52 protein-coding genes, 6 tRNA genes and 1 riboswitch (2 of these 59 running past the window's edge) are annotated in these 56533 nt (G+C 67.3%); of the genes, 34 read left to right on the top strand and 24 right to left on the bottom strand.

The genetic code is table 11. The features are described from left to right. Together cydD and AB0N24_RS19025 are read left to right on the top strand one after the other, a co-directional pair. Positions 1–1153, top strand: the end of a protein-coding gene (gene cydD / locus AB0N24_RS19030; RefSeq protein ID WP_364127535.1) for a thiol reductant ABC exporter subunit CydD. The gene continues 2534 nt to the left of window position 1, outside the view; the window shows 1153 of its 3687 coding nt (coding positions 2535–3687); the start codon falls outside the window, past its left edge; its stop codon occupies positions 1151–1153. 9 nt (positions 1154–1162) lie between these two features. Then, complete coding sequence (locus AB0N24_RS19025) at positions 1163–2212, top strand: GNAT family N-acetyltransferase (RefSeq protein ID WP_364127532.1); 1050 nt, start codon at positions 1163–1165, stop codon at positions 2210–2212. An 18-nt stretch (positions 2213–2230) separates the two neighbouring features. On the opposite strand, the gene AB0N24_RS19020 is transcribed toward AB0N24_RS19025, so the two are convergent. Beyond that, positions 2231–2749, bottom strand: coding sequence for a DinB family protein (locus AB0N24_RS19020; protein ID WP_104174961.1), 519 nt, complete (start codon positions 2747–2749; stop codon positions 2231–2233). 9 nt (positions 2750–2758) lie between these two features. Then, a complete protein-coding gene (locus AB0N24_RS19015) occupies positions 2759–5260 on the bottom strand; it encodes a DNA topoisomerase IV subunit A (protein ID WP_364127529.1) in 2502 nt (833 codons plus the stop codon). Positions 5261–5314: 54 nt separating this feature from the next. Between AB0N24_RS19015 and AB0N24_RS19010 the strand changes: the two genes are divergently transcribed. The 4 genes from AB0N24_RS19010 to AB0N24_RS18995 all read left to right on the top strand — a co-directional run bounded on the left by AB0N24_RS19010 (position 5315) and on the right by AB0N24_RS18995 (position 10818). Beyond that, positions 5315–8005, top strand: coding sequence for a GNAT family N-acetyltransferase (locus tag AB0N24_RS19010; protein WP_364127526.1), 2691 nt, complete (start codon positions 5315–5317; stop codon positions 8003–8005). A 117-nt stretch (positions 8006–8122) separates the two neighbouring features. After that, complete coding sequence (locus AB0N24_RS19005; RefSeq protein ID WP_104174958.1) at positions 8123–8863, top strand: DUF5998 family protein; 741 nt, start codon at positions 8123–8125, stop codon at positions 8861–8863. A gap of 1 nt (position 8864) precedes the next feature. Then, a complete protein-coding gene (locus tag AB0N24_RS19000) occupies positions 8865–10103 on the top strand; it encodes a nucleotide pyrophosphatase/phosphodiesterase family protein (protein ID WP_364127524.1) in 1239 nt (412 codons plus the stop codon). Beyond that, entirely contained in the window at positions 10096–10818 is a 723-nt protein-coding gene (locus AB0N24_RS18995) for a thymidine kinase (protein ID WP_364127521.1), read from the top strand. Before AB0N24_RS19000 ends, AB0N24_RS18995 begins: the two co-directional genes overlap by 8 nt. Positions 10819–10871: 53 nt before the next feature. Here AB0N24_RS18995 and sepH read toward each other — a convergent pair whose 3' ends face one another. Continuing rightward, on the bottom strand, positions 10872–12317 hold the full coding sequence (sepH, locus tag AB0N24_RS18990; protein WP_364127518.1) for a septation protein SepH: 1446 nt from the start codon (positions 12315–12317) through the stop codon (positions 10872–10874). 368 nt (positions 12318–12685) lie between these two features. Between sepH and AB0N24_RS18985 the strand changes: the two genes are divergently transcribed. Continuing rightward, a complete protein-coding gene (locus AB0N24_RS18985) occupies positions 12686–12985 on the top strand; it encodes a DUF4193 domain-containing protein (protein ID WP_214954932.1) in 300 nt (99 codons plus the stop codon). A 45-nt stretch (positions 12986–13030) separates the two neighbouring features. On the opposite strand, the gene AB0N24_RS18980 is transcribed toward AB0N24_RS18985, so the two are convergent. Next, positions 13031–13519 carry a DUF3093 domain-containing protein gene (locus tag AB0N24_RS18980; protein ID WP_364127515.1) on the bottom strand — a complete coding sequence of 163 codons (489 nt, stop codon included), beginning with the start codon at positions 13517–13519 and terminating at the stop codon, positions 13031–13033. Positions 13520–13626: 107 nt separating this feature from the next. Between AB0N24_RS18980 and dut the strand changes: the two genes are divergently transcribed. From dut to AB0N24_RS18960, 4 genes are all read left to right on the top strand, one after another. Next, complete coding sequence (gene dut / locus AB0N24_RS18975; protein ID WP_364127512.1) at positions 13627–14157, top strand: dUTP diphosphatase; 531 nt, start codon at positions 13627–13629, stop codon at positions 14155–14157. A 120-nt stretch (positions 14158–14277) separates the two neighbouring features. Further along, the gene (locus tag AB0N24_RS18970) at positions 14278–14985 is read left to right on the top strand and encodes a DUF3710 domain-containing protein (RefSeq protein WP_364127509.1); all 708 of its coding nucleotides are present in this window, start codon (positions 14278–14280) and stop codon (positions 14983–14985) included. Next, a complete protein-coding gene (locus tag AB0N24_RS18965; RefSeq protein WP_364127507.1) occupies positions 14978–15373 on the top strand; it encodes a hypothetical protein in 396 nt (131 codons plus the stop codon). The genes AB0N24_RS18970 and AB0N24_RS18965 overlap by 8 nt, the downstream gene beginning before the upstream one ends. Then, the gene (locus AB0N24_RS18960) at positions 15370–16161 is read left to right on the top strand and encodes a DUF3159 domain-containing protein (protein ID WP_364127504.1); all 792 of its coding nucleotides are present in this window, start codon (positions 15370–15372) and stop codon (positions 16159–16161) included. The genes AB0N24_RS18965 and AB0N24_RS18960 overlap by 4 nt, the downstream gene beginning before the upstream one ends. Here the strand turns inward: AB0N24_RS18960 and AB0N24_RS18955 are convergent. Both AB0N24_RS18955 and AB0N24_RS18950 read right to left on the bottom strand, forming a co-directional pair. Beyond that, positions 16158–16925 carry a TrkA family potassium uptake protein gene (locus AB0N24_RS18955; RefSeq protein WP_364127501.1) on the bottom strand — a complete coding sequence of 256 codons (768 nt, stop codon included), beginning with the start codon at positions 16923–16925 and terminating at the stop codon, positions 16158–16160. The genes AB0N24_RS18960 and AB0N24_RS18955 overlap by 4 nt on opposite strands. Next, the gene (locus tag AB0N24_RS18950; RefSeq protein ID WP_364127606.1) at positions 16926–17597 is read right to left on the bottom strand and encodes an NAD-binding protein; all 672 of its coding nucleotides are present in this window, start codon (positions 17595–17597) and stop codon (positions 16926–16928) included. A gap of 156 nt (positions 17598–17753) precedes the next feature. On the opposite strand from AB0N24_RS18950, the gene AB0N24_RS18945 reads away from it, so the two are divergent. From AB0N24_RS18945 to AB0N24_RS18890, 12 genes are all read left to right on the top strand, one after another. After that, positions 17754–19730: an APC family permease gene (locus AB0N24_RS18945; protein WP_364127499.1), complete on the top strand. Its 1977-nt coding sequence runs from the start codon at positions 17754–17756 to the stop codon at positions 19728–19730. Continuing rightward, positions 19727–21112 (top strand): TRAM domain-containing protein, encoded by a 1386-nt coding sequence (locus AB0N24_RS18940; protein ID WP_364127496.1) that lies wholly within the window; start codon positions 19727–19729, stop codon positions 21110–21112. The genes AB0N24_RS18945 and AB0N24_RS18940 overlap by 4 nt, the downstream gene beginning before the upstream one ends. Before the next feature lie 154 nt (positions 21113–21266). Beyond that, the gene (gene acnA / locus AB0N24_RS18935; RefSeq protein ID WP_364127493.1) at positions 21267–24077 is read left to right on the top strand and encodes an aconitate hydratase AcnA; all 2811 of its coding nucleotides are present in this window, start codon (positions 21267–21269) and stop codon (positions 24075–24077) included. Positions 24078–24225: 148 nt separating this feature from the next. Further along, positions 24226–26199, top strand: a complete 1974-nt coding sequence (gene dxs / locus AB0N24_RS18930) for a 1-deoxy-D-xylulose-5-phosphate synthase (RefSeq protein WP_364127490.1) — start codon at positions 24226–24228, stop codon at positions 26197–26199. Further along, positions 26196–26756: a DUF402 domain-containing protein gene (locus tag AB0N24_RS18925; RefSeq protein WP_364127487.1), complete on the top strand. Its 561-nt coding sequence runs from the start codon at positions 26196–26198 to the stop codon at positions 26754–26756. The genes dxs and AB0N24_RS18925 overlap by 4 nt, the downstream gene beginning before the upstream one ends. After that, positions 26753–27310, top strand: a complete 558-nt coding sequence (locus tag AB0N24_RS18920; protein WP_364127484.1) for a hypothetical protein — start codon at positions 26753–26755, stop codon at positions 27308–27310. Before AB0N24_RS18925 ends, AB0N24_RS18920 begins: the two co-directional genes overlap by 4 nt. 34 nt (positions 27311–27344) lie before the next feature. After that, a complete protein-coding gene (locus AB0N24_RS18915; protein WP_364127482.1) occupies positions 27345–27563 on the top strand; it encodes a hypothetical protein in 219 nt (72 codons plus the stop codon). 74 nt (positions 27564–27637) lie between these two features. After that, the gene (locus AB0N24_RS18910; protein ID WP_364127480.1) at positions 27638–28615 is read left to right on the top strand and encodes an aldo/keto reductase; all 978 of its coding nucleotides are present in this window, start codon (positions 27638–27640) and stop codon (positions 28613–28615) included. Beyond that, complete coding sequence (locus AB0N24_RS18905) at positions 28615–29646, top strand: nucleoside hydrolase (RefSeq protein ID WP_364127478.1); 1032 nt, start codon at positions 28615–28617, stop codon at positions 29644–29646. Before AB0N24_RS18910 ends, AB0N24_RS18905 begins: the two co-directional genes overlap by 1 nt. A gap of 144 nt (positions 29647–29790) precedes the next feature. Then, the gene (locus tag AB0N24_RS18900) at positions 29791–30612 is read left to right on the top strand and encodes an ECF transporter S component (protein WP_364127476.1); all 822 of its coding nucleotides are present in this window, start codon (positions 29791–29793) and stop codon (positions 30610–30612) included. 4 nt (positions 30613–30616) lie between these two features. Further along, the gene (locus AB0N24_RS18895; RefSeq protein ID WP_364127473.1) at positions 30617–31420 is read left to right on the top strand and encodes an energy-coupling factor transporter transmembrane component T; all 804 of its coding nucleotides are present in this window, start codon (positions 30617–30619) and stop codon (positions 31418–31420) included. Next, on the top strand, positions 31417–32982 hold the full coding sequence (locus AB0N24_RS18890; protein ID WP_364127470.1) for an ATP-binding cassette domain-containing protein: 1566 nt from the start codon (positions 31417–31419) through the stop codon (positions 32980–32982). Before AB0N24_RS18895 ends, AB0N24_RS18890 begins: the two co-directional genes overlap by 4 nt. Before the next feature lie 90 nt (positions 32983–33072). Here the strand turns inward: AB0N24_RS18890 and AB0N24_RS18885 are convergent, their stop codons facing one another. The 9 genes from AB0N24_RS18885 to AB0N24_RS18845 form a co-directional block, all read right to left on the bottom strand. Next, on the bottom strand, positions 33073–35244 hold the full coding sequence (locus tag AB0N24_RS18885; RefSeq protein WP_364127468.1) for a 3-hydroxyacyl-CoA dehydrogenase NAD-binding domain-containing protein: 2172 nt from the start codon (positions 35242–35244) through the stop codon (positions 33073–33075). After that, entirely contained in the window at positions 35241–36506 is a 1266-nt protein-coding gene (locus AB0N24_RS18880) for an acetyl-CoA C-acyltransferase (protein WP_364127603.1), read from the bottom strand. The genes AB0N24_RS18885 and AB0N24_RS18880 overlap by 4 nt, the downstream gene beginning before the upstream one ends. Before the next feature lie 269 nt (positions 36507–36775). Next, positions 36776–38107, bottom strand: coding sequence for an HRDC domain-containing protein (locus tag AB0N24_RS18875; RefSeq protein ID WP_364127465.1), 1332 nt, complete (start codon positions 38105–38107; stop codon positions 36776–36778). Between the two features lie 57 nt (positions 38108–38164). Next, on the bottom strand, positions 38165–38815 hold the full coding sequence (locus AB0N24_RS18870; protein ID WP_364127462.1) for a DUF3000 domain-containing protein: 651 nt from the start codon (positions 38813–38815) through the stop codon (positions 38165–38167). A gap of 61 nt (positions 38816–38876) precedes the next feature. Then, positions 38877–39965 carry a low specificity L-threonine aldolase gene (locus tag AB0N24_RS18865; protein WP_364127600.1) on the bottom strand — a complete coding sequence of 363 codons (1089 nt, stop codon included), beginning with the start codon at positions 39963–39965 and terminating at the stop codon, positions 38877–38879. Positions 39966–40002: 37 nt separating this feature from the next. Beyond that, positions 40003–40728, bottom strand: a complete 726-nt coding sequence (locus tag AB0N24_RS18860) for an SDR family oxidoreductase (protein ID WP_364127459.1) — start codon at positions 40726–40728, stop codon at positions 40003–40005. Continuing rightward, positions 40725–42140, bottom strand: a complete 1416-nt coding sequence (locus tag AB0N24_RS18855) for a DUF6421 family protein (protein ID WP_364127456.1) — start codon at positions 42138–42140, stop codon at positions 40725–40727. The genes AB0N24_RS18860 and AB0N24_RS18855 overlap by 4 nt, the downstream gene beginning before the upstream one ends. A gap of 164 nt (positions 42141–42304) precedes the next feature. Then, positions 42305–42793: a peptide-methionine (R)-S-oxide reductase MsrB gene (gene msrB / locus AB0N24_RS18850; RefSeq protein WP_364127453.1), complete on the bottom strand. Its 489-nt coding sequence runs from the start codon at positions 42791–42793 to the stop codon at positions 42305–42307. A gap of 14 nt (positions 42794–42807) precedes the next feature. Beyond that, complete coding sequence (locus AB0N24_RS18845; protein WP_364127452.1) at positions 42808–43299, bottom strand: hypothetical protein; 492 nt, start codon at positions 43297–43299, stop codon at positions 42808–42810. A 163-nt stretch (positions 43300–43462) separates the two neighbouring features. Here AB0N24_RS18845 and AB0N24_RS18840 point away from each other — a divergent pair, with 163 nt between their 5' ends. Then, a complete protein-coding gene (locus AB0N24_RS18840; RefSeq protein ID WP_364127597.1) occupies positions 43463–44746 on the top strand; it encodes an alpha/beta fold hydrolase in 1284 nt (427 codons plus the stop codon). Here the strand turns inward: AB0N24_RS18840 and ybaK are convergent. From ybaK to AB0N24_RS18825, 3 genes are read right to left on the bottom strand one after another with little or no spacing between them, the layout of a single operon-like run. Beyond that, complete coding sequence (ybaK, locus tag AB0N24_RS18835; protein ID WP_364127450.1) at positions 44730–45242, bottom strand: Cys-tRNA(Pro) deacylase; 513 nt, start codon at positions 45240–45242, stop codon at positions 44730–44732. The genes AB0N24_RS18840 and ybaK overlap by 17 nt on opposite strands. 19 nt (positions 45243–45261) lie before the next feature. Beyond that, positions 45262–45723, bottom strand: coding sequence for a SufE family protein (locus tag AB0N24_RS18830; protein ID WP_364127447.1), 462 nt, complete (start codon positions 45721–45723; stop codon positions 45262–45264). 10 nt (positions 45724–45733) lie between these two features. Beyond that, a complete protein-coding gene (locus AB0N24_RS18825; RefSeq protein WP_364127444.1) occupies positions 45734–46645 on the bottom strand; it encodes a sulfurtransferase in 912 nt (303 codons plus the stop codon). A gap of 219 nt (positions 46646–46864) precedes the next feature. On the opposite strand from AB0N24_RS18825, the gene zapE reads away from it, so the two are divergent. Further along, on the top strand, positions 46865–47902 hold the full coding sequence (gene zapE, locus AB0N24_RS18820) for a cell division protein ZapE (protein ID WP_364127441.1): 1038 nt from the start codon (positions 46865–46867) through the stop codon (positions 47900–47902). 130 nt (positions 47903–48032) lie between these two features. Here zapE and AB0N24_RS18815 read toward each other — a convergent pair whose 3' ends face one another. The 6 genes from AB0N24_RS18815 to AB0N24_RS18790 form a co-directional block, all read right to left on the bottom strand. Then, positions 48033–48299: an antitoxin gene (locus AB0N24_RS18815; protein ID WP_364127439.1), complete on the bottom strand. Its 267-nt coding sequence runs from the start codon at positions 48297–48299 to the stop codon at positions 48033–48035. A 195-nt stretch (positions 48300–48494) separates the two neighbouring features. Then, a tRNA-Val gene (locus AB0N24_RS18810) sits at positions 48495–48569 on the bottom strand. 65 nt (positions 48570–48634) lie between these two features. Beyond that, positions 48635–48707: transfer RNA gene (locus AB0N24_RS18805), tRNA-Gly, on the bottom strand. 57 nt (positions 48708–48764) lie between these two features. Continuing rightward, positions 48765–48839: transfer RNA gene (locus tag AB0N24_RS18800), tRNA-Val, on the bottom strand. Positions 48840–48880: 41 nt separating this feature from the next. Next, positions 48881–48951: transfer RNA gene (locus AB0N24_RS18795), tRNA-Cys, on the bottom strand. A gap of 46 nt (positions 48952–48997) precedes the next feature. Further along, positions 48998–49070 (bottom strand) — tRNA-Gly (locus tag AB0N24_RS18790). A 284-nt stretch (positions 49071–49354) separates the two neighbouring features. On the opposite strand from AB0N24_RS18790, the gene AB0N24_RS18785 reads away from it, so the two are divergent. From AB0N24_RS18785 to ribB, 9 genes are all read left to right on the top strand, one after another. After that, positions 49355–49429 (top strand) — tRNA-Val (locus tag AB0N24_RS18785). 116 nt (positions 49430–49545) lie between these two features. After that, positions 49546–50427: a cytochrome gene (locus tag AB0N24_RS18780; RefSeq protein WP_364127436.1), complete on the top strand. Its 882-nt coding sequence runs from the start codon at positions 49546–49548 to the stop codon at positions 50425–50427. A gap of 55 nt (positions 50428–50482) precedes the next feature. Beyond that, on the top strand, positions 50483–51070 hold the full coding sequence (gene def, locus AB0N24_RS18775) for a peptide deformylase (protein ID WP_364127433.1): 588 nt from the start codon (positions 50483–50485) through the stop codon (positions 51068–51070). Then, positions 51067–51987, top strand: a complete 921-nt coding sequence (gene fmt, locus AB0N24_RS18770; protein ID WP_364127431.1) for a methionyl-tRNA formyltransferase — start codon at positions 51067–51069, stop codon at positions 51985–51987. Before def ends, fmt begins: the two co-directional genes overlap by 4 nt. Next, positions 51984–53576, top strand: a complete 1593-nt coding sequence (locus AB0N24_RS18765) for a transcription antitermination factor NusB (protein ID WP_364127428.1) — start codon at positions 51984–51986, stop codon at positions 53574–53576. The genes fmt and AB0N24_RS18765 overlap by 4 nt, the downstream gene beginning before the upstream one ends. Before the next feature lie 29 nt (positions 53577–53605). Beyond that, positions 53606–54298, top strand: a complete 693-nt coding sequence (gene rpe, locus AB0N24_RS18760; RefSeq protein ID WP_364127425.1) for a ribulose-phosphate 3-epimerase — start codon at positions 53606–53608, stop codon at positions 54296–54298. Between the two features lie 58 nt (positions 54299–54356). Next, positions 54357–54511, top strand: a riboswitch (FMN riboswitch). 143 nt (positions 54512–54654) lie between these two features. Further along, positions 54655–55776: a bifunctional diaminohydroxyphosphoribosylaminopyrimidine deaminase/5-amino-6-(5-phosphoribosylamino)uracil reductase RibD gene (ribD, locus tag AB0N24_RS18755; RefSeq protein WP_364127594.1), complete on the top strand. Its 1122-nt coding sequence runs from the start codon at positions 54655–54657 to the stop codon at positions 55774–55776. Beyond that, positions 55776–56432: a riboflavin synthase gene (locus tag AB0N24_RS18750; RefSeq protein WP_364127423.1), complete on the top strand. Its 657-nt coding sequence runs from the start codon at positions 55776–55778 to the stop codon at positions 56430–56432. Before ribD ends, AB0N24_RS18750 begins: the two co-directional genes overlap by 1 nt. Before the next feature lie 38 nt (positions 56433–56470). Next, positions 56471–56533, top strand: the 5' end (the start) of a protein-coding gene (gene ribB / locus AB0N24_RS18745) for a 3,4-dihydroxy-2-butanone-4-phosphate synthase (protein ID WP_364127592.1). Its footprint extends 636 nt past the window's final position; the window shows 63 of its 699 coding nt (coding positions 1–63); it begins with the start codon at positions 56471–56473; the stop codon falls past the right edge of the window.

The following is a 56533-nucleotide window of genomic DNA, read 5'->3' as shown; positions in this document are numbered from 1 at the left end:
AGACGCAGACAAGGCGGCAACGGCAGCCTCCCGACGGTCGGCGTGGGCCGAAGGGCTGGGCCAGGCCGTCACCGTCCTGGCCTGCGGTGCTGCCGCCCTTGCCGGCGCTGTGCTGGCCGGACCCCAGGTGCTGGCCGGCTCCGTGGACGCGGCCACGGCCGCCGTCGTGGTTCTCCTGCAGCTGGCGCTCGTGGAACCTTATGCCGCCATGACCACGGCGGTCCGACAGTACCCGGCGCTCCGCCTGGTCCTGGCCCGGGTGAGCGAAGCCGGCGTGCTGGACACCGCCGGAGCCCGGGGCCCTGACACTGACACTGACACCGGCACAACCGATTCCGACGCCGTGCCCGCCGGTGCCGTGGACTCCGGGGGACTGGAGCCCGTGGCGCAACGTCCGGATGCGCGGCCCGGGATAGAACTTGAGGCGTTGTCCGCGGCCTGGCCCGCCGGGCCGGACGTCTTCACAGGGGTCTCCGCGACGGCGGAACCAGGCCGCTGGCTGGCCGTGACAGGAGCTTCAGGGTCCGGGAAATCCACGCTGCTGGCCGTGATGCTCGGGTTCCTGCCGCCGCGCTCCGGCCGGCTCGCCGTCAGCGGGCGCGCGGCGTGGTGCCCCCAGGAGGCGCACCTCTTTGATTCCACCATCCGCGGTAACCTCATGCTCGGCCGGCCCGAAGGCAAGGCAGGCGACGCGGAACAGGACATGGCGGACGCCCTGGCCGCCGTCGGACTGGAACCGCTGCTGCGCCGGCTGGCTGACGGCGCGGACACGCGGATCGGACCCGCTGGCGCATTCCTGAGCGGCGGGGAACGGCAACGGCTGGCGGTGGCGAGGACGCTCATGACCGGCGCCGACGTGATCCTGCTGGACGAGCCCACCGCGCACCTTGACGCCGGGGCGGGCAGGGCAATGCTGGCCGACCTTCGCAGGGGGCTCACCGGACGGACTGTTGTGCTGGTGACGCACAACCCGGACGACATCGACGCGGCGGACCGCCGGCTGGACCTGGACACGGGGTCCCACGCAGGTCTGAATACAGTGGACGGTGCGGGCGGCCCCGGTACGGGCAGGGCTCCCGCTTCCAGGGAGGACGGCGGCGCGCCCGCCACGGTCACGGGCCCGGTTCTGGCGCGGGGCGGGGCCGGCAGCTAGCCTGTTGGCATGCTCAACGACGACGCCCCGACGCCCGGGTCCTGGCAGAAATCCCTGGCTGGCCTGGGCCTGGACTGGCGTCCCGCGGCGGAGCCTGACCTTGAGGCGTGGGCTGCCCTGATCGCACGGACGGCCGGGGTGGAAAAGCCGGTGTGGTTTGAGCGCATCGCGGACCTTGAACAGATCCTGCAGTCGAAGAAGAACCATCCCGCCGCCAACACCCTCCTGGTGCTGGACGGCCAGTCCGTTCCCCGCGCCTACGCCCGCATCACCAAGAACAAGGAGGGCGACAAGGCCTACGGCTTCGGCTGCGTCGACCCCGCCTGGCAGCGCCGGGGGATCGGCATGGCGCTGCTCGGGTGGCTCAGCGAGCGGACCATCCAGCGTTTCACGGAAGACAACCAGCCTGCCGGGAGCCAGCCTGGCGCGGAGCGCCCCGTGCCGAGGCTGCGCATCCACATGGAGCAGCAGCACAAGCACCAGCAGCAGCTGCTCCGCCAAGCCGGGTTTCGAGTGGTGCGCTATTTCAACGAAATGCACCGTCACCTGGGCGGCGTCCCCCTCCCCGAAGTGCGGCTTGCCGCCGGGCTGGACCTGGTGACCATGCGCCCGGAGCTCAGCGAGGACGTCCGGCTGGCCCACAACGCCGCCTTCCGTGACCATTGGGGGAGCGAACCCCGGGATGAGGAGTCGTGGGGATTCACCGTCAATGATCCGCAGGCGAGGCCGGACCTGAGCGCCGTGGTCCTGGACCGCAGCACCGGAACCGTGGCGGGCTACCAGCTGGCCAGCCACGATCCGGACGGCGCGGTTTCCCGGGGCTACAGCGAGGGTTACACGGACCTGCTGGGGGTGCGCCGCGAGTACCGCGGGCGCGGCATCGCCCAGGCCCTGCTCGCCGACGCCATGCGGCGCTTCGCGGCCGCCGGCATGGACCGGGCGTCCCTGGACGTTGATTCCGAGAACCCCACCGGCGCGCTCGCGCTCTACGAAAAGATGGGCTACGCCGCCGTCAACAGAAGCCTGGCCTGGGACAAGGAACTGCCGGCGCGCACCTGACCGGGCCTTCTGATCAACTCAGGCGTCGACGTCGTGCAGGTGGTGGACGACGTCGTGCAGGAAGTACTGCGCGAGGGTCATGACCGTGAACTCCGACCCGTTGCTCCGGAGGCCCGTCCGGCCCCACTCGTCCTGGTGCACGCCGGCGAAGGACTCCGCGATCTGTTCGCCCTCGGCCGTCAGCTCGGCACTGACCACGGCGGGGTCGGCGTTGGCGTAGTCCTTCTCCACCGCTGTCTTATCCTGGTCCCAGTCCTCGAACCGGGCATTGTCCTGGCTGAGCATGAGGTTGAGCCTGTGGTCGAAGAGGCTGAAGACATCCCGGACGTGCGACGCGTACTCCAGCACGGACCATGTGGCGTCGTCCGGCCGTTCCGCCACATCCGCCCGGCGGAGGGCCGCCCGCCAGCGGGGAAGCATGTTGGACACGCTCCCGGGAACCGTGGCCGGAGTGACTGTTGACGCGTCGAAGCCGCATTCGGGGCAGGGCCGGGTCAGCACCCAGGTCCAGTCCTTTTCGTCGGGGATGATAGGCATGCCCGTAGTCTAAGCCCAGGTCAGGCTGGGCCCAATCGCGTCCACGGCCTGTGACAGCGGGATGCCGGAACCGTCCCTGCGGCCATGCTCCTGCGGAAGCGACCGCGCCACCCCTGCCAGCGAAGACGCCTTGGCAGGGCCGTGGCCCGCCCAGGCGATGAGGAGGGTGTCTTCGCCCTTCAGGAACCGGTGTGCCCGGACGCCCGCCGTCGCCCGGCCCTTGGCCGGATACTCGGCGAACGCTGTTACTTTTCCGGCGCCGGGTGCGGTGCCCGGCAGGGCGCCGTCGGTTCCGGAAACCGTCACGACGACGGCGGCGTCGTCGCCCGGCTCGACCGTTCCGAAGAACAGGACCTGGTCCCCGGCGGCGAGCTTGATGCCGGCCATGCCGCCGGCAGTGCGGCCCTGCGGCCGGACGGTGCCGGCGCTGAAGCGCAGCAGCTGGGCCTGCCGGGTGAGGAACACCAGGTCGACGTCGTCGGCCCCGGCAGGTTCAACACCCACGACGGTGTCCTTGTCCTTGAGGGCGATGACTTCCCAGTCCTCACGGTTGAGGGGGTAATCGGGCTGCACGCGTTTGACGATGCCCTGCGCCGTGCCGACTGCCAGGACCGTGTCCAGCGGCGCGAAGGCCACGAGCGTTTCGCCCTTCAGGAGCGTGATGAAGTCCTTGGCGGGCACGCCGCCGGCCAGGTTCGGCAGCCCGGACATCGGCGGCAGCACGGGCATGTCCATAACCTGGAGACGCAGCATCCGGCCGAGGGACGTGACGGCGGCGATTTCGCCACGGGCGGAGGTTTTCACCACGGACCGGAAGACATCGTGCTTTGACCGCGGTCCGGACTCGGCGAGGGGCTCCTGGTTGGAGGTCCGGGCGATCTGTCCGCTGGCGGTCAGGATGGCCCAGCAGGGGTCATCGGCGATTTCCAGCGCGAGCGGGGCCGCCTTGCCCTTGCCGCCGGGTGCAGCTGCCAGGGCGGCGGCCACGGTGGGGGAGACCGCCTCGGACTCGAGCAGGACCGTCCGGCGGGGTGTGCCGTACTTTTCGGCGATTTCGGCGAGTTCATCGGAGACAAGTTCGCGCAGGCGCTGGTCCGAACCCAGGATGGCCTCCAGCTCCGCGATCTCGCGCTTCAGCTGCTCCTGCTCTTTTTCGAGCTCGATCCGGGAGTACTTGGTCAGCTGCCGCAGCCGGAGTTCCAGGATGTAGTTCGCCTGGATTTCGGTGAGGTCGTAAATGGACATCAGGCGTTCCCGGGCGGCGGCCACCTCGTCCGAGGACCGGATGATCTGGATGACCTCGTCGATGTCCACGATGGCGATCAGCAGGCCCTCCACCAGGTGGAGGCGGTCCTTTTTCTTCGCCAGCCGGAACGCCGTCCGGCGCCGCACCACACTGATGCGGTGGCCGACGTAGACGGACAGCAGCTGCACCAGCCCCAGCGTCTGCGGCTGGCCGTCCACCAGCGTCACGTTGTTGATGCCGAAGGAATCTTCCATCGGCGAGTAACGGTAGAGCTGCTGGAGCACGGCGTTCGGGTTGAAGCCGTTCTTCAGCTCGATGACCAGGCGGAGCCCGTGCTTGCGGTCCGTGAGGTCCACAATGTCGCTGATGCCCGTCAGCTTCTTGCCGTTGACGGCGTCCTTGATCTTCTCGATCACCTTTTCCGGGCCCACCATGTAGGGAAGCTCGGTGACCACCAGGCCCGTGCGGCGGGCGGACAGCTGCTCCACTTCCACCTTGGCGCGGGTCTTGAACGAGCCGCGGCCGGTGGCGTACGCGTCGCGGATGCCGTCCAGGCCCACGATCCGTCCGCCCGTGGGCAGATCCGGGCCGGGGACGAACCGCATGAGGTCCTCGAGGGTGGCCTCCGGGTTCGCGATCAGGTGTCTGGCTGCGGAGATGACCTCCACCAGGTTGTGCGGGGCCATGTTGGTGGCCATGCCGACGGCGATGCCGGTGGCGCCGTTGACCAGCAGGTTGGGAAACGCGGCCGGGAGCACGTCCGGCTGGGTGAGCTGGTTGTCGTAGTTGGGGACGAAGTCCACGACGTCCTCGTCGAGGTGGTCCGTCAGCGTCAGGGCAGCCGCCGCCAGGCGGGCCTCCGTGTACCGCGGTGCTGCCGGGCCGTCGTCGAGCGAGCCGAAGTTGCCGTGGCCGTCGATCAGCGGCAGCCGCAGCGAAAAGTCCTGCGCCATCCGGACCATGGCGTCGTAGATGGCCGTATCGCCGTGCGGGTGCAGCTTGCCCATGACCTCGCCCACCACACGGGCGCTTTTTACATGGCCGCGGTCCGGGCGAAGGCCCATCTCGCTCATCATGTAGAGGATGCGGCGCTGAACCGGCTTCAGGCCGTCGCGGGCGTCCGGGAGGGCCCTCGAATAGATGACCGAATATGCGTACTCGAGGAACGAGCCTTCCATTTCCGATGTGACGTCGATATCAACGATATTTTCGGTGTAGTCCTGGACGGCGTCCCCTGCCGGGGCGGAACTTTGGCGGCGGGCCATGGGGCTGGTGGATCCTTAACGGTTTACTGGCGGAGTTTTAGCTAGGCTAAGCCTATGGTGGATCAGCCCGGGGACGGCGTATATCCGGAATATTGGGAAGCCGATGTTGTTCTGCGGGACGGCGGGACGGCTCATTTGCGCCCCATCCACCCCTCTGATGCCGATGCGGTGCAGGCTTTCCATACCGGCCAATCGCAGAAATCCATCTACATGCGGTTCTTCGCCTTCAAGGCGCGGCTCTCCAGCAAGGAGCTGAAGCGCTTCACGGAGGTGGACTACAAGGACCGGGTGGCGCTGGTGATCACCATCGGCGGGGAAATCCTGGGCATCGGCCGCTACGACCGGCTGGCCGATCCCGAAGAAGCCGAGGTTGCCTTCAATATAGCCGACGCCCACCAGGGCCGCGGCATCGGGTCCATCCTGCTGGAGCACCTGGCCGCCGCTGCCCGCGAAAACGGCATCCGCAAATTCAGCGCCGAAGTGCTGCCGGAAAACCGCAAGATGCTGATGGTCTTCTCCGACGCCGGATACGACGTCAAACGGCACTTCGACGACGGCGTCGTGAGCCTGGAGTTCAACATCGACCCCACGGAAAAGTCCCGGGCAGTGATGGAGGCACGTGAACACCGTGCGGAGGCGCGCAGCATCCAGGAGCTGCTGGCGCCGTCGTCGGTTGCCGTGATCGGTGCCAGCCGCAAATGGGGCACGGTGGGCTACCAGCTGCTCGAGCACATCATTGAAGGCGGCTTCACCGGCCCCGTCTATGCCATCAACCCTGAAGCCCTCGAACTCGCCGGGATGCTGTCCTTCGCCCGGCTCGCCGAAGTGCCTGACGCCGTCCGGCTGGCCGTCATAGCCGTCCCGTATGAGGAAGTTCCGAACGTGGTGGCGGACTGCGCGGCGGCGGGGGTCAAAGGCGTCGTCGTCGCCACGGCCGGGTACGCCGACGACGGCGAACGCGGGCTGGCACGGCAGCGCGAGCTGGTCCGGCAGGCCCGGTCCAACGGGATGCGCGTGATCGGCCCGGCGTCCCTCGGCATCGTCAATACCAACCCGGCGGTGTCCCTGAACGCGTCCATGGCACCGAGCCTGCCCCGCCGCGGCGGCCTGGGCCTGTTCAGCCAGTCCGCGGCCATCGGGGTATCCCTCTACGCGGCCTCCAGCCGGCGCCGCGTGGGCCTCTCCACCTTCCTTTCCGCCGGCAACCGCGCGGACGTCTCCGGCAACGACATGATGCAGTTCTGGGAAGACGACGCCGACACCGCCGCGGTGGGGCTCTACCTCGAATCCATCGGCAACCCGCGCAAGTTCTCCCGGCTGGCACGGCGGCTGGCCCGCACCAAGCCCGTCATCGTGGCGAAGTCGGACGCCATGGGGCTCCAGCTGCCGCCGGGGCATGCCGTGCGCACCACCCAGGCGCCCGCCGGCGCCCTCGACGCCATGATGCGCCAGGCGGGTGTCATCCGGGTGGAAACCATTGAGCAGCTCATGGACGTCGCCCAGATCGTTTCCGGCCAGCCCCTGCCTGCCGGAGCGGACATCGCCGTGTTCAGCAACTCCCGGGCACTCGGCAAAGTGGTGGCGGACGCTGCCGCCGCGAACGGGCTGGGCGTTGAGCGGATCGTCACCGACGTGGACCTCGACGCCGGCATGTCCCTGGCGCTGCCGGCCCTCCGCGAAAGCCTGGCCCGGACCCTCGCTTCCGACTCCGTTCACGCCGTGGTGATAGCCCTGCTCCCCGCGCGCGGCCTCACTGTGGAGAAAATCGCGGGTGTCCTGGCGGAATGCTCGGCGGCGGCCGGGAAACCGGTGGTTGCCGCCTTCACAGGCATCCTGGACCCGTCCATCTACGTCGAGGGTATGGTCGGCGCAGACGCAGCCACCGGTTCCGTGCCGTGCTACTCCAACCCGGGCGCCGCCGTTGCGGCGCTCGCCGCCGTCGTGAAGTACGCCGAGTGGGTGGTCCGCGACAAGGGCCTGTTCGTGGAGCCGGAAGGCTGTGACCAGGAAAGCGTCAGGGCCGAACTGGAGGACCTGCTCCACGACGTCCCCGGTGAGCAGCTGGTGCAGCTCGCCCCCGCGACAGCAGCCACCCTGCTGGCCCATTACGGCATCCACGTGGTTCCCTCCGAAGGCTTCGAAACGCCCGACCAGGCCGTGGCGGCCGCGGACCGGCTGGGCTGGCCGGTGGTGCTCAAGACCATGGACCCCGCCCTGCGCCACAGGCTCGACCTTGGTGGCGTGCGGCTGGACATCCAGGACGCGGACTCATTGCGACGGAACATCATCCAGATGCACCGCGCCCTGGCGCCGTACGGATCGCCATCGATGGAAATCCAGACCATGGCGCCGGTGGGGCAGGCCTGCACGTTCCGCGCCATTGAAGATCCGCTGCTGGGTCCCGTGGTGTCCTTCGGACTGGCCGGTGACGCCGTGAACCTGCTGGAGGACTGGTCCCACCGGGTTCCCCCGCTCTCCGGGGCCGACGTCCACGACTTCATCCGCGCGCCGCGTGCGGCCCGGAAACTGTTCGGCTACCAGGGGCTGCCGGCGGTGGATGTGGCGGCGCTGGAGGACATTGCCGCGCGGCTGACCAGGCTGAAGGACAACCACCCCGAAATCGCGTTGATTGAGTTCAACCCCGTGCTGGCCGGTCCCGGCGGTGCATCGATCCTGTCCGCCGATGTCCGGATCGCCAATGCCGCCCAGCGGACCGACAGTGCGCGGCGGGCAATGCGGAGCTAGCACGGACTGCGGCCGTGGGTCCCGCCTGCCCGCTTGGCCGGTGGCTCCGCCTGCCCGCTTGGGCGGGGGCGGGACACACAGTTAGCAAGTGCACAGCCGATCTGTGAAAATGGGGTAATGACCCAGCCTCCCACGTCGAAGCCGCAAGCACCCCGCTCCGGTCACCAGGCCGCACCCAGCCACAGCGCACATGACCACGGTGCCCAGGGCCAGAGCCTCGAAGGGGCGCTCCAGCAGGCAGGCTTCTACCCCCGGCTTGTCGCCGATGTTGTTGACGACGCCCTTGACGGCCGCGACTGCATGGCGCACCTTGTGCACCTGGAAACCCACTTCGACCGCGCCGAGGTCCGCCGCCACATCACCGTGCTGGTGTTGACGGACGACATGCTGGTCATTGCGCACGTTGACGACCAGCAGCTGGATGAGGCCGGGGAACAGATCGTTGCGCAGATTTCCACCGAGTCCGTGCCCGTGGCGCAGATCCGCTCCGTGGTGCTCAGCTACATGTACGCCCAGCCGCAGAACTACAAGCCGTCCGATCCTGTCCGCGAGCTGACCCTGTCCATTGCCTGGTCCGGCGGCCAGCGGCTGGACATGGGTCCGGCCAGCTGCGGCGACCCGCAGTGCGAAGCTGACCACGGCTACAGCGGCACCATCGCCCAGGAGGACATTGTGCTGCGGATCAGCGCCGAAGCCGACGGCCTGCAGGCCGTGCAGGACGCGAAGCTGTTCGCCCGGGCCCTGCGCGCTGTCAACACCGGCTCGGCCGCGCCCGTCCCGCACAGCGGCCCCGTGGCCGCGCCGCGTCCGCGCACCGGTGTTTTCGGAAACCGCCTCAGCCGCGGACACCAGCGCTGAGATGACGCCCGAAAACCCCTCAGAACCGTCAGTCATCGCCATCGCCGAAGGTGCCCCGGCTCCGTCGCCGTTGCCACCGGCGCCCGCCTTCGGCCAACGGTCCATCGCGGAAGTCCTCACCAGCGCTGCAGCCAGCCTCGGGATCGAGGGCTTTGAGAACAGGCTGAACCTGCCGGCGGCCAAAAGGGTGTGCGTTGTCCTGGCCGATGGCCTGGGCCGCAACCTGCTCAAACAGAAATCGGCGCACACCCCCTTCCTCCGGTCGGTGATGCAGCAGGGCCAGGGAGCCGTACCGGTGGCCCTGGACTCAGCTTTTCCGTCCACCACTGCGTCCTCCCTCGCCAGCTTCGGCACCGGGCTCCCGGCCGGCCAGCACGGCATGGTGGGCTATGACGTCCTGGACCCGAGGCAGGACAAAGTGGTCAACATGCTGGGCAACTGGGATGCCGGTGTGGACCCCCGCGAGTGGCAGCCGTTTCCCACCGTCTTCGAGCGGGCATCCGCCCACACGGACGTCAGCACCATCAGCCTGCCGCAGTTCGGCGCGTCACCCATGACGCAGGCTGCGCTGCGGGGAGGCCGGTTCATCGCCGCCAGCACCCCGCACGCCAGGACTGCCGCGGCGGCAGAGGCCATGCTTGGTGCCGAAAGCTCCCTCATGTACTTCTACGTCAACGACCTGGACAAGGCCGGGCACCGCTACGGCTGCCAGTCGGCTCAGTGGGAACACCAGCTCGAAGAACTGGACGCAACCGTACGGCGGCTCAACGCCAGCCTGCCGCCGGGGACCACGGTCCTGCTGACGGCGGACCACGGCATGCTCGATGTCCCCGAATCCCAGCGTTTCGACTACTCCGCCGAGCCGGCCCTCATCGACGGTGTGCGGCACACGGCGGGGGAGCCCCGCATGGTGCATCTGTACCTTGAGCCCGGAGCCGGGGAGCAGCACCGCGCCCGGCTGATCGACGCCTGGCGCGCCAGGTTCGGCGACAGGATCTGGGCGTTCACCCGGGAAGAGGCTGTCTCCGCCGGGCTGTTCGGCGCCGTCAGGCCGGAGGTCAGCCCACGGATCGGGGACGTTATGGTCGCAGCCCGGGACGCCCTGGCGTTGTACGACACCCGCCGCGTCCGTCCTACCGCCCTGGAAGTGGTGGGGCAGCACGGCTCACTGACCAAAGCGGAGCGTGAGGTTCCGCTGCTCTGCTTCCAGGCCCAGGGCAGAAAGGGAGCGCGTGGCTGAACTCGTCTTCTTCTCAGGCACCATGGACTGCGGAAAATCCACCCTCGCCCTGCAGATGGACCACAACCACAGGGCCCGGGGACGCGGCGGCGTCCGGTTCAGCCGCAACGACCGCGCCGGCGGTGCCCGGATCTCCAGCCGCCTCGGGCTGGAGACGGACTGCGTGGAGGTCCTGGACACCACGGACTTCTGGGACGAGGTGATCGGGCGCCGGACCCGCGGCCTCCGCGTGGACTACCTCATCTGTGATGAAGCCCAGTTCTACTCGCCGTTGCAGGTGGAGCAGCTGGCCCGCATTGTGGACGAGATCGACGTCGATGTGTTTGCCTTCGGCATCAGCGCGGACTTCCGCACCCGGCTGTTTCCGGGATCCCAGCGGCTGATCGAACTCGCGGACCGTGTCCAGGTCCTGCAAGTGGAAGCGCTGTGCTGGTGCGGACGCCGGGCGACCCACAACGCCCGCACAGTTGACGGCGTGATGGTCACCGAAGGCGCGCAGGTCGTGGTGGGCGACGTCGACATGGCCGGCGACCCAACCGGCGCCGGCGGAGCGGACCACACTCCTGTGGTGGGATACGAGACACTGTGCCGGCGGCACTTCATGCGGCGGGTCACGGCCCACGGGGCTAATATCATGGCCCAGCAGGACCAGTTGCTGCCGTTCGAGGTGGACGCCTGCATGTGGCGCGGCTCAGGGGAAACCGGCCGCAGCTGAGTGGCTAGGGAGCCCGCGGCAGATCCGTCGATGTCAAGTCAGTGGCCGGCAGGTCAGTCGCCGCGTGCGCCGAAGACTATTTCATCCCAGCTGGGCACGCTGGAGCGCTTGGGCTTGGACGGCTGCCGTTCGGGCTGTTCAACCTCACGCTCGCCACCGGTCTCATTCCTGGTACCGGCAGGTGCATCGTCCCGGCTCCGCCTGGGGCTCCCGCCGCCAAGCAGCTCATCCAGGCCGACGGTCGGAGCGGATTCGCGGTTCCAGCCGGACTGACGCCCGGGCGCCGCGTCCCTGACGGGCGTGGATTCAGGGGCGGTGACGGCTTCAGGGTGCGGGCTGTCGTGTGCCGCCGGAACGGTGCCGGACTCCGCCGCGGCCGCGTCGTCCGGATCCGTGACCGGGCGCAGCGGTGACGCCACAATCGTGATTTCGCGGGTCTCCGTGCTGACGCCGTCGTGAAGCTTCAGCCGGTCATCGCCGTCTTCGGAGTGCAGCGGAGCCAGGCTGAGGCGGGAAAGCATGGAGACGCGGCCATCGCGTTTCCGGGTGAAGGAATCTCCCTTGGCGGCCGGCGCATCGGCTTCCTCGCCGCTTTGCGCGCCGGTCCCGGGCTCTTCGGCCTCGGGCTCCGCCACCACTTCCGACGGCCGGGGGTGGGCGGCCGGAACGCCGTTGGTGAGCAGCATTGCCAGTGCGTCGTCGCCGTCTTCGTCCACACCCAGCCGCTGGCCGCGGCGGGAGCGCAGCATATCGAGAAGGCCGTCCGCGTCCTTGCCGGATTGTCCCGACGCCGTCCGGGCTGCTGCAGCCTCGGCATCTGTTTCAAAGTCGAACGGGCGGTCGGAAACTGCCGACAGCCGGCGGGCCGGGACCGGCCCGTCAAGCGGCTCCAGTTCGCTCAGCTGCTGTGCCCAGCGGTTGGCGTTCTGCAACGATTTCCGGGCAGGACTGAAGGTCCACATGGCCGGAGGTTCCTCGCCAATGCTGGCGTGCCCGCCGGGTTTGGTCTCAAAGCGGGCAACCACTGTCCAGGTTCCGTCCGGGCGCCGCCAGGAGTCCCATTCCACGGTTGAGGATTCGATGCCATGGGCCGTCAGCCGGTGCGCCACCATGTCGCCCAGGGTGGCCGGGTTGTCGCCGAAGGCGGAGCGGTAGACATCATGGCCGGGGGCGGGTGAAGCCACCTCGATTTTCCGGGCCTGCTGGGCCACGTACTCCCGTTCTGCGAGCACCGGACCTTCATACCGCTGGACCTTGGCCAGCGGAATGCCCGAGAGGTCTGAAACCTCGGCAGCCGTGGCACCGCTTCTGATGCGCGCCTGGATGTCCCGCGGGGACATTGCGACGGGCGCGGCTGTGGCAGCACCCCGCACCGGAGAGCGGCTGGCCGCGAGCCGGAGAGCTTCGTCGATCGGCAGCTGGAACATCTCGCCGCCGGTGCCGCTCAACAGGAGGTGCCCTCCGTCGTCGTGGACGCCTACAAGCCGTAGATCCTGCATACAAATCCTCCACCCTGGCATTACTGACATTCGAAACTCTGCCATCCGGCAGCCGTTTTTCCGGGGAGGGGAGAGGGCGCGCCGCGATATTCCGCGACTTTCCGGGCAGTACAGTGCGCTCCACCTGCCTTAGTCCGCCCTACGGCAGGTCTCCGCAGGTCTCCGCAGGGAATCAAGCGGGAAAGCTCTCGCTTTCACGGTCCGTTTGGGGAAAAATGGGCGCCTAAGTCGGGCACAAAACCGGGTAATCCAGCGTTTACATCGGTGAACCGGACCAGGAGACAGCCAAAGGGCGCCAATTGCCCGGGAGGTGCCGTCACCGGGGCCCGGCGATCCAACCGAACAAAGCGGAGTGTGAGCAGAAAACAATGGCGACAGATTATGATGCGCCGCGGAAATCAGAAGAGGACCTGAACGAAGATTCCATTGAGGAATTGAAGACCCGGCGTTCGGACAAGCCAACGGCTGTGGTGGATGTGGACGAAACCGACCTGGCCGAAGGCTATGAACTCCCGGGTGCTGACCTGTCCGGTGAGGAACTCCTGGTCCGCGTCATGCCGGCCCAGGCTGATGAATTTACCTGCTCGTCATGCTTCCTTGTCCGTCACCGCTCGCAGATCGCCCGCGAAAAGGACGGGTTGCTCTTCTGCAAGGACTGCGAGGGCTGACAGGGGCGGCGGGAGCCGTCCCCTAATGCCATGCGCGGGGCCGCGTCAGGAAGCGGTGAGGGCCGCCGTCAGCTGTGCCGGCCGCCGCGTGGACGTGAGCCAGTACGGCGTGGGATCGGAAGGATCCGTGATCTCGATCCTGACCACCGGGTCCACCCAGCCGCGGATGCAGAGATAAGCCAGTCCGTTCAGGCGGGGGCCGCGTTCGGCCGTGGCCTCCTTGCCGCTGAACGGCGTCACGGCACCGATGAAACGGCGCTCGATGGTGGCCCGCCCTACCTGGAGCGTTTCCGCGGTGACCGTGATCGACGGCGTGGACAGGACGAGCAGAACCGCGATGATGACGAAGAGCACCACTGCCGCCGTAATGCCGGCCGCAATGCTGATCGGGGCGAACACCAGGATGCCGGCGCCGGAGAGTCCGGCTGCCACCAGCCAGATCCACAGATTGGGGTGGAGCTTCTCGCTGTATAGAACGGTTGTTCCATGGGGTGTGCTGTTGGGGGCAGGCACAGCTGCGCTAGATTCCGGCATAGGCCCAGCTTTCCACCTTTTCCGGGGTATTTCACCTTGGCTTCAGCGCCGGCCGCGGCCCCCGGCGGCTAGGCCCAAGGCCGTTACGGGCGTTAGAGTGAATGACTGTGACTGAAGAAACTGCAGCCGTGAGTACTTTGCCGCCGAACTCCCTGGAAGGCAGCGCCGGTGCGTACGGATCGCCCACCCTGTCGGTCCAGCTGAAAATGCTCGACGCCGGCCTCGAAGCCCCCTCTTACGCCCACCCCGGCGATGCCGGCGCGGATCTCCGTGCGCGCGAGGACGTTGTCCTCGAACCGGGTGAGCGCCGGCTGGTCCCCACCGGGGTCTCTATCGCCTTGCCGAACGGCTACGTCGCCCTCATCCACCCGCGCTCGGGGCTCGCCACCAAGCACGGCCTGACAGTGGTCAACGCCCCGGGAACGGTCGACGCCGGATACCGCGGCGAGATCGCCGTGACTCTCCTGAACACGGACCGCGAGAACGCCATTGAGCTGCGGCGCGGCGATAGAATTGCCCAGATGGTCATTCAACGCGTGGAGTACGCGCAGTTTGTGGCCGTCGCGGAATTGAGCGACTCAGTCCGCGGTGACGGCGGCTTCGGTTCCACCGGCGGATTCGCGGCACCGCAGGCCTAGCCTCCGGCGCTGCCGCTACTGCTGGTTTTGCCAGTGCTGCAGGCGTTGCCGGTGCTGCATGACTTACCGCGCTGCCCGGGTGGCACCGCGGGACAAGATCACAACTAAGGAGACAACCCGATGGTTTTTGGGCGTGGCAAGAAGGCCAAGAAGGACCAGGCAGCAGAGCCCGGGGACACCCTGGAGACTGCAGAGGCCGTTGCCGCGGAAAGCACGGGCCGGGAAGCCACGGGGCCTTTCGACGTCTCGGAAATCGAGAGCACCAATGGATATGTGGACCTCGGCGCCCTCCTGATTGCACCCCGTGAAGGACTCCAGCTGCGCCTCGAGGTCGAGGAAGCCACCCAGCGGGTTGTGGCCGTCACCATGGACCTGGAAGGTTCGAGCCTGCAGCTGCAGGCCTTCGCTGCCCCGCGCAGCGAGGGACTTTGGGATGAAATCCGTGAGCAGATCGGACAGTCCGTGGGAAGCCAGGGCGGCCAGGTCGAAGAGGTCCCCGGCGCCTTCGGCACCGAGCTGGTGGCGAAGCTTCCGGCAGGCACGGGCGACGGCGCCGGCGGCTACCGCGTGGCCCGGTTCATCGGCGTCGACGGTCCCCGCTGGTTCCTGCGCGGCGTTCTGGGCGGCGAGGCTGCCATTGACCGAGACGCCGCCGCAAACCTCGAATCCCTGTTCCGGCAGATCGTGGTGGTCCGGGGCGAGAGCCCCATGCCGCCGCGTGACCTGCTTCAGCTCCGCCTGCCGAAGGACTCGACCCCTCAGCCGCCGCAGGGCGCACCCGAATTCGAGCAGCCCGAGCGCGGACCGGAGATCACCCAGATTGGCTGACCCGGCCGGCGAATTTCCGCAGCCCGTACTCTCCATCAGTGGATTGCCGGACCGTGGGCGTGTGCTCTGCCGTGGCTTTATTGAATCCGTGACCTACGTTCCGGCCACGCAGGTGGCCTCGTTCACCGCGATCGTCACGGACCACGACGATGTCCCGCGAGGCAAGGCCGGCTTCGTCCCGGCCGCCGCGGAGCCGCCGACGGCGCGGAAACCCGGGGGACCGGGCCGCCGCGACCGGCTGCGGGTCGTGTGGCTCGGCCGGCGGCGGGTTTCCGGCGTGGACGCGGGCTGCGAGCTTCGGCTGGAAGGCATGCTGACGTTCCGCGACGGCCTTCCCACCATGTTCAATCCCCGCTACGAAATACTGTCCCGCCAGGAGAACCAATGACGCCGTCCGAGAACCCGGATCCCGCAGCCGGGCCCGCCGCGTCCGAACCGGTCAAACCGACACCCACGCCGGAGACCCCTTCAATGGCCCAGTTCGCGGAAGACTACGCGGTCAAGGCCGGGCTGCACCGGTCTAAGGACGGCAGCATTGACGTGCTCAAGAGCGCAGGCGGCGTACAGGGCATCGCCGAGAGCATTCTTCCTGGCCTCATGTTCCTGGTGGCCTTCACCATAACGCGCGAGCTGACCCTCTCCCTGATTGCCGCCCTGGCGGCGGCGGCGGCTTTCACCGTGGCCAGGCTGGTCCAGCGGCGTCCGCTGACCCAGGCACTGGCCGGGATCGCCGGCGTCGGCATCTCCGCGTGGCTGGCCAACACCACCGGCAAGGCGGAGGACTTCTATGTCCTCGGATTCCTTACCAACGCCGCCTACATCACGGGGATGGTGATTTCCATTGCGCTCCGCTGGCCCATTGCCGGGCTGCTGTTCGGCTTCATCCGGAACGAGGGCCTGGAATGGCGCAAGGATCCCGCCCGCGTCCGGGCCTACCGCCTGGGCACGTGGGTGATCGTGGCCGTCCTTGCGCTGCGGCTGCTGGTCCAGGTGCCGCTGTATCTCCTCGGCGAGCAGGGACTGGCAGGCCTCGCGACCACGCGGCTCATCATGGGTGCCCCGCTGTACATCCTGGGCATCTGGGTTGCGTGGCTTATCACCAAGCCCGTGACGCCGGCGTCGCCGTCAGCGCAGCCGGGTGATCGTTCGCAGCCGGGTTCGCCGCCACAGCACTAGCCGTCGAAGCCGTCCTCCTCCGGAGCCTGCTGCTCCGGCCTTTCGGCGGCATCCGGGTGCCCGTCGTCTGATCCGTGCTGCCGGTCCGGTTCGTGGTCCTGCTGCTGGTCGGGGGACAGCAGCGCCCGGAGGTCGTCTTCGGCGGCGATGGTGGTGACGAAAAACAGTTCGTCGCCACCGTCGATCACGTCGTCCCGGCTGGGCGTGATGGGCGCCTGGTCCCGGAGGATCGCCACGAGCGTGGAGTCTTCGGGCCAGTCGATGCCTCCCACGGTGAGCCCGATGACATGCGAGTCGTGGGGCACCGTGAACTCCACGAGTGACGAAACCCCCGTCTGCAGGGTGAGCAGCCGGACGAGGTCCCCGATTTCCACTGCTTCCTCAACTAGGGCGGTCATGAGCTGCGGGGTGTTGACGGCGACGTCGACACCCCACGAATCGTTGAACATCCAGTCGTTCTTGGGGTTGTTGACGCGCCCGACAGTTCGGCCGACGCCGAACTCGGTCTTCGCCAGCAGCGACACCACAAGGTTGACCTTGTCGTCTCCAGTGGCGGAAACCACCACTTCGGCGTCTTCGAGCTTGGCATCCTGGAGCGTGCTCAGCTCGCAGGCATCCCCGACCAGCCAGTGCGCGCCCCGGAGCCCGCTGCGCCCGATGACTTCCGGTTTCAGGTCGATCAGCAGGATCTCGTGCTTGTGGGCGAGGAGTTCGCGGGCGATCGAGGAACCGACGCTGCCTGCCCCGACGATGACGACTTTCACTTACTTCTCCTTGGGGGGTTCTTTGGCAAGAATGTGGCCGACTTCGGCGCTTCGGTCCACGCGCAGCATGGCGTGGACCGTGTCGCCCTCCTGGTAGGACGTACCGGCCCCGGGAAGCATGCCTTCGCCGAACCGGGTCAGGTAGGCAACCCGGATTCCGGCTACCGTTTCGATTTCGGCCACGGCGTGGCCAACCCAGGATGGGTCGAGGTCGATTTCGGCGAGGACCAGGCGGCCCGACGGCTCACGGAAATCCCCGGCAAGGTGCTGTTCGGGCAGGATCCGGCGCAGCACCTGGTCTGCGCTCCACCGCACTGCCGCGACCGTGGGAATGCCCAGCCGCTGGTAGATTTCGGCCCGGCCGGGGTCGTAGATTCTGGCCACCACGTGGGGCACATGGAACGTCTCGCGGGCAACCCGGGTGGCCAGGATATTGGAGTTGTCACCGCTGGAGACTGCGGCGAAGGCATAAGCCTCGCTCACGCCTGCCTGCTTCAGGGTTTCCCGGTCGAACCCGACTCCGGTCACCTTGCGGCCGGAAAACCCGGTGCGCAGCCTGCGGAAGGCACGGTCGTCCTGGTCGATGATGGCCACCGAGTGGCCCGCATCCTCGAGGGTGTGCGCCAGTGTTGCTCCCACGCGCCCACAACCCATGATCACGAAGTGCGCCACCCGTGCCTCCTCAGTCATTTTTCCTGTTGCTTCGTAAGACTCTACCGGCCCGCCGGGCCGCCCTGCCCAGCGTCCGGCAGATCCCTCCCGGGCCCCGCGGAGGCACCGTGCGGAGGCCGTCATGACATCGCGTCCGAATCAGACTAGCTTTGTGGAGTGCTGACAATATTGAATGCCGTGAAGCGGGTGCTCGTGGGGAGGCCCTTCCGGAACGACCGGCTGGCCCACACGCTGTTGCCCAAGCGGATCGCGCTTCCGGTTTTCGCCTCAGACGCGCTGTCCTCAGTGGCTTATGCGCCCGATGAAATCCTGCTGACCCTGGCCTTGGCAGGTGTCAGTGCGGTGGCGTTCTCCCCGTGGGTGGGTCTCGCCGTCATGGTGGTGTTGCTCACGGTGGTGGCCTCCTACCGCCAGAACGTGCACGCCTACCCGTCCGGCGGGGGCGACTACGAAATAGCCAACGTCAACCTGGGCAAATACGCCGGCTTGACGGTTGCCTCGGCACTCCTGGTGGACTACGTGCTAACTGTCGCCGTCTCGATGTCATCGGCCGCGACGTACCTCACCGCCGCAGTTCCGGCACTTCACGGCCAGCAGGCGCTGATCGCCACCGTGGGCGTGGTCCTCCTGGCTCTCGTGAACCTGCGCGGGATCAAGGAAGCCGGCAGCGTTTTCGCCGTCCCCACATACATCTTCATGGCATCCATCCTGGGCATGACCGCCATCGGTATCTTCCAGGCGGTCACCGGCCAACTGGGGGAGGCCCCGTCCGCAGACTTCACGATCGTGCCGCAGGCCGGTTTCGACGAGGGGCTGGTGGGGCTGGCCGGCGCCTTCCTGCTGCTCCGGGCGTTCTCCTCGGGTGCCGCGGCCCTGACCGGCGTGGAAGCCATCAGCAACGGCGTCCCCAACTTCCAGAAACCCAAGAGCAAGAACGCGGCAACCACCCTGCTCCTGCTCGGCCTCATCGCCTCGTCCATGCTGGCCGGCATTATCTACCTCGCGAATGCCACCAAGGTGCACATTGTGCTGGACCCGGCCACGGAATTCCTGGTCAACGGGCAGCCCCTCCCGGAGGGCTACATCCAAAGCCCGGCCATCAGCCAGATAGCCCAGACCATTTTCGGCCCCGGCTCGCTGATGTTCTACATCGTGGTTGCCGCGACGGGCGTGATCCTGGTTTTTGCCTCCAACACCGCCTTCAACGGCTTCCCGGTCCTCGGATCCATCCTGGCGCAGGACGGCTACCTGCCGCGCCAGCTGCGCACGCGCGGTGACCGCCTGGCCTTCAGCAACGGCGTCCTGGCCCTCGCCGCCGGCGCCCTGGTGCTCATCCTGGCGTTCAACGCCGACGTCACCAAGCTCATCCAGCTCTACATCGTGGGCGTTTTCATTTCCTTCACGGCAAGCCAGCTCGGCATGGTCAGGCACTGGGGGCGCGAACTGAAGCTCGCGCGGGACAAGACAGTCCGCCGCCGGATGCTCAAGTCGCGCACCATCAACATGATCGGGTTCGGCATGACCGCCCTGGTCCTCACCATCGTCCTGATCACCAAGTTTGAGCAGGGAGCCTGGATCGCCCTGCTGGCGATGTTCGTGCTCTTCCTCATCATGTGGAGCATCCGCGCGCACTACGACAACGTAGCCAAGGAACTCGCCGTGGATGAGGATTCCTCTCCCCGCGCCCTGCCGTCCCGGGTGCACGCCGTGCTGCTGGTTTCCCACGTCCGCAAGCCCGTCCTGCGGGCGCTGGCCTACGCCCGCGCGTCGCGGCCGTCGAGGCTCGACGCCATCACGGTGGACATCAACTCCGACGAAACCGCCCACACCCTTGCCGACTGGGAAAAACTGGAGATTCCGGTGCCGCTCACCGTTCTCGCCAGCCCGTACCGGGAAACCGTGACGCCCATTATGGAGTATGTGAAGAACATGCGGCGGGATTCGCCCCGCGACCTCATCGTCGTCTACATCCCCGAATACGTCGTGGGTAAGTGGTGGGAACAACTGGTCCATAACCAGACCGCCCTGCGTATCAAGACCCGTCTCCATTTCGAGCCGGGAGTCATGGTGGCCAGTGTGCCCTGGCAGCTGAAATCGTCCGAAGAAGCAAAGAAAATGCAGGATATCCAATGAGCTCCGAGACCCAGACCCGCACACATGCCGAACTCGTGGTGGATATCGGGCCCATAGCCCACGGGGGGCACTGCGTTGCCCGCCACGAAGGCCGCGTGGTGTTCGTCCGCCACGCCATCCCGGGCGAAAAAGCACGGATCCGGCTGACCGACGCCGGCGAGGGATCCAAATTCTGGCGCGCCGACGTCGTGGAAGTGCTCGAGGCCTCGCCCGAGCGGGTACCGCATTTCTGGCACTTGGCGGACTCCTTGCGGTCGTGGTCCCACGGCCACGCGCCCGTGGGCGGTGCGGAGCTGGGCCACGTGTCCCTCGAGCACCAGCGGGGCCTCAAGGCTGCAGTCCTGGCCGAACAGCTGAAGCGGCTGGCCGGCGTCGAACATCCCGAGGTGTGGGCGGACCCCGCCGGGCGCGGGAACATCGTTGAACCTGTGGGTGAGGCTGCGGCCGCCGGCACGGCGGACGCACCGGGCCTGGGCTGGCGCACCAGGGCAAGTTTTGCCGTAACGCCCGGCGGCAAGCTGGGCATGCACGCCCACCGTTCCGACCAGGTCATTCCCGTCCGCGAGATGCCGCTGGCTGTGGCCGGCATCAACGACCTCCGGCTGTGGGACATTGACCTCCAGGGCATTGACCGCGTGGAAGTCGCCGCTCCCGCCAACGGATCGCGCCCGCTGGTGCTGCTGGCTCCGGCCGCAGGCACGCGCGCAAAGCGCCTCAGCGCCATCCTGGCCCAGTTGCCCGCCGACGTTTCGGTGGCCAGCTTCGACCCCGCCAACGGCGAGGCGCTCCAGCTGCGCGGGCGCACCTGGGTGCAGGAGTCGGCGGCAGGCCATGAGTACCGGGTCACAGGGGAGGGCTTCTGGCAGATCCACCGGGACGCACCGGACACGCTTGTCGGCGCGGTCAGGGACTTCCTTCACGACGGCGGCTACCTGGAACCGGGCGCGGTGGTGGCGGACCTGTACGCAGGCGCCGGGCTGTTCACGGCCGCGCTGGCCGACGCCGTGGGCGTCACTGGTTCCGTGCTGTCCGTCGAAGGCGCTCCCGGCACCAGCCGGGATGCCCGGAAGAACCTGCACGGCGCACCGCAGGTGGAGATCGTGCAAGGACGGGTGGAACGCGTGCTGCGCCAAACGCCCCGCAACTTCGACGCCCTGGTGCTCGACCCGCCGAGGGCAGGCGCGGGCAAGGCAGTGGTCGGCCAGCTGATGGCGGCAGGTCCCCGGGCAATCGCCTACGTGTCCTGCGACCCGGCGTCCTTCGCCCGGGACCTGGGGTACTTCCAGCAGGGCGGCTGGGCACTTGCCGGGCTGCGGGCGTTCGACCTGTATCCGCACACCCACCACATGGAGACAGTGGCGTTGCTGACGCCCCGCCCCTGATGTGACTAGGATGGGCGTAGTAGTCCCACGTCGCGCGCCGGATTCCCGGCTGACCCCATGCTCTTTTGTATGACCTTGCACTAATTAGGATGGCCTAACTAGCAAGCGGTCAACCGCGCGACAAAGATGAAACTGTTGCGAGAGGAGTCCTGCGATGAGCATTGTGGACAGCTTCGGTTCAAAAGGCAAACTTAATGTAGCCGGTACCGAATACGAAATTTTCCGGTTGAACTCCGTTGAAGGTGCAGAAAACCTTCCGTTCAGCCTCAAGGTATTGCTTGAAAACCTGTTGAGGACCGAGGACGGCGCGAACATCACGGCCGATCACGTCCGAGCACTGGCCGGCTGGGATCCCAACGCCCAGCCCGACACTGAAATCCAGTTCACGCCGGCGCGCGTGATCATGCAGGACTTCACTGGCGTGCCCTGTGTTGTTGACCTCGCCACCATGCGTGAGGCCGTCAAGGAGCTCGGCGGTGACCCCAAGCGGGTGAACCCGCTGGCACCTGCCGAGATGGTGATCGACCACTCGGTGCAGATCGACGCATTCGGTAACTCCGGCGCACTGGAGCGCAACATGGAGATCGAATACCAGCGAAATGGTGAGCGCTACCAGTTCCTGCGCTGGGGCCAGACCGCGTTTGACGACTTCAAGGTCGTCCCGCCGGGAACCGGCATTGTGCACCAGGTCAACATCGAGTACCTGGCCCGCACGGTCATGACCCGCGAAATTGACGGCGTCCTGCGTGCCTACCCGGACACCTGCGTCGGCACCGACTCGCACACCACCATGGTCAACGGCCTTGGCGTGCTGGGCTGGGGCGTTGGCGGCATCGAGGCCGAGGCCGCAATGCTGGGCCAGCCCGTTTCCATGCTGATCCCGCGCGTCGTGGGCTTCAAGCTGACCGGTTCCATCCCGGCCGGCGCCACCGCCACCGACGTCGTCCTCACCATCACCGAGCAGCTGCGCAAGCACGGTGTTGTGGGCAAGTTCGTGGAGTTCTACGGCGAGGGTGTGGCGGCAGTGCCGCTGGCCAACCGCGCCACCATCGGCAACATGAGCCCGGAGTTCGGCTCCACGGCCGCCATGTTCCCGATCGACGACGTCACCATCGAGTACCTGCGCCTCACCGGCCGCTCCGAGCAGAACGTTGCACTCGTGGAGGCCTACGCGAAGGAACAGGGCCTCTGGCACGATCCGTCGCACGAGATCAAGTTCTCCGAGTACCTCGAGCTGGATCTGTCCACGGTTGTTCCCTCCATCTCCGGCCCGAAGCGTCCCCAGGACCGCATCGAGCTCACGGATGCCAAGGAGCAGTTCCGCAAGGACATCCACAACTACGTGAGCATCGAAGACGGCAGCGTCGACGAGTCCCTGGAAGAATCCTTCCCGGCCTCCGATCCGCCCTCGTTCACCCACGCTGATTCCCACACCACGGAAACCGCACGCGTGGTCTCCGCAGCGAACGGTGCCCACGGACGTCCGTCCACCCCGGTGCACGTTGTCACCGAAGACGGCCGCGAGTTCGAGCTGGACCACGGAGCGGTGTCCATCGCCTCGATCACGTCCTGCACCAACACGTCCAACCCGTCCGTGATGCTCGCCGCAGCACTGCTGGCGCGCAACGCCGTGGACAAGGGCCTGACCTCGAAGCCGTGGGTCAAGACCTCCGTGGCTCCCGGTTCCAAGGTAGTCACCGACTACTACGAGAAGTCCGGCCTCACCCCGTACCTGGAGAAGCTCGGCTTCTACATCGTGGGCTACGGCTGTGCCACCTGCATCGGCAACTCGGGCCCGCTCGACGCCGAAATCTCCGAGGCCATCCAGGCCAACGACCTTTCGGTCACCGCCGTGCTGTCCGGTAACCGCAACTTCGAAGGCCGGATCAACCCGGACGTGAAGATGAACTACCTGGCCTCCCCGCCGCTGGTCATCGCCTACGCCCTGGCCGGTTCCATGGACTTCGACTTCGACACCGATTCACTCGGACAGGACGAAGCCGGCAACGAGGTCTACCTGAAGGACATCTGGCCGAACCCGGTCGAGGTCCAGCAGGTCATCGATTCCTCCATCGACAAGGAAATGTTCGCCCGCGGCTACGAGGGCGTCTTCGACGGCGACGACCGCTGGAAGGCCCTCGACACCCCGGCCGGCGACACCTTCGCCTGGGACGAGAAGTCCACGTATGTCCGGAAGCCCCCGTACTTCGAGGGCATGAAGGCCAAGCCGGAGCCCGTTACGGACATCTCCGGTGCCCGCGTGCTGCTCAAGCTCGGCGATTCCGTCACCACGGACCACATCTCCCCGGCGGGTTCCTTCAAGTCGGACACCCCGGCCGGCCAGTACCTCCTGGCCAACGGTGTGGAGCGCAAGGACTTCAACTCCTACGGTTCGCGCCGTGGCAACCACGAAGTCATGATCCGCGGCACCTTCGCGAACATCCGCATCAAGAACCAGCTGCTGGACGGCGTCGAAGGCGGTTTCACCCGCGACTTCACGCAGGCAGACGGCCCCCAGGCCTATGTCTACGACGCCGCCCAGAACTACCAGGCAGCCGGCACCCCGCTGGTGGTCCTGGCAGGCAAGGAGTACGGCTCCGGTTCGTCCCGTGACTGGGCTGCCAAGGGCACCGCGCTCCTGGGCGTCAAGGCTGTCGTGGCCGAAAGCTACGAGCGCATCCACCGCTCCAACCTGATCGGCATGGGCGTCCTGCCGCTGCAGTTCCCGGCCGGCGAATCAGCTGCCACCCTGGGCCTGACCGGTACGGAAACCTTCGCAGTCGAGGGCGTCACCGCCCTGAACGAAGGCACCACGCCGAAGACGCTCAAGGTCACCGCCACGGCTGAAGACGGCTCCGCCAAGTCCTTCGATGCGGTCCTCCGCATCGATACCCCGGGCGAAGCCGACTACTACCGCAACGGCGGCATCCTGCAGTACGTGCTGCGCCAGATCTCCGCTAACTAGCGGCAGCGGGCAACACCGGCGCCATCAAAAGCCCCGGCCTGTCAGAGACAGGCCGGGGCTTTTGCGTTGCGCCGCCAGGCCGCGGCGCCCGTCCAGCCTCCAAGGCGTTAGAGTTAAAAGGCATGTCTACCACCCGAAGGAGGCCCCGTTGGGAATTTTGGACACCATCCGGAATCCGCAGGACCTGAGCAAGTTGACCGAAGAACAGCTGTCCCAGCTGGCTACGGAGGTCAGGAGTTTCCTGATCGGCAACGTGTCGCAGACGGGTGGCCACCTCGGACCGAATCTCGGTGTCGTGGAACTGACCATCGCCGTACACCGTATTTTTGACTCTCCCCGCGACAGCATCGTCTTTGATACCGGACACCAGTCGTATGTCCACAAACTCCTGACCGGACGCCAGGACTTCAGCACCCTCCGCCAGGAAGGCGGAATGTCCGGTTACCCGGACCGGGCCGAGTCCGAGCACGACATCGTGGAGAGCTCCCACGCGTCCTCCTCGCTGTCCTGGGCCGACGGCATCTCCCGCGCCCGGCAGTTGACCGGCGACGGCGACCGCTATGTGATTGCCGTGGTGGGCGACGGCGCCCTGACCGGTGGCATGGCCTGGGAAGCGATCAACAACATCGCCGCGGACAAGCGCCGGCGCGTGGTCATCGTGGTCAATGACAACGGCCGGTCCTATGCACCCACCGTCGGCGGCTTTGCAGACTACCTCGCATCACTGCGTCCCACCATCGATTCCTTCCGCGCAGCCCCGGCCTACGAGGGAACCCTGGACTGGTGGAAGCGGAAGCTGCAAAACGGCGGACCGGTGGGCCAGTTCACCTACCGCAGCCTGCATGCCATGAAGAAGGGCATCAAGGACTGGTGGGCGCCCCAGGGCATGTTCGAAGACCTTGGCATGAAGTACATCGGCCCCGTCGACGGCCACAACCTCCAGGCCATGGAGCACGCGCTCTCCACTGCCAGGAACTACGCCGGTCCGGTCATCGTGCACGCGATGACCGAAAAGGGCCACGGCTACGCGCCCGCGCGCGCCCACGAGGCTGACCAGTTCCACGCCGTGGGCATCATCGATCCCGAAACCGGCGTGCCCACCGAAGCCGGCGGGGCCCAGTCCTGGACGTCGGTCTTCGCCGACGAGATCGCCGCCATCGCCGATGAGCGCAAGGACATCGTGGGCATCACCGGCGCCATGCTCATTCCTGTGGGCCTGCACAAATTCGCGGCACGGCACCCGGAACGCGTCTTCGACGTCGGCATTGCCGAGCAGCACGCGCTGACCTCCGCCGCCGGTATGGCCTTCGGCGGGCTCCACCCCGTGGTTGCCGTCTACGCCACGTTCCTGAACCGCGCCTTCGACCAATTGCTGATGGACGTTGCACTGCACCGGGCCGGCGTCACCATCGTGCTGGACCGTGCCGGCGTCACAGGACCGGACGGCGCCAGCCACCACGGCATGTGGGACATGGCCATGGTGCAGATCGTTCCGGGCCTCCACCTGGCCGCGCCCCGCGACGCCACACGGCTCCGTGAAGAACTCCGCGAAGCCGTGGCCATTAGGGACGCCCCCAGCGTTGTCCGGTATTCCAAGGGGAACGTGGGCGCCGAAGTGGAAGCCCTCGAGCGCCTCAGCGACGGCGTGGATGTGCTGGCCCGCCGTCCTGCAGGCTCCAGCGAAAATGACGTGCTGATCGTGAGCGTGGGCGCCATGTCCGAACTCGCCCTGGACGTCTCCAACCGCCTCGGTGCCCAGGGGATCAGCTCCACCGTGGTGGACCCGCGCTGGCTGCTGCCGGTCCGGAAATCCATCATCGCGCTGGCCGCCCGCCACCGCCTGGTCATCTGCATCGAAGACGGCGTCCGTGCCGGCGGTGTGGGATCACGCATCCGCCAGGAAATGCGCGCCGCCGGTGTGGACACCGCCCTGAACGAAGTGGGGCTGCCGGTGGAGTTCCTGGACCACGGCACCCGCGCCCAGGTGCTGGAACGCGTCGGTTTGACGGCACGCCAGATCACGCACGACGTCGTCGCCCAGGTCCTGGGGACCAAGGTGCCTTTCGCGCGTCCCCTGCCGGGCCAGGAGCATCCGACTACGGGCAGCCTGCCGAAACTGTGATCCCGCACGAGGCCCCACCTCCCGAGAGCCTCAAACAGGGAGACCTGGTGGTGGCGCGGAACCGCAAATGGAACGGCGGCGCCCACTGGGTGGTCCCGGGGAGTTATCTCGGTGAAGACCGGCACGGCTGGTGGATCTTCCAGCCCAAAGGCTCGTTCATCTCACGGCCCGGTGCCGCCTTCCACGCCAGTTCCGATGCCGTGCTGCTCATTCCACGAACCGGCGACTACGTGGCCACGTTTTACGACGACACCTACCCCGGGGACTTCCGCGTGTACGTGGACCTCGCCGTCGGGCACGGCTGGAACGGCATCAGGCCCGGGACATTCGAGTTCCACGTGGTCGACATGGACCTGGACGTGATCCGGTCCGTGACCCGTGGCGTGTACATCGACGACGAAGACGAATTCGCCGAACACCAGGTGAGCATGGAGTATCCGCGGGACATCGTGGACCGCATGCTCCAGGAGACTGAACAGCTTTATCAGGCCGTCAAGGCACAGTACGCACCGTTCGACGGCACAGACGCCGAGTGGTTCAGGAGAGGACGGGCATGAGCGGAATTATCAGGGTCTACAAACGCGACGACGAAGGGGTTCTCCAGTTCCGGGAAGCCTGGTTCGACGAGGACTACAGCCAGTTCGTGATGAATTACGGCGTGGTGGGGCACCAGAGCAAGACGGACGAAACGGATGTTGCCGATGCTGCAGCCGCGGAAGGCCTCATGGACGCCTTCGCCGTGCAGTGCGCTGAGGACGGCTACGCCGAGATCGCCGAGGAAGACCAGTTCTGGGTGGTTGCCCAGTATGCGTTGAAAACCAAGGACGGCACGGACCGCGACCGCTACCTCGAGGAAAAGGCGAAGGACGCGCTCAGCCACCTCGCCTGGCGCGGCCTCGGCACCGTGGAGCGGTCAGAGTTCAGCGATGCCAAGCTCAACATCTTCTGCCTGTGCCCGGACGTCAACAAGGCCGTCAACGCCATCAAGGTGTGCATCCGGGGCGAGGACCTGGACTTCACGAAGCTCAGCATCGGGGCGGCGCCGTTCGGGGACCCGGAGGCGTTTAAGCTCAAGCACTCGCCGAAACCGGCTTCGGGCTTTACCCTCTAAGAGGGGGCAACCGACTTTCTGGGAGGCATCCGATATGACGCGTAAATCCGTTCAACCAGGCCACACCCCGATTCCCCACGGAATCGGCGCGCCTGCCCGCCGGGCCATGGCCCACGCCGGACTGGAAACCCTGGAACAGGTGGTCTACTTCGGTAAGCGGGAACTGTCGAAGTTGCACGGAATGGGCGTCAAAACCATGGCCCAGCTTGAGGATGCCATGGACGAGCACGGACTCGAGTTCCCGGCCGCCTGACCGGGCGCCGTACCCCCCATTGCCGCCAACTGGCAGCGTCCGGTCTTTCCGTGCGGCCGTTATAGGCTGATTTCATGACTGAACACCGCCGCCTTGGAAATTCCGGATTGACTGTCTCTGTTGTCGGCCTTGGCTGCAACAACCTTGGCCGGTCCAATACGGTGACGGAGTCGCAGGAGGGGACCGACGCCGTCGTCCATGCCGCACTGGACGCGGGTATTACGCTCTTTGACGTCGCGGACACCTACGGCCGCGAGCCCGGACTGAGCGAAACAATGCTGGGAAGGGCCCTCGCCGGCAGGCGGGAGGACGCAGTCGTTGCCACGAAATTCGGCATGGACATGCGCGGAGCCAACGGCAACGACTTCGGTGCCCGAGGCTCCCGCCGGTACATCGTCAAAGCGGCCGAGGCGTCGCTGCGCCGGCTGGGGACGGACTGGATCGATCTCTACCAGTTCCACACCCCGGACCCGCTGACGCCCATCGACGAGACCCTGGCCGCCCTGGACGACCTCGTCACGAGCGGCAAGGTCCGCTACATCGGGCACTCCAACCGGGCCGGCTGGCAGATCGCCGAGGCCGAATTCGTGGCCCGTGGCCGCGGCGGTTCCCGCTTCATTTCGACGCAGAACCACTACAACCTGCTGGACCGGCGCGCCGAGCTGGAAATCACTCCGGCCGCGGAAGCCTACGGCCTGGGCGTGCTGCCCTACTTCCCGCTGGCCAACGGCCTGCTGACCGGCAAGTACGCACCGGGCAAGGCGCCTGAAGGCTCCCGCCTCAGCCACACCCGCACCAACCTTGTCCACGACGCCGACTGGGACCAGCTGGAGAAGTTCAGTGCGTTCGCCGCAGAGCGCAACCTCAGCGAGATCCAGTTGGCGTTTTCCTGGCTGGCGGCACAGCCGTCCGTGAGCAGTGTGATCGCCGGTGCCACGAGGCCGGAGCAAGTCCGCGAGAACGCCGCCGCTGTGGCCTGGGTGCCCACTGCCGGCGAACGTGCCCAGCTGGATGAGATCTTCCCCCGCACGCCCAAGGTTGCTCTCTTCTGATGCATTCGGTCCTGATGGACGTCGACACCGGGATCGACGACGCACTGGCCCTGGTTTACCTCCTGTCCCGCCCCGACGTCCGGTTGCAGGCCATCACCTGCACCGCCGGAAATGTTGGCGCACGGCAGGTGGCACTGAACAACCTGGCCCTGCTTGAGCTGTGCGGCAAACCGGGGGTCGAGGTGGCCATCGGCGCAGAGGTGCCACTGGAGATCCCGCTGGTCACCACGGAGGAAACCCACGGCCCGCAGGGGATCGGCTACGCGGAACTTCCGCCGCCGGCCGGGGCGATCTCAACGCGGCATGCCGTGGACGTGTGGGTTGACGAGGTGCGGAAGCACCCCGGCGAGATCACCGGCCTGATCACCGGCCCGCTGACCAACTTCGCCCTCGCCCTGCGCCGGGAACCGGACCTGCCACGCCTGCTCAAGGGCCTCGTGATCATGGGCGGCAGCTTCTACTATCAGGGCAACACCACGCCGACGGCGGAATGGAACGTCTCCGTCGATCCGCATGCCGCGAAGGAGGTGTTTGCCGCCTACCGGGGCCTCCCCGAGGACAAACTGCCCGTCGTGTGCGCGCTGGAGACCACCGAGCTGATCGAGATGCGGCCCGAACACCTGCAGAGACTGGGGGAGGCCGCGGGCACCGACCAGCCGGAACTCGTCCTCCCCGAACAGCCGGAGGGCCTCCGCAGCCGGTCCGGCAACCCCCTGGTGGCCTGCCTGTCCGATGCCATCCGCTTCTACATGGAGTTCCACCGTCTCTACGACCAGGGCTTCGTGGCACACATGCACGACGCCTTCGCCGCCTGTGTGGCAGTGGGGCGGACGGCAACCACCACGGAGCTGGCGACCGTGGACGTCGAAACCCGGTCACCGCTCCTGATGGGCACCACCGTGGCCGACTACCGGGGACTGTGGGGGCTGCCGCCGAACGCCCGGATCGTGACGTCCAACAACCCGCAGCAGTGCTTTGACGAGCTCATCGGTTCGGTGGGGGCACTGGCCCGGCGGCTCGGCTCCGGATAGGCACCCGACGGGCCCGCGAGGCAGGAAGTCCCCGCGCACGGCGGCCGCTAAGATGGTAGCTGCGCCGAGGTGACATAGGCGCACGTTTGCCGATCCCGGTACCGGTGTACCCGCGGAGCGCAGCCCACAGCCAAAGGAACAACCATGTCACAGCAGTCCCTGATCCTGCCCGCGCCCGGACAGCGGACGGCCCGCCGCCGTCGCCTGCTTGAGGTGCTCGGCGCGGTGTCCATTGCGGCCACCTTCATTTTCCTTGTCCTGACGCAGCCCGCGGACATCACCAACGGACTGGCCAGCGGGTCCACGCTGGTGGCCCTGGGCGGGTTCCTGCTGGGAGCCATCCTCCTGATCATCGGAGTGCTGCCAACCCTTCCCACGTCCACCCTGGTGCTGATTCCGGTGGCACTGGTCCTCAACATCGCCTTGGGACAAATCATGGGATCCACCGGCCTGCCGTTCTACTTCGATGCGATCGGCACCGTGCTCATCGCCGTCCTGGCCGGCCCGGCCGCGGGCGCCGCAACGGGCGCCCTCAGCAGCATCGTCTGGTCCTTCATCAACCCCACAGTGCTGCCCTTCGCGGCCGGGGCGGCGCTCATCGGCTTCCTGGCGGGGCTGGCTGCCCGCCACGGAATGTTCCGCCGCTTCTACCTGGCCCCGGTGGCCGGTTTCGTGACGGGCATCCTGGCCGGCGTCGTCTCCGCACCCATCGCGGCGTTCGTCTTCGGCGGCACGTCCGGCGCCGGGACCGGCGCGATTGTCGGTGCCTTCCGGGCCATGGGCGACACGCTCCTCGCAGCGATCACCAAGCAGGCGCTGATTTCCGATCCCATGGACAAGGCCATTGTGTTCACCGTCGTCGCGCTGCTGGTGTACGCGCTGCCGCGCAGGACGACGCTGCAGTTCGCCTTTGTGCGGCGGTTCAAAGTCCTCGCCGGCAAGAAGCAGGAAACGCCGGGCGCCTGATTCCGTGCCGGCACGCCTGAACCCCCTGACCGCCCTGGCGGCGGCAGCAGCCACCGCGGCGATCACGACGGCGGCATCCAGCTGGGCCGTGTCCCTCGCCGTGATCCTTGGCGGCGTGGTGCTGGCGGTGCGTGCCGGAGTTGGCGGCCGCCTGGCGCCGGCCGCGGCCGTGATCCTCGCGCCGTTCTGGCTGTCCCTGTTGATCATGCACGGGCTGTTCTTTCCCGAGGGCCGGACGGTCCTGGCGGAATGGGGCGCGGCCCGCGTCACGACGGAAGGGCTTGGCTTCGCGCTGGACATGGGCACCCGGACGGCAGCGTTCGTCGTGGTGTTCCTGCTCTTTTCGTTCACCGTCCGTGTGCCCGACCTGGTGGCGGTGATGTCAGCACGCCGCGCGCCGCCGCAGTTCGGGTACGTGTTGGCATCCACCCTCACCCTGGCGCCGGCCATCTCCGGGCGGCTGGCCCGGATCCGGCAGGCCCAGGAATCACGGGGACTGGTAGTCCGGGGCGGACCGCTGTCCCGGCTGGCGGCAGCCCGGCTGCAAATGGTGCCGCTGGTCCTTTCACTCATCCAGGAGGCCGGCGACCGGGCGCAGGCCCTTGATTCCCGCGGCTTCAACGGCGCCGCGGCCCGGACCAGCTACCGGGACGTGCCGGACACCGCCGCCCAGCGGGCCTTCCGCGCCGTCGCCCTGCTGCTGGCCGTCGCCGCGGTGGCGCTGCGGATCTCCGGACAGTGGCCCGAAATACGGTGGCCTGACATGCAGTGGCCCGGCATTCAGTGGCCCGGGGGAATGCCCGGATGAGGCCGCCATTGCTGCAGGCCCGGATTACGGAATTCAGCTACCACGGGGAGGACGCGTCCGTCCTGCGGGATCTGGCGGTTGACGCGGTGCCGGGCACGCTCACTGCCGTGCTCGGCGGCTCCGGCAGCGGCAAGTCCACCCTCGGCAGGCTGCTGGCCGGCTGGCTGTCCGGCGGACACTCCGGCCGGTTCCGGGGCAGCCTCCAGCTGGGCACCGCGGCCGGCGCTGCGGCGGGGGACAGCGCTCCCATCGTTTTTCACGGCGGCCCGGACGACCCGCGCCTCAATCCTTCCCTGTGGTCCGAACACGTGGGCTACGTTCCGCAGGATGCGGCCGCCCTGTTGTCCACGGTGGGGTCCACCGTCGCCGAGGAGCTCGCGTTCGGCCTCGAGAACCGCGGCCTGGACCGGCGCCTGATGCACGACGCCGTTATGCACGCCGCCGACGCAGCGGGACTGGCTGCCTTGCTGGGACGCGATCCCGCCACTCTCTCCGGCGGCGAACTGCGGCGCCTGGCGGTGGCGTGTGCCGCCATTACGCGCCCCGGGGTGCTGGTGCTGGATGAACCGCTCGGTTCGCTGGATGAAGCCGGCGCGGCGTCTCTCCGCTCACTGGTCCGCAGTTTGACCGGCTCGGGAACCGCCGTGATCGTACTGAGCCAGTCCGTGGATGAGCTGGCCCTCGAAGCAACCCAATGGCTGGTGCTCGACGGTGGGACGGTCACCGCCCGCGGCATGCCCGGCGAGCTGGCGGGCAGCCCCTGGCTGCTGCAATCCGGCGTCGTGATGCCCGCCCGGACGGGCGGTGGCTTCAGCCCGGTCCGCCGGGCTGCTGACCCGCACCCGGCCGGCCAGCGTCGTCGGACTGAACATGATCACTGTGCAGGAAACGCTACCCCTCCCGTTCTGGAGCTGGAGCGGATCGCTTTCGGTTTCCCCGCCGGACGGCGCGGAAAGGGTCCCGGTATCCTGGCCGATCTGAGCCTGGCCGTACGGGCGGGACAGATCGTGGCTGTGACGGGCCCGAACGGGGCCGGGAAGTCCACGCTGCTGCGGCATTTCAACGGCCTGCATCGTCCGGACCGGGGGTCCGTCCGGATCGGGGGCGCGGACATCGCCGGCATTCCCACCGGAAAAGTGGCGGACGGGGTGGGCCTGCTCTTCCAGCACCCGCGCGACCAGCTGTTCGAGCGGACGGTCCTGCGCGAAGTGCTCTTCGGCCTGGACCGGAGGTTCGGGCCGGAGGCGCCCACCAGGGCGTTGGCGGCGCTGACCGCCGTCGGACTCGGGGACCAGCTGGAGGTCCATCCGCATGAACTTCCGGCGTCCCGGCAGCGGCTCCTGGCCCTCGCCACGGTCCTGGCCCGGGAACCGACGCTCCTCGCGCTGGACGAACCCACCGTGGGGCTCGACCGCCACGGCCTCGAACGCCTCGACCAGGCCATCGGCGCCGCCGCGCTGCGGGGCGCCGCCGTCGTCATCGTGACGCACGAGCTCGCCTACGCCCGGGCCACCGCCCACCGCATCCTGGAGCTGAGGGACGGCACGCTGCGGGAAGAATGATGCCGGTGCCGTGGCCCCGGGCAGCACAACGGCGCCGCCGCGCGCACCGGAGTCAGTGCGGGCAGCGGCGCCGGTTGGTTGGGTAAGGTTCTAGGCCGCCACCGCCGCGGAGGCGACGCCCGGGGCCAGGAACCGTTTGCCGTTGACGCGTTCCGAGGCGCCCACGCGGTCCAGGTACGGGGTGATGCCGCCCAGGAACATCGGCCAGCCGGCGCCGAGGATCATGCACAGATCGATGTCCTCCGGTCCGGCCACCACGCCCTCGTCCAGCATGAGCCCGATCTCTTCGGCCAGCGCGTCCTGCGTGCGGCGGAGGACCTCCCCGCCCGTGGACGGGGACGTGCCGAAGGAGAGCAGCGCCAGTGTTTCGGCCGGAATGAACGGCTTGCCGTCCGGGCCCTTCTCCGGCGCCCACAGGGACTTGACGCCGTTGTCGATCAGCTTCTGCAGGTTCTGTGAGACCGTGAACCGGTCCCCGAACGCGGTGTGCAGGGATTCCTGGACGTGCTGCGCCACCGGCAGCCCCACCATCGCACCCAGCGTGAACGGCGTCATGGGCAGGCCCATGGGCCGCAGCGCGTTGTCCGCGACCTCGGCAGGGGTTCCCTCATCGAACGCGGCCGTCACTTCGCCCATGAGCCGCAGCAGGAGGCGGTTGACCACAAACGCGGCGGCGTCCTTGACCAAAACTGCGGACTTCTTGAGTCCTTTGGCGAGCTCAAACGCGGTGGCCAGCACTACGTCGTCGGTCTTGGGCGCACGGACGATCTCCAGCAGCGGCATCACAGCCACCGGGTTGAAGAAGTGGAATCCGACCAGCCGTTCGGGGTGGACAAGGTCCGCCGCCATGGCCGTCACTGAAAGCGACGACGTGTTGGTGGCCAGGATGCACTCGGGCGAGACGATCGCCTCAACCTCGGCGAACACCTGCTTCTTGACGTTCAGCTCTTCAAACACCGCCTCGATGACGAAGTCGGCGTCGGCAAACGCCTCCTTGGAAACCGAACCGGTGATCAGGGCCCTGGTGCGGTTGGCGGCATCGGGGCTGATGCGCCTTTTTGCCAGCAGCTTATCCACTTCCGCATGGACGTAGCCCACACCCTTGTCCACGCGGGCCTGGTCGATGTCCGTCATAACCACCGGCACCTTGAGCTGCCGGGCGAACAGCAGGGCCAGCTGGCCGGCCATCAGGCCTGCACCGACCACGCCCACTTTGGTCACGGGGCGGGCCAGCTTGCGGTCCGGTGCGCCGGCCGGACGCTTGGTGCGCTTCTGCACCAGGTCCAGGAACGCGTAGACGGTGGAGCGGAACTCATCGGTCTGCATGAGGCCGGCCAGCGTTTCGCATTCCAGCGCCGCCGAGTCCGCCTGGCTCATGGTCCTGTTGGCCTCCATGATGTCCAGCACCTTGGCCGGGGCGGGGGAGGCATTGGACGTCTTGGACTCCACAAAGGCCCGCCCGGCGGCAACAGCGCCTGCCCAACGCCCGGCAACCGCCGGGTCGGAGGGGTCGACGGCGTTGGGCCGCTCCGGGGCGACGTCGCCCGAGATGACCCCGGCAGCCCAGGCGAGGGACTGTTCCACGAAGTCGGCGGGTTCAAACATGGCGTCTGCCATTCCCAGGCCGAAGGCCTGGGAGCCGGTGAGCGTGCGGTTATTGCTGAGCGGATTTTCGATCATCACCTTGACCGCGTTCTCCGGCCCGATCAGCCGGGGCAGGATGTAAACGCCGCCCCAGCCGGGCACCAGGCCGATGAAGGCTTCAGGAAGGGCCAGCGCGCCCGCGCCGGTCGACACCGTGCGGTAGGTGGACTGCAGGGCGATCTCCAGGCCGCCGCCGAGGGCGACGCCGTTGATGAACGCGAAGCTCGGAACGCCGAGGTTGGCCAGCGTGGCGTAAACGTCGTGGCCGAGCTGCGCCATCCAGAGGCCGTGGTCCCGGTTGTTGAGGGATTTCACGGCGGACAGGTCCGCGCCGGCCACCAGGAAGTACGGCTTGCCGGTGACGCCGACGCCCACGATTTCGCCACGGGCCGCACGGTCCTTGAGGCCTTCGAGGACCGTGCCCAGTTCCACGAGGGTGTTGGGACCGAGCGTGGTGGGCTTGGAGTGGTCCAGGCCGTTGTCCAGGGTGATCAGGGCGAAGGTTCCGGCGCTGGGCTTCCCGCCTGCGGCGGGCAGCTGGATGTCCTGGACGTAGGAATGCGTGACGGTCTCGTCGGGGAAGAGATCGGCAAGCTTGCGGAAATCTGCGGCGCTCATGCTGCGGCTCCTTCGGTTTCTGTGGTGGCAGGTTCGGTGGTGGCAGTTTCGGCGGTGGAATTGTCGGCCGGGAACACGGCCCCGCTGTAGCCTGTGTATTCCGAGTGACGCGGGTTTTCCCAGATGACGGTGGCGCCCATGCCCAGGCCGATGCACATGGTGGTCATGCCGTAACGGACCGAGGGGTCCTCTTCGAACTGGCGTGCCAGCTGGTTCATCAGCCGCACTCCGGACGAGGCCAGCGGATGCCCCACGGCGATCGCGCCGCCGTAGCGGTTGACGCGGGGATCGTCGTCGGAAATACCGAAGTGGTCCAGGAAGCTCAGCACCTGGACGGCGAACGCCTCGTTGATTTCGAAGAGCCCGATGTCCCCGACGCCGAGGCCGGCGTTCCTGAGCGCCTTTTCCGTGGCCGGGACCGGCCCGATGCCCATGACTTCGGGCTCGACGCCGGCAAAGGCGTAGCTGACCAGGCGCATCTTCACCGGCAGGCCCAGTTCCGCTGCAGCGTCGGCGGAGGCGAGCAGGGCCGCCGTCGCGCCGTCGTTCAGTCCGGCGGCGTTGCCGGCGGTGACCCGGCCGTGGGGCCGGAAGGGGGTGCGCAGAGCGGCGAGGTCCTCGAGGGAGGTTCCCGGCCGGGGCGGTTCGTCCACGGTGTTGACCGTCCAGCCCTGGCCCGGTTTCATGGTGGCCACCGGCGCAAGGTCCGGCTGGATCTGGCCTTTTCCGTAGGCCGCTGCCAGCTTGTCCTGGGAGGCTACGGCGTAGGCGTCGGTGCGGTCCTTGGTGATGGCCGGAAAGCGGTCGTGCAGGTTTTCGGCGGTATTGCCCATATTGAGTGCTGCGGGATCCACCAAACGCTCGGACATGAACCGCGGGTTGGGATCAGCGCCCTCGCCCATGGGGTGGTTGCCCATGTGTTCCACTCCGCCGGCGATGACGACGTCGTAGGCCCCGAAGGCGATGCCGCTGGCGGTGGTTGTCACTGCGGTCATTGCGCCGGCGCACATACGGTCCACGGCGAATCCCGGGACGGTGCGGGGGAGCCCGGCCAGCAGTGCCGCCGTGCGGCCGATGGTGAGGCCCTGGTCGCCGGTCTGGGTGGTGGCGGCAATTGCTACTTCATCGACGCGGTCGGCGGGAAGGGAAGGATTGCGGCGCATCAGTTCGCGGATGCACTTGACCACGAGGTCATCGGCGCGGGTTCCGGCGTAGATGCCCTTCTCGCCCGCACGGCCGAACGGCGTTCGGACACCGTCCACAAAGACGACGTCGCGGACGGTGCGGGTGTTTCCGCTGCTGTGGTTTCCGCTGTTTGTTCCGCTGCTCCGGGCTTGGCTCACGTGATACTCCTCATCGAGACATTGATGCCGGACGCACGCCAGTGGCAGCAGCGGTCCGGGCGACATTAAGCCCAATGTTACTCGTGAGTAACTTAGCTGGCAAGGACCCCTGCTGCCGTTCTGTCCTGCCCTTGAAAATCATGCGATGAGGGCGAGCTGGCCTGACGCCCCGCGGCTAACGCCCGCGGCTAACTCCCGGCGGCGGGAGCGGCCTTGGGTTCCTTCGGAGGCAGCGGCTGCGGATTGAGGAACGCCGAGGTGATCAGGGGCGCCGTCAGGTCGATCTGCCACGGGCGGGCGCCGAGTTCACTGAGCTCTTCGGCGATTGCTTCTTCGCTGAGCTCCACGGGCGGACGCCAGGCCACGCGACGCAGGAAGTCGGGCGTGAGCAGGTTCTCGACGGGAAGGTTCAGTTCATCGGCTTTGTCCTGCAGCAGCGGCCTGGCAGTCGACAGCCGTTCGGCAGCCGCCGCGTCCCGGTCGGCCCAGACGCGCGGCGGTGGCGGCGCGTTCGTGGGCAGATGCAGCGGCGGCAGTTCCTCCATAGTCCGGGCAGTGGCGATACACCGCAGCCAGCGGGGCGCCTCCCGTTGTGCGGCCCGGCCGTGGAAGCCTTTGGTGCCCAGCAGCTGCGGCACGGTGGCGGGCATGGCCTTGGCGGCGGCCACAAGCGAAGAATCCGGGATGAGCCGGCCGGGGGCAACGTCGCGCTTGCGGGCCAGGGAATCGCGTTCCAGCCACAGTTCGCGGACCGCGGCCAGCTGGCGGCGGTCCCGGATCTGGTGTAGCCCGGAGGTCTTGCGCCAGGGATCCACCCGGGGAGGGGCAAGCCCGGCCGCGAGGATGGCCGCAAACTCCTGTTCGGCGTATTCAAGCTTTCCGTCGGCCTGGAGCAGCTCGATGAGCTCCTCGCGCAGTTCCGTGAGGACCTCGACGTCCAGGGCCGCGTACCGCAGCCAGGGTTCGGGCAGCGGGCGCGTGGACCAGTCGGCAGCGGAATGTTCCTTCGCGAGTCCGAAGCCGAGCAGCTGCTCGATGACGGCCGCGAGGCCTACCCGCGGCAGCCCGGCCAGCCGGGCAGCCAGTTCTGTATCGAACAGTTTGTGCGGCCACATGCCCAGCTCGGAAAGGCACGGAAGGTCCTGGCTCGCTGCGTGCAGGATCCATTCGACGCCGTCAAGGGCATCGTTAATGATCTGCAGGTCCCCGAAGGGTTCCGGATCGATGAGCCAGGTTCCTGAGCCTTCGCGCCGGATCTGGACCAGGAAGGCACGCTGTCCGTAGCGGAAGCCGGAGGCACGTTCCGCGTCCACGCCGGCCGGACCTGTCCCGGCGGCGATGGCGGCTGCGCAGCGTTCCAGGCCGGCAGGGGTTTCAATAACGAGCGGCACTCCGTCGCGGGGGGCATCGAGGTCGATGACCTCGGGGACCAGGCTGTCGAAGCCTTCAACCGTGATGTGGGGAGTAATGTCAGCAGCCGGGACGCCGGCCGTGGTGTGTTCCGGATTTTGAGGGGTCATGATGCCTTCAGTTTACCGACATCGCGCTGAAGGGCGTCCCGCCGTGGCCAGCCATGGTCAGTTGCGCCGCCTGCGGGGCAGGGCGGTCACGCCCTCCGGCAGTGGGGGGAGCCCGGCGAAGGTGCAGACCATGTCCGACCACGCTTCCAAATGGGACCGGATATCCGGTCCGGCCGGCGTCCAGGAGGCCCGCAATTCGATGTCGATCGAACCAGGCCGGTCCGAGAGGGTGCCGAAGCTCTCTGACAGGACCCTGGTGGCCGTTCCGCCCGCCGCCCGGTAGGGTGCCCGGTGGTTCTCCAGCGCTTCGACGAGCCAGGCCCACGCCACCGAGCCGAGCATTTCGTCGTTTCCCATTTCCGGCTCCAGCTGGGCGCGGATGTAGGTCACGATCCGGAACTCCCCGTCCCACACCGCTGATCCGTCGGGGTCGTAGAGGAGGATGAAGCGGCCGGTAGCGAGTTCTTCGTTGTCATCGTCGACGGTGCCGGCGGCGCGGACGAGCGCCGCGGAAACCGGCCCGTGCACTGCTGCCGGGGCCGGGTGCGGGACTGGCCCGATGACCTCAGCGCCAAGGGCCACCGCAAAGGGTGCCAGCCTTGAGGGCGCGGGGATCTCGTCCAGGTGCAGCTCACTGCGGCACCGTGCTTTTCGAAGGGATCCCAACGCGGTAAGGAACTCCGCGGGAACCTGGTCGAGTGCGTTCACATTCGCAGGTTACGCAAGATGTGGCGCCGATCCCGGCAGGCTCGCCGCCCCGGACACCCGCTCAACCGGCCGCCAGCTCCCGCTTGATGGCGGCGACGAACGAATCCACGTCCTCTTCGCTCGTGTCGAACGAGCACATCCAGCGCACTTCCCGGGCGGCTTCGTTCCAGTCGTAGAAGCGGAAGGATTCCCGCAGCCGGTCCGCAACGCCCTCGGGCAGGATGGCGAACACTCCGTTGGATTCCGTCTTCTGGGTGGGCTCCACGCCGTCGATCGCGTCCACGGCAGCGCGCAGCCGGGCAGCCATGGCGTTGGCGTGCCTGGCTGACCGCAGCCACAGGTCGCCCTCGAGCAGCGCGATGAACTGGGCGGACATGAACCTCATTTTGGAGGCCAGCTGCATGTTCATCTTGCGCAGGTACACCAGGCCGTTGGCGGCCTCCGGGTTCAGTGCCACCACCACCTCGCCGAACAGCAGCCCGTTCTTGGTGCCGCCGAACGAGAGGATGTCCACACCGGCGTCGCGCGTGAACGCCCGCAGCGGCACGTCGAGGTGGGCTGCTGCGTTCGCCAGCCGGGCGCCGTCCATGTGGAGCTTCATGCCCTTGGCATGGACGTGGTCGGCGATCGCGCGGACCTCTTCGGGTGTGTAGCAGGTGCCAAGCTCGGTGGTCTGGGTGATGGATACGGCCAGTGGCTGCGCGCGGTGTTCGTCGCCCCAGCCCCAGGCTTCCCTGTCGATCAGCTCCGGCGTGAGCTTGCCGTCGGCGGTGGGGACCTGGAGCAGCTTGATGCCGCCGATCCGTTCGGGCGCTCCGTTCTCGTCCATGTTGATGTGCGCCGTCGACGCGCAGATCACTGCGCCCCAGCGGGGAAGCAGGGACTGGAGGGAGAGTACGTTGGCTCCGGTTCCGTTGAAGACCGGGAAGCATTCGATGCCTGCGCCGAAGTGCCCTTCCATCAGAACCTGCAGCCGTGCGGTGTAATCGTCTTCGCCGTAGGAGACCTGGTGCCCCTCGTTGGCTGCTGCCAGGGCCGTCAGGACTTCGGGGTGGACGCCTGAGTAGTTGTCGGAGGCGAAGCCCCGGACGGCGGGGTCATGGAGCCGTGCCGCGGTGGCGGCAGGGGCAGTTTCAACTGTGGTTGTCATCGCTTTGGTCACGCTTTCAGTCTAGGGATGTCCGCGGTCAACGGCTAAGGAGCAGCCGCTGGCCGTTCAGTTCCGCCGCGGGGGCGGTGAAGAGTCCGACGGCGGCGGCGGCCAGGTCCGCAACGTCGGTATAGCCGGGGAAGCTGCGGCCGGGGGACTTCGCGCGCATTCCGGGGTCCACGAGGCCTCTGACGACAAAGATGACCGCGGCGCCGTGCTGTTCGCCGCTCCCGCTGCGGGATTCCGTGCTGAAGCCCTCGGCCACCGCCAGGGTCCAGGCTTCGGCGGCGGCCTTGGCCGCAACGTAGCTGGCGCCGGCCGCCGTCGGGGTGGCTACTGCCGTGGAGGTAACCATGGCAAAACGGCCGGTGTCGGAGGCCGCTAGGTCGTCGTAGAACACCCGCGTCACATTCCTCAGGGTGGTGATGGCGCCGCGTTCCAGGAAGTCCCAGTCCTCGTCAGTCTGGTCCGTGATGCCGCTGGCGCCGCGCCAGCCGCCCACGAGGTGGATGACGCCGTCGACCCTTCCGGCCCTGCCGGAAATCGTGGCGTGCAGTGCCCTGACATCCGGCAGGCTGGCGAGGTCGCAGGGCAGCGGAACGACGCCGTCACCTGCTTCCGCAGCGGCAGCCCCGATCCGGGGCCCGTCCGAACCGACCGTGAAGACCGTATGGCCGGCTTCGCGCAATGCACGTGCAGTGGCGATCCCGGACGGTCCGCTGCCGCCGGTGACCACAACGTTTAATGGGCGTCCGGCACTCATCCGGCGTTCAGTGCCCGGGTGGAGCCGCCGTCGTCCGTCGCTGCTCCGGTGTCCGACGTCCCTGTGATGCCGGCCGTGGATTCGATGACCGGGCGCATCTTCTTTTCGAGTGCCTCGTAGAACATGGACAGCGGGAATTCGTCGTCGAGCACCTGGTCCGTCAGGCCGCGCGGCGGTCCGTCCAGCGGGAGGGCAGCGGGCCCCTTGGCCCAGACGGAGGCCGGGTGGGGTGTGACTGTTCCGGAAATCAGCTCGTAGGCCGCGAGCCAGTGGGCCGCCTTGGGGCGGTCGATCGAGCGCCAGTACAGCTCCTCGATCCGGGCGCCGAGCTCCACCACCACGTCGGCAGCCTCATCCCAGTCGATGCTGAGCTTGCTGTCGGTCCAGTGCAGGACACGGTGCTGGTGCATCCAGGCAAACAGCAGCTGTCCGCCGAGGCCGTCATAGTTGCGGACCCGGCTGCCGGTGATGGCGAAGCGGAAGATCCGGTCGAAGATGACGGCGTACTGGACCAGCTTGGCGTGTCGGCGCGCTTCCGGGTCGGCGTCTTCGTCCTTTTCGATCTTCACGGATTCCCGGAAGGCCGTCAGGTCGCAGCGGAGTTCCTCCAGGGAGTACAGGAAGAAGGGCATGCGCTGCTTGATCATGAAGGGATCAAACGGCAGGTCGCCGCGCATGTGCGTGCGGTCGTGGATGAGGTCCCACATCACGAAGGTTTCCTGGGTGAGCTTCTGGTTTTCGAGGAGCTCCGCGGCTTCGGCCGGCAGTTCCAGGCGGGTGATGTCGGCGGCCGCCCGGAGGACCCGGCGGAAGCGGGCGGCCTCGCGGTCCGCAAAGATGGCGCCCCACGTGAAGGTGGGCGTTTCCCGGACCGCGACGGTTTCCGGGAACAGCACGGCCGAGTTGGTGTTGTAGCCCGGGGTGAAGTCCAGGAACCGGATCGGAACGAACAGCTTGTTGGAGTATTCGCCCTCCTCGAGGCCGGCTATGAACTCCGGCCAGATGACCTCGATGAGGACGGCCTCGACGAGGCGGCTGCTGCTGCCGTTCTGCGTGTACATGGGGAAAACGACCAGGTGCCGCAGTCCGTTGATCCGGTGCTGCTGCGGCTGGAAGGCGAGCAGCGAATCCAGGAAATCCGGCACGCCGAAGCCGCCGGCGGCCCACCGGCCGAAGTCGCGGACGAGGAGTTCAAGGTACCGGGCGTCGTGCGGGAACTCAGGGGAGAGGGCCTCCACCGCTGCGGTGATAGTGCTGACATGTCCGGCTGCGGCCACATGCTCAGCGGCGTCGGGCACCGACCCGTCCTGGGCCTGGAGAGCCTGCAGGGCGGTGGCGGCGGCCTTGAGCCGCACCCACTCCGGGTGGTTTTCGGTGAGCGGGGCGGGGGCGGTGAGAGCGGTCGTAGTCATCGTCGGCGATCGCCTTTCTGGTTGCTTGGAGCTTCTACGGCGAGCGTAGCAAGCAAACAGATCCTCTAATGCAAAATATGCCTGAGCATAAGTAAGTCTTGGGCAAGTGGCTCATGAAGCCCGCCCCAGCTACAGCGGTGGGCGTGGCTGCCTGGCGGAACGGACTACTTGGCGGAGTCGTCCGCCGTAACCAGCTTCAGCGAGACGGAGTTGATGCAGAAGCGCTGGTCTGTGGGGGTGCCGTAACCCTCGCCCTCGAACACGTGGCCCAGATGGGAATCGCAGTTGGCGCAGCGGACCTCCACCCGGTCCATGCCCATGGTCCGGTCATGGATGTAGCGGACGGTGCCGTCTGCAAGCGGGGCCCAGAATGACGGCCAGCCACAGTGGGAATCAAACTTTTCATTGCTGGTGAACAGTTCCGCACCGCAGGCGCGGCAGTTGTAGACACCCGCCGTGTGCGTATCCCAGTATTCGCCCGTGTAGGGACGCTCGGTCCCGGCCTGGCGGAGCACCCGGTATTCCTCCGGAGTTAGCTCCCGGCGCCATTCCTCGTCTGTCTTTTCAACCGGCGGAGTGGCGTTTTCGGTTCCGGATGCGGCGTCGGGGGACGGGACGGGCGCGACTTTTGGCCTGTTGCTAAAGATGCTCATAGCTTCAACAACGCTCAGGAGTCCCCGATAAATCCCGAACCTGCGTACAGGTGCAGCACGGGCAGTCCCAGCTGGTCCTGGGCCTTGTTGGCCCAGTCGGTGTGGAAGGTGTCCGCGATGGCGTGCGGGCGGGTAATAACGACAGCCTGGCCTGCTCCGAGTTCCTTGACCTTGGCCACCAGGCCCTGGACGGCGCCCCCGTCCACTACTTCGCCGGTAACCCCGCTGCCGATCCCGGCCAGCGCGTTGAGCGACACCGCCAGGGTCTCGGCGGCGGCGGCCCGTTCGGATGCAGGGTCCGGGGAATGCGAGCTCAGCTCCCGGAACGCCTTCGCGACGTCCAACAGGGACAGGTTTTCGAGGAAGTCCACCAGGAGGTGCCGTTCGGTGTTGGCCGGCACCAGCACGACCAGGGGCGCGTCACCCCCGTCCACCAGGCGTTCGATGTTCACGCGGTCGTCCGCACCCAGCGGCTCTTCTGTCAGAATGACGATTGGATCGCTCATGTCCTCAGCCTAGTCCCGGCCTGACCTTCCCGCACGGATTTCGTCCGGGAGGGCCCGCAGCAGTAAGAATGGATCCATGGCATCCATTCCGGGGCTGCGCCCGGCCACCACAGCGAATCCGCCCCTGGCAACGGGTAAGGCACCGGCCACCCCTGAAGCCGGCATGTCCTCGAGCGCCAAGTGGGCCCTGGGGGGCGTCATCGCAGGAGGAGCCGCCGCTGGCCTGCTGGGTGCCGGATCCTCGGCGCTCGCCCTTTACTTTGCCCGGCGGGTCATCACTCCGGTGCGGGTCCGGGACGAGAACCAGGAGGTGCTGGCTGTCATCCGTGCCCCCGGCGGCCTCCAGGTCATCCTTGCTGCGACAGATGACGCCACCGTGCAGGGCGTCTACGGGCTGTTTTTCGACGGCGGCCGCGGCCACGCACGGATCGGCAGGATCATTTCGTACTCACCTGCGGAACGCACCGTCCTGCGCGAGGTCGAAGCGGTCTATGCCGGCGACCTCACCACCGCCCGCCGCGGCTACTGGAGCGGCGCCGCCTACCCGGATGCGGCTTCCATCGGACTGTCGGCCGAGGATGTACAGATTGACGTTGAAGGCGGGACCGCGCCGGCCTGGCTGGTGCGCGGGGCGCCGTCGTCGGACATCTGGGCCATCATGGTCCACGGCCGCGGCGCCAGCCGGCAGGAATGCCTGCGCGCCCTGCGGCCGGCACAGGAGCTTGGCATGACAAGCCTGGTTATCTCTTACCGCAACGACGGCCTGGCGCCGTCGGCCCCCGACGGGCGCTACGGCCTGGGCTCCACCGAATGGCGCGACGTCGAGGCAGCGATCAGCTTCGCCGTCGCCAATGGCGCAAAGGAAGTGGTGCTGTTTGGCTGGTCCATGGGAGGCGCGATCTGTTTGCAGACGGCCGACCTCTCCCGGCACCACCAGCGTATCCGGGCCATGGTGCTGGACGCGCCGGTGGTGGACTGGGTCAATGTCCTGGCGCACCATGCGCAGCTGAACCGCATCCCGTCCGCGGTGGGACGCTACGGGCAGCTGATGATGAGCCACCCGCTGGGCCGCCGCCTGACCGGGCTGGCGGCACCGGTGGACCTGAAGTCGATGGACTGGATCTCCCGGGCCGTGGAACTCAGGACCCCCACGCTGATCCTGCATAGTGTCGACGACGAATATGTCCCCTACGGACCTTCAGCAACCATCGCGGAGAAAAACCCGGAGATGGTCACCTTCGAGACCTTCCGGGACGCCCGGCACACCAAGGAATGGAATGTCGATCCGGAGCGCTGGGAAGGCCTGGTCACCGCGTGGCTGCGGCGGCAGCTGGCCCCGCGGGCCAATCCGGGTTCCCGCTCCCGGGAGAGCGATGACGCCGGACCGCGCCCCGCAACGGACGCCCCCGGGACAACCGCCGGCCCTGCCGCTAACGGTCCGGAGTAGCTTTCGGCCCGGTCCCGATGCGGGCCGTAACTGCACCGGTGAGCCGCACCAGGTGGTCCGGACCCAGCTCTATGTCCAGGCCGCGCCGGCCGCCGGAGACCAGGATGCTGTCCTGGCCCACGGCGCTCTCATCCAGGACCGTGGGGGAAGGCTGGCGCTGGCCCAGCGGGGAAATCCCGCCCAGCACATAGCCGGTCCTGCGCTGGGCCGTGGCCGGATCCGCCATGGCGGCCTTCTTGCCGCCGAGAGCAGCGGCTATGGCTTTCAGGTCAAGGTTTCCGTTGACCGGGACGATCCCCACCGCGAGCCTGCCGTCGACCTCCACCATGAGCGTCTTGAAGACCTTGGCCGGATCCACGCCCAGTACCTCGGCGGCCTCCAAGCCGTAGCTGGCGGCTGAGGGGTCGTGGGCGTACGGATGCAGCACAAAAGGAACGCCGGCTGCAGCGAGTGCTGCTGTAGCCGGCGTTCCCTGGGACACCTGTTTGCGTGCCACGCTGCCTGGGCCTTCCGGCTCAGGCTTTAAGTGCGGCGGAGGCCGCGACCTTGCGCTTGATTCGACCCAGCATGGCTGTCATGCCCCGCATACGCAGGGGAGTGATGGCACGCGTGAGCCCCAGGAGCTCAGGCATGTCGTCCGGGACCGCCAGGATCTCGGGGGCCGTCAGGCCGTCGAGTCCCTCGTGCAGGACACCGGCGAAGCCGCGGGTGGTGGGGGCTTCCGGCGGCGCCTTGAAGAACAGCCGGAAGTTTTCCGGTGAACCGGCATCCGGCCGTTCCGTCTCAATGGTCAGGAACAGGGGCGACTGGCACTCCACGACCTGCTCCAGCAGTTCCGGATGGTCCTTCAACCGGTCCGGAAGCTCAGGGAGCCCCTGCGAGAACTCCAGCAGCAATTGCAGCCGCTCGGGTTCGGTAAGGGCCTGGAAGTCGTCAACTATTTCCGCCAGTGCGGCGGGAAGGGCTTGGTTACTCATCGAGTCCAGTTTACGCCGGTACCGTGCCGCGCTCGGTACCCTTGGCGATCGGCACGCGAACGGCGTTACCCCACTCGGTCCATGAGCCGTCATAGTTACGCACGGTGTCGAAGCCCAGCAGGTACTTCAGGGCGAACCAGGTGTGGCTGGAACGCTCGCCGATGCGGCAGTACGCCACGACGTCGTCGCCCGCTGTGAGGCCGGCTTCGCCGAGGTAGAGGGCTTCCAGTTCGCCCCGGTTGCGGTATGTGCCGTCGCCGGCCGCCGCGCGGGCCCAGGGTATCGAGGCAGCCGTCGGGATGTGGCCGCCGCGCAGGGCGCCCTCCTCGGGGTACGCAGGCATGTGGGTGCGTTGGCCGGTGTATTCCTCGGGGGAGCGGACGTCGATCAGCGGCTTGCCGAAGTGCGCCAGCACGTCTTCCTTGAAAGCGCGGATCGGGGCATCGTTGCGCTCCACCTCAGGGTATTCGGCGGGGGAGGGGAGAGTGACGTCCGTGGTCAGCTTGTGGCCTTCGGCGATCCACTTGTCACGGCCGCCGTCAAGCAGGCGGACGTCCTCGTGGCCGAAGAGCGTGAAGACCCAAAGGGCGTAGGCGGCCCACCAGTTGGACTTGTCGCCGTAGATGACCACGGTGGAGTCACGGGAGATGCCCTTGGCAGCCGCAAGGGCCGCAAACGCCTTGCCGTCAACATAGTCGCGGGTGACCTCGTCGTTCAGGTCGGTGTGCCAGTCGATCTTGACGGCGCCCGGGATATGGCCGGTTTCGTAGAGCAGGACATCCTCATCGGACTCGACCACCACGAGTTTGCCGTCGGCGACGGCGCCGTTTTCAATGGCCTCTGCGAGCCATTCGGTGGACACAAGGCGTTCCGGGTTCGCGTACTCGGCGAACTTTTCATTCTGTTCAACGGGGTAGGACATAGGGATGGCCTTTCACTGAAACGGTCAGGGGACCCATGCCGCCGGGAGGCGTCGCTGCGGCCGGGCCAGTTCCAACACTAGCCACGCCCCGGCGGTATTGCTCCCCTGCGTTCACAGAGGGAAATATGGCCTTCGTCACGTGGACTCTCCGCCCTATGAAGCCGGCGCCGCATTGCCGGTATCCTTTCTGGGGACACGAGACCAGCAGAACGGACCACCTTGGTACAGATCGAACAGCTCTCCGCGCGGACACCGGCGGTTTCCGTGGATGAACTCCTCAAGGGCTTTTATCCCTCGTCGCGCTTCGGGGAGGTTTCCTTCGGCAGCTACCGGCCGGACCCCTCACAGCCCAGCCAGGCCGGAGCAGTGACCGCGCTGTCGTCCTTCGCGGACGGTGTCGGAGCCAACGGCAGTTCCGGTCTGTTCAAGAAGCTGTTTGCGAAGAAGGACAATTCCCGCGCGGGCATCTACCTCGACGGCGGTTTTGGCGTGGGCAAGACCCACCTCCTGGCGTCCCTGTGGCACGCGTCCCCGGGCCCCAAGGCTTTCGGCACGTTCGTTGAATACACCAACCTCGTCGGCGCGCTCTCGTTCCGCAAGACGGTGGAAGCCCTCAGCCACTACAAGCTGGTGTGCATCGATGAGTTCGAGCTCGACGATCCGGGCGACACGGTCCTGATGTCCCGGCTGATGCGGGAACTGGCCGACGCCGGCGTCAAGCTCGCCGCGACCTCGAACACGCTTCCAGGGTCGCTCGGCGACGGACGTTTCGCCGCCGTCGACTTCCAGCGCGAGATCCAGGTGCTGGCAGACCAGTTCGACGTCGTCAGGATCGACGGCGAGGATTTCCGCCACCGCGGACTCCCGGCAGCGCCGGCGCCCCTGAAGAACGAAGACCTGACGCACCACATGCAGGCGGAGTTCCACGGCAAGACGGTGGCCCGGGATGACTTCAAGACCCTGATCAACCATCTTGCTGGTGTCCACCCCAGCCGGTACCGGCAGCTCCTGGCCGGGATCGAAGGCGTGGTGTGGCGTGACGTCGAAACCATTACCGAGCAGGCCGTTGCCCTGCGGTTCGTGGTGCTGGCGGACCGGCTCTATGACAAGGATGTCCCCATCCTTGCCAGCGGCGTCCCCTTTGACCAGCTCTTCACCGACGAGATGATGACCGGCGGCTACACCAAGAAGTACTACCGGGCGGTTTCCCGGCTGACGGCACTGGCCCGCGAGGGGCAGAACCACGAACCGTCCTAGCCGTTGAACGCGGCCGTTGAATACGGCCCTTGAACCCGCCCTTGAACGCCGCGCCTAGGCACATCCTTTAAACGCCAAAGGTGCCGGCGCCGCCTCACGGCGGGACCGGCACCTCGCTGACGTTCCTGGGTTAGAGGCCCTGCTGCCGGGGTTCCCCGGCTACAGGTGGCTCTCCGGCGACGGGAGGTTCTTCGACAGGAGCCGTGTCCGGCTTCGGGTCGACCTTGTCCACGAGGCCGGTTGCGCCCTTCTGGACGGTATCGATCTTGTCGGCGTACTTTCCGCCGGTCTTTGAGTCGATGAAATCACCGGCTTTATCGATGCCGTCCTTGATGGCCTGTTCATTGCCACCGACCAGTCGCTGAGCCTTGCCCTTCAGATCGTCAAGAATACCCACGGGCACCTCCCTTCTGTCGCGGAGCCAGATCGCTCCTCCGCCTTCGATCCTAGCCCCGTACCCTGGGTGTGCCAAGGGCAGGGCCAGCGGCAGGGCCGACGGCAGGACAAGGGCCCGTCCAGGGCCTTGATGCCCTAATCAGGGTTGGGGCGGCGGATTCGGGCAACAAAAAAGCAGCTCCGGAGAGCTGCTTTGTGGTGGGCGATACTGGGATCGAACCAGTGACCTCTTCCGTGTCAGGGAAGCGCGCTACCGCTGCGCCAATCGCCCGCGCCCGGAAGAATCCGGCGGGAACATCCGGCGTGGCCGGGGTGTTGCGACATTAAAGAAAAGAGAGCGGACGACGAGATTCGAACTCGCGACATCCACCTTGGCAAGGTGGTGCTCTACCAGCTGAGCTACGTCCGCACATGAAGCACGTACCGGTGCGACCGGCCGTTCAACAACAAGCAAGTTTCCTTGCTCTGGTGGGCGATACTGGGATCGAACCAGTGACCTCTTCCGTGTCAGGGAAGCGCGCTACCGCTGCGCCAATCGCCCAAATGTTCTCCGGGGTTAACCGGAAACCAAGGTTTTCACCGAGGTGGGTACGGGATTCGAACCCGTGTATACGGCTTTGCAGGCCGCTGCCTCGCCTCTCGGCCAACCCACCGTGTAAGCCAGATTCCTGGGAATCTTTGCCTTGACAGTGTCCTGCGAGCGGACGACGAGATTCGAACTCGCGACATCCACCTTGGCAAGGTGGTGCTCTACCAGCTGAGCTACGTCCGCATTATTGTCAGCATTTCCGTGCCGCATTCGGCATTTCCTCGCGTTCCAACGAGTAAGAACTCTATAGGAGGTTCAGGGAACTTACAAATCGGGAGCGCGCCGACGACGTGCGATGGCTCCGCTTCCTTGAAATCTAGCGGATTTTACTAATTACAGGGGTGTAATTAGAGCGGGCGCCCCGACTGGTGTCACTCATGCTTAGGCGACGCAATCGGACGCTGCGCCGGCATCGAACGGCCCGATTTCCAAATGCCGCCGGGGTGGGCTAGCATTCAATGGCATTGGGGCGATTGGCGCAGTGGTAGCGCGCTTCGTTCACACCGAAGAGGTCACTGGTTCGAACCCAGTATCGCCCACCAATGAATGGCCCGTTCCGCTGAATCAGCGGGACGGGCCATTTCGCTTTTCGGGCGGCCCGGTCCCGTCGGCACTTCACGCACGTATTCCTGTCAGCCCTCCATGAAAGAGTATTTGCATGACTGATCCACTCCTCGCCCACGCCACGGAATACGGGCGGATGTATGCACGCTCAACATCCGACGCATTCTCCGTTCCGTCCATTACGACGGTCATCGGCCAGCAGCCGCACGGCCTTGACGGCTGGTTCGGGTACATGGGGGCGAACAGCCTTGCCAACGATCCGGCGCTCCCCGCCATCCTGGGAAGTCCGGCCAAAGTCCGCCAGGCGGTCAGCCGGGCAGCCAAAGCAGCAGAAACCTACCGCGACGACGCCGCCAAGCGCGGGGACCGGGTGCACAACTACTGCGAACAGGTTGCGCTCAGGGCCCTCGGCCGGCCCCACCAGATGAAGGAAATGCGGGAGGCGCTGACGGCCAACGGCGAGGAAGCCTTTGCTGCCCGCTTCGATGAGTGGTGGGAACTCTTTGGTGTGGAGCCCATCGCCCCGGAAGTCACGGTCTGGAACAAAACAGTGGGCTATGCGGGCACCCTTGACCTTGTGGCAAAGATCAACGGCAGGACCTGCATCATCGACTACAAGACCAAGGGCACCACCCGCGACGGCACCGTCAAGCCGCTGGACGACAAAGTGGTGATGCAGCTGGTGGCAGGGATGAAAGCCGAGGAAAGCCTGGTTGATCCCGTCGCGGGGGAGTGGGAGCCGTGGAAGCACGGTGATTCCCCGGTGCTGCTGGCGGTAGCCGTGGGCGAAACCGAGGTCCGGCCGATGCGGGCCAACCCGGATGTGCTCAAGCACCACTGGTGGAAGTTCTGCTCCCTCCGCCGGGTCTGGGAGATGTCTGCCGACACGGTCAGCGCCGGCACGGCACTGCTTCCGGTGGCGCCGCCGTCGCTGCCCGTGCCAGCGCCCGCACTGCAGGCTGTGCCCGGAAGGTAGCGGGCCAACTAAACTGGACTGGATCCCGTAGCGCCCACCGAAGGACAGATTGCACATGGCCATTTTGAGTATCCGCATCATCGGCGACCCCGTGCTGCGCACAGTGGCCGATCCCGTGACGGAATTCGGGCCGGAACTCGCAAAACTGGTTGCCGACATGACGGAAACCATGGAGGACGTTGACGGCGCAGGCCTGGCCGCGCCGCAGGTCGGGGTCAGCAAGAGGGTTTTCACCTACCGCATCGGCGGCGTGGAGGGGCACGTCATCAACCCCGTGCTGGAGAACAGCGACGACTTCCAGCCCGATGAGGTGGAAGGCTGCCTGTCCATCCCGGGCCTTGGCTTCCCCGTACGCCGCCGCCGGGCCACCCGCGTGACCGGCGTCGACCTGCACGGCAACCCCGTCTCCGTGGACGGCGAGGGCATGCTTGCCCGCTGCTTCCAGCATGAAACGGACCACCTCGACGGCATTCTCTTTACCGACAGGCTCGAAGGCGAAGACCGCAAGGCCGCGCTGCGCTCCATCCGCAATGCCAACTACGACGCCATCACCGAAAAGACGACGTCGAAGCGGGCGAAGACCGTGGGCTCCAGCTTCGGCGGCGGAAGCTTTGGCAGCGGCAGTTTCGGCGCCGGCGAGTGAGGGTACTCTTTGCCGGCACCCCGGCTGTCGCGGTACCGTCCCTCGACGCATTGCTTCGGGCCGGCTTTGACGTCGTTGCCGTCCTGACCCGGCCGGATGCGCCGATTGGGCGCAAACGCGTGCTGACGCCGTCGCCCGTTGCCGCCCGCGCCGCCGAACTGGGTATTGAAGTGATCCACGCCGCCAAAGTGGATGCGGATGTCACGGCAAGGATCGCCGCAGTCGCGCCGGACGTCGCGGCGATCGTCGCGTACGGCGGCCTGATCCCGCGCCCAGCCCTGGACGTTCCACGGCACGGCTGGATCAACCTGCATTTCTCCCTGCTGCCCGCCTGGCGCGGTGCCGCCCCGGTGCAGCGCGCCGTCATCGCCGGCGATGACATCACCGGCGCTGTCACGTTCCTCCTCGAGGAAGGGCTGGACACCGGCCCCGTGTTCGGCACCCTCACCGAGGCCGTTCGCCCGGAGGACACCGCCGGTGACCTCCTGGAGCGCCTCTCGCACAGCGGCGCGGTCCTGCTGGCCCAGACTCTTTCTGCAATTGAGTCCGGGCGGGCGGCAGCCGTCCCCCAGGCAGGGGACGTGTCCCTGGCGCCCAAACTGGGCATCGACGACGGCCGGATTGACTGGCACGAACCTGCCCTCGCGATTGGGCGCAGGGCCCGCGGAGTCACGCCCGAACCCGGCGCATGGACCACGCTTGAAGGGCAGCGCGTCAAACTCGAACCGGTGGTGCTCCGCGCCGAGGGCCCGGAACTGAAGCCGGGGCAGGTGCTGCTGGACGGAAAAAGCGTGCTGGTAGGGACGGGGTCCCACCCTGTTGAGCTGACGCGGATACAGCCCTCGGGCAAAAAGATGATGGCCGCCGCTGATTGGGCGCGCGGACAAGCAGCACTGGAAGGCGTGGTATTCGAATGAGTGAGTCCGGAACGGGCGGCAGCAGCCGCGGCAGGGATCCCCGGCACGGGAAATCAAGCGGCGGAGGGCAGTCCGCCGGCAGCCGCCATGGCAGCCAGCGGGACGCCCAGGGCCGGGAGCGCAACCGCGGCCCGAAGCGGAACTTCACCGAGAACGCCCCCTCCCAGCGCACCCGCCGGGCTGATCCGGCCCGCCTGGTGGCATTTGAAGTGCTGCGTGCCGTCGCCTCGGACGATGCATACGCGAACCTCGTGTTGCCGGCCCGCATCCGCCACCACGGGCTGGACAAGCGGGACGCAGGTTTCGCCACGGAGCTGAGCTACGGGGCCCTGCGCGGCCAGGGGACGTATGACGCCGTCCTGGCCCGCTGCGTCGACCGCCCGCTGGACCAACTGGACCCCGCCATCCTGGACGCCCTGCGGATCGGCGCCCACCAGCTGCTGGCCATGCGCGTCCCCGCCCACGCCGCCCTGGACCAGACCGTGGGGCTGGCCCGCGCCGTCATTGGCGCCGGGCCCTCGGCACTCATCAACGCGGTACTCCGCAAAGTCTCCGCCCGCACCCTCGAGGAGTGGCTGGAGCTGCTCCTCAGCGACGAGACGGACGAGACCCGGATCGCCTCCATCCGCTACGCCCACCCGGAGTGGATTGTCCGCGCGTTGAGGCAGTCCCTCGTGGCACACGGCCGCTCCGTCACCGAAATCAACGAACTCCTCGAGGCGGACAACGCAGCCCCGGTGGTTAACCTCGTGGCGCTGCCCGGGCTGGGCAGCCTGGACGAGGCGCTGGAAGGCGGAGCAACCGCAGGCGAGCTCGTGGAAGGATCGGCGCTCTCCAGCGGAGGAGACCTCGGCCGGCTGGCGTCGGTGCGCGAAGGCAGCACCAGGGTCCAGGATGTGGGCTCGCAGCTGGTGGCCCGCGCCATGGCCGCCGTGGACCTGGCGGCCGTCGATGGGGAGCGTGCGGACCTTGCGGCCACCGGCCAGGCCGGCGAAAAATGGCTGGACCTCTGCGCCGGACCGGGCGGCAAGGCGGCGCTGCTGGGTGCCCTCGCCCGGGAGCAAGGCGCCACCCTGCTGGCCAATGAACCCGCACCACACCGTGCCAAGCTGGTGCGGCAGGCACTTTCCGCGGTTCCGCACGAGGTCTGGCATGTCCGGACCGGGGACGGCCGCGACGTGGGAACGGAAATGGCGGAGACTTTCGACCGCGTGCTGGTGGACGTCCCCTGCAGCGGGCTCGGTGCCCTGCGGCGCCGGCCCGAGTCGAGATGGCGGCGCACCCCCAAGGACCTCGCGGACCTTGGCCCGCTCCAGCGCGAACTGCTCAAGTCGGCACTGGATGCCGTCCGGCCTGGCGGCGTGGTGGCCTACGTGACCTGCTCGCCGCACCCCGCCGAAACAACCGCCGTCGTCACCGATGCGCTGCGCAAGCGCGATGACCTCGAACTGCTCGACGCCGGCGCCGCCCTGGACAAGGTGAGCCTGCCCGGCCACCTTGAAGCCGGGCATGAACTGACGGCCCAGCTGTGGCCCCATGTGCACCGGACCGACGCCATGTTCCTGGCTCTCATCCACAAGAAACCCTGATCCCTCCGCCTTTTGTGAAAGGAGCCGACATGGCTCAGTGCTGCATCAACCCCAGCATCCTCTCCGCCGACTTCGTCAACCTCGAGGCGGAGCTGCGCAGAATCAGCAACGCCGATGCCGTCCATGTCGACGTCATGGACAACCACTTTGTGCCGAACCTGACCCTCGGCCTGCCTGTGGTCCAGCGCATCCAGGCCGTCAGCCCGGTGCCGCTGGATGCGCACCTGATGATCGCCGACGCGGACCGCTGGGCACCGGCCTACGCCGATGCCGGCGTCGCCTCCGTGACATTCCACGTCGAAGCCTCGATCGCGCCCATCAAGCTGGCGCGCGAACTCCGGGCGCGAGGGGCCAAGGCCGGAATGGCGCTGCGCCCCGGCACCCCGGTGGAGCCGTACCTGGACATGCTTTCCGAACTGGACCTGCTCCTGATCATGACCGTGGAGCCGGGTTTCGGCGGCCAGTCATTCCTTGACCTCACACTCCCCAAGATCAGGCGCGCCCGGGCAGCCATCGATGGTTCCGGCACCGGCGTGGCGCTGCAGGTGGACGGCGGCATCACCGAGGAGACGATCGTCCGGGCAGCCGAGGCGGGCGCCAACGTCTTCGTCGCTGGGTCCGCCGTGTACGGCGCGGACGACCCCGCAACGGCGATTGACCGCCTCAGGGCCGCCGGCTCGCGCCCGGTTTCTTCCGGGGCGCATGCCGTCCCGGAATCATGACGGAGTCTGACGGGAATAGCAGGACCAGTCATTCAGTTGTGACAGAATAACAACACACATACGTGCTCCGGGGTCGGTGTAAGTCCGAACCGGCGGTGACAGTCCGCGACCCGCGAGCCGGCACAGGTCCTATCCAGGAGCTGTTCCGGCGGACGGTTGAACCGGTGAAATTCCGGTACCGACAGTTAAAGTCTGGATGAGAGAAGCACGTACAGCTGTTACTGCAGCGCCCTTCAGGCGGTGCGGTATTGCGCTGTCGTATACCCCCGGAGCCAACGCGGTTCTTGAGGGAAGGAACGACGAACGCTTTGACGCCGCAGACAACAGCCTTGTTCAGCGCTGCCGAGATCGATGCCATGGAGGCCGCCCTCGACGCGGCCCTCCAGGGTCCCCGCGGGGCGAACCCGCTGGTGGGCGCTGTCGTCGTCGGATCCGACGGCCAGCGGCTGGTGACCGGATACCACCGCGGCGCCGGGACCGCCCACGCGGAGGCAGACGCCATTGCCCAGGCAGGCATGAAAGGCATCGACCTGGCCGGGTCCACCATGGTGGTCAGCCTGGAACCCTGCAACCACTGCGGACGGACCGGGCCGTGTGCCCAGGCAATCATCGACGCGGGCATCGCGTCCGTGGTGTACGCCGTCGACGACCCCCATGATCCTGCCGCGGGCGGAGCCGCAACGCTGCGGGCCGCCGGCGTCGACGTCCGTTCCGGGCTGTCCGCCCGGGCTGCGTTCGAGCTGAACCGACGGTGGTTTGAAGCCGTCATCGCCAAGCGCCCCTTCGTCACCCTCCACATTGCCCAGACCCTGGACAGCCGCATCGCGGCAGCGGACGGCACCAGCCAGTGGATCTCCAGCCCGGAATCCCTGGCTGACAACCACGGACTCCGCAGCCGGGTTGATGCGATCCTGGTGGGTACCCAAACACTCCTGGTGGACAATCCCCGGCTCACCGCCAGGGACGCCTCGGGCGAGACGACCGGCAGCCAGCCGCTGCGGGCGGTCATGGGGCTCCGCGGAATTCCCGACGACGCCGCCATCCACGGGGACGACGGCCGCGTGCTGCACCTGCCCACCCGCGACCCGAACGAGGCCTTGGAGCAGCTCTTCTCCGCCGGCGTCCGGCACGTCATGGTCGAAGGCGGTTCCCGGATCCTGAGCGCCTTCCTCGCCGCAGGACTCGTGGACGAACTGATCGTCTACCTGGCACCCACCCTGCTCGGATCCGGTACGGCAGCCCTCGGCGAACTCGGCATCACCACCCTGGCGGAGGCCCAGTGCTGGGATTGGGATGCGGCGTCCGGGGGAGCCGTGCAGACCCTCGGCCGGGACCTGAGGCTGCACCTTTTCCCGGGGCATTCCGAACCTGCCGGCCTGGCAGTCGATGCCGGCACCGAACTTTTCCCATCCGAAATCCACCCACCCGAACCCTTACCGCACCGCACCGGCGCGGGCACCGCCACAGGAGGCCACTGATGTTTACCGGAATTATTGCCGAACAGGGCAAGGTCCTGTCCGTTCAACGCAACGGCGACGTCAGCGCCACAGTGCGCCTGCATGCGCCCGGCAGCACCGAGGGCCTGGCACTTGGCGGTTCCGTGGCCGTCAACGGGGTGTGCCTGACCGCCACCGCCATTGACGGCAAGGACTTCAGCGTCGACGTCATGGGCGAGACCCTGGTGCGGAGCACCATCGGAGAGCTCGACGCCGGCGACACCGTCAACCTGGAACGCTGCGTTCCTGCCGGCGGACGCCTGGACGGACACGTTGTCCAGGGACACGTGGACGGAGTCGGCGAACTCCTCGAACGCGAGGGCCTGGGCAATTGGGACCGGCTGCGGTTCGGCGTGCCTGTGCGGCTGGCGCGCTACATCGCCGAAAAGGGCTCCATCGCCGTCGACGGCGTCTCCCTCACGGTCACGGCCGTCAGCGACGCTCCGGAACCGGCTCCGTGGTTCGAGGTGGGCCTCATCCCCACCACCCTCGCCGAAACCGGGCTGGGGGCGAAGAGCCTTGGCGGCAGGGTCAACCTCGAAGTTGATGTGCTCGCCAAGTACACCGAGCGCCTGCTCGCCTTCGCCGGCGGCACCGGAGCCGGCAACGTGGCTGCCGGATCGGGGGACTCAAAGTGAACCAGGTCAAGCACACCCCCGAACTGCGCAGCGAAGAACTGCGCACCGGAGAACTGCGCACCGAGGACCTGGGAGCGAGGACCGGGCTGGACCCGATCGAA

The organism is Arthrobacter sp. NPDC093128, from assembly GCF_040683875.1.
Lineage (GTDB): Bacteria > Actinomycetota > Actinomycetes > Actinomycetales > Micrococcaceae > Arthrobacter.
This window is presented reverse-complemented; position numbering and strand designations above follow the sequence as displayed.

What these genes read in the sequence shown, in the direction of transcription:
- AB0N24_RS19025 (WP_364127532.1), top strand. Translation starts at nt 1,163, where the DNA reads ATGCTCAACGACGACGCCCCGACGCCCGGGTCCTGGCAGAAATCCCTG.
- AB0N24_RS19020 (WP_104174961.1), bottom strand. Translation starts at nt 2,749, where the DNA reads ATGCCTATCATCCCCGACGAAAAGGACTGGACCTGGGTGCTGACCCGG.
- AB0N24_RS19015 (WP_364127529.1), bottom strand. Translation starts at nt 5,260, where the DNA reads ATGGCCCGCCGCCAAAGTTCCGCCCCGGCAGGGGACGCCGTCCAGGAC.
- AB0N24_RS19010 (WP_364127526.1), top strand. Translation starts at nt 5,315, where the DNA reads ATGGTGGATCAGCCCGGGGACGGCGTATATCCGGAATATTGGGAAGCC.
- AB0N24_RS19005 (WP_104174958.1), top strand. Translation starts at nt 8,123, where the DNA reads ATGACCCAGCCTCCCACGTCGAAGCCGCAAGCACCCCGCTCCGGTCAC.
- AB0N24_RS19000 (WP_364127524.1), top strand. Translation starts at nt 8,865, where the DNA reads ATGACGCCCGAAAACCCCTCAGAACCGTCAGTCATCGCCATCGCCGAA.
- sepH (WP_364127518.1), bottom strand. Translation starts at nt 12,317, where the DNA reads ATGCAGGATCTACGGCTTGTAGGCGTCCACGACGACGGAGGGCACCTC.
- AB0N24_RS18985 (WP_214954932.1), top strand. Translation starts at nt 12,686, where the DNA reads ATGGCGACAGATTATGATGCGCCGCGGAAATCAGAAGAGGACCTGAAC.
- AB0N24_RS18980 (WP_364127515.1), bottom strand. Translation starts at nt 13,519, where the DNA reads ATGCCGGAATCTAGCGCAGCTGTGCCTGCCCCCAACAGCACACCCCAT.
- AB0N24_RS18970 (WP_364127509.1), top strand. Translation starts at nt 14,278, where the DNA reads ATGGTTTTTGGGCGTGGCAAGAAGGCCAAGAAGGACCAGGCAGCAGAG.
- AB0N24_RS18960 (WP_364127504.1), top strand. Translation starts at nt 15,370, where the DNA reads ATGACGCCGTCCGAGAACCCGGATCCCGCAGCCGGGCCCGCCGCGTCC.
- AB0N24_RS18940 (WP_364127496.1), top strand. Translation starts at nt 19,727, where the DNA reads ATGAGCTCCGAGACCCAGACCCGCACACATGCCGAACTCGTGGTGGAT.
- acnA (WP_364127493.1), top strand. Translation starts at nt 21,267, where the DNA reads ATGAGCATTGTGGACAGCTTCGGTTCAAAAGGCAAACTTAATGTAGCC.
- AB0N24_RS18920 (WP_364127484.1), top strand. Translation starts at nt 26,753, where the DNA reads ATGAGCGGAATTATCAGGGTCTACAAACGCGACGACGAAGGGGTTCTC.
- AB0N24_RS18915 (WP_364127482.1), top strand. Translation starts at nt 27,345, where the DNA reads ATGACGCGTAAATCCGTTCAACCAGGCCACACCCCGATTCCCCACGGA.
- AB0N24_RS18910 (WP_364127480.1), top strand. Translation starts at nt 27,638, where the DNA reads ATGACTGAACACCGCCGCCTTGGAAATTCCGGATTGACTGTCTCTGTT.
- AB0N24_RS18905 (WP_364127478.1), top strand. Translation starts at nt 28,615, where the DNA reads ATGCATTCGGTCCTGATGGACGTCGACACCGGGATCGACGACGCACTG.
- AB0N24_RS18900 (WP_364127476.1), top strand. Translation starts at nt 29,791, where the DNA reads ATGTCACAGCAGTCCCTGATCCTGCCCGCGCCCGGACAGCGGACGGCC.
- AB0N24_RS18890 (WP_364127470.1), top strand. Translation starts at nt 31,417, where the DNA reads ATGAGGCCGCCATTGCTGCAGGCCCGGATTACGGAATTCAGCTACCAC.
- AB0N24_RS18885 (WP_364127468.1), bottom strand. Translation starts at nt 35,244, where the DNA reads ATGAGCGCCGCAGATTTCCGCAAGCTTGCCGATCTCTTCCCCGACGAG.
- AB0N24_RS18875 (WP_364127465.1), bottom strand. Translation starts at nt 38,107, where the DNA reads ATGACCCCTCAAAATCCGGAACACACCACGGCCGGCGTCCCGGCTGCT.
- AB0N24_RS18865 (WP_364127600.1), bottom strand. Translation starts at nt 39,965, where the DNA reads ATGACAACCACAGTTGAAACTGCCCCTGCCGCCACCGCGGCACGGCTC.
- AB0N24_RS18860 (WP_364127459.1), bottom strand. Translation starts at nt 40,728, where the DNA reads ATGAGTGCCGGACGCCCATTAAACGTTGTGGTCACCGGCGGCAGCGGA.
- AB0N24_RS18855 (WP_364127456.1), bottom strand. Translation starts at nt 42,140, where the DNA reads ATGACTACGACCGCTCTCACCGCCCCCGCCCCGCTCACCGAAAACCAC.
- msrB (WP_364127453.1), bottom strand. Translation starts at nt 42,793, where the DNA reads ATGAGCATCTTTAGCAACAGGCCAAAAGTCGCGCCCGTCCCGTCCCCC.
- AB0N24_RS18845 (WP_364127452.1), bottom strand. Translation starts at nt 43,299, where the DNA reads ATGAGCGATCCAATCGTCATTCTGACAGAAGAGCCGCTGGGTGCGGAC.
- AB0N24_RS18840 (WP_364127597.1), top strand. Translation starts at nt 43,463, where the DNA reads ATGTCCTCGAGCGCCAAGTGGGCCCTGGGGGGCGTCATCGCAGGAGGA.
- AB0N24_RS18830 (WP_364127447.1), bottom strand. Translation starts at nt 45,723, where the DNA reads ATGAGTAACCAAGCCCTTCCCGCCGCACTGGCGGAAATAGTTGACGAC.
- AB0N24_RS18825 (WP_364127444.1), bottom strand. Translation starts at nt 46,645, where the DNA reads ATGTCCTACCCCGTTGAACAGAATGAAAAGTTCGCCGAGTACGCGAAC.
- AB0N24_RS18780 (WP_364127436.1), top strand. Translation starts at nt 49,546, where the DNA reads ATGACTGATCCACTCCTCGCCCACGCCACGGAATACGGGCGGATGTAT.
- def (WP_364127433.1), top strand. Translation starts at nt 50,483, where the DNA reads ATGGCCATTTTGAGTATCCGCATCATCGGCGACCCCGTGCTGCGCACA.
- AB0N24_RS18765 (WP_364127428.1), top strand. Translation starts at nt 51,984, where the DNA reads ATGAGTGAGTCCGGAACGGGCGGCAGCAGCCGCGGCAGGGATCCCCGG.
- rpe (WP_364127425.1), top strand. Translation starts at nt 53,606, where the DNA reads ATGGCTCAGTGCTGCATCAACCCCAGCATCCTCTCCGCCGACTTCGTC.
- ribD (WP_364127594.1), top strand. Translation starts at nt 54,655, where the DNA reads ATGGAGGCCGCCCTCGACGCGGCCCTCCAGGGTCCCCGCGGGGCGAAC.
- AB0N24_RS18750 (WP_364127423.1), top strand. Translation starts at nt 55,776, where the DNA reads ATGTTTACCGGAATTATTGCCGAACAGGGCAAGGTCCTGTCCGTTCAA.